58 protein-coding genes (2 of these 58 cut by a window edge) are annotated in these 53576 nt (G+C 69.6%); 33 read left to right on the forward strand and 25 right to left on the reverse strand.

Annotation, left to right across the window (positions count from 1 at the left end; genetic code table 11):
* The 3 genes in view from QTI45_RS28440 to QTI45_RS28450 are tightly spaced (each overlapping or abutting the next) and all read right to left on the reverse strand, a layout consistent with a single transcriptional unit that may run on beyond the window.
* On the reverse strand, nucleotides 1–123 hold the start of the coding sequence (locus QTI45_RS28440; protein ID WP_286372322.1) for a lysylphosphatidylglycerol synthase domain-containing protein. 834 nt of this gene lie to the left of the window's left edge; the window shows 123 of its 957 coding nt (coding positions 1–123); its start codon is at nucleotides 121–123; its stop codon lies beyond the left edge, outside the window.
* The gene (gene clsB, locus QTI45_RS28445; protein WP_286656737.1) at nucleotides 123–1385 is read right to left on the reverse strand and encodes a cardiolipin synthase ClsB; all 1263 of its coding nucleotides are present in this window, start codon (nucleotides 1383–1385) and stop codon (nucleotides 123–125) included. The genes QTI45_RS28440 and clsB overlap by 1 nt, the downstream gene beginning before the upstream one ends.
* Entirely contained in the window at nucleotides 1382–2140 is a 759-nt protein-coding gene (locus QTI45_RS28450; protein ID WP_286372355.1) for an endonuclease/exonuclease/phosphatase family protein, read from the reverse strand. The genes clsB and QTI45_RS28450 overlap by 4 nt, the downstream gene beginning before the upstream one ends.
* A gap of 228 nt (nucleotides 2141–2368) precedes the next feature.
* Between QTI45_RS28450 and QTI45_RS28455 the strand changes: the two genes are divergently transcribed.
* Nucleotides 2369–2803, forward strand: a complete 435-nt coding sequence (locus tag QTI45_RS28455) for a serine/threonine protein kinase (RefSeq protein ID WP_286372320.1) — start codon at nucleotides 2369–2371, stop codon at nucleotides 2801–2803.
* 67 nt (nucleotides 2804–2870) lie between these two features.
* Here QTI45_RS28455 and QTI45_RS28460 read toward each other — a convergent pair whose 3' ends face one another.
* The 11 genes from QTI45_RS28460 to QTI45_RS28510 form a co-directional block, all read right to left on the reverse strand.
* Nucleotides 2871–3446 (reverse strand): Spy/CpxP family protein refolding chaperone, encoded by a 576-nt coding sequence (locus QTI45_RS28460; protein WP_286656738.1) that lies wholly within the window; start codon nucleotides 3444–3446, stop codon nucleotides 2871–2873.
* A 133-nt stretch (nucleotides 3447–3579) separates the two neighbouring features.
* A complete protein-coding gene (locus QTI45_RS28465) occupies nucleotides 3580–4485 on the reverse strand; it encodes a pirin family protein (RefSeq protein WP_286372318.1) in 906 nt (301 codons plus the stop codon).
* 70 nt (nucleotides 4486–4555) lie between these two features.
* The gene (locus QTI45_RS28470; RefSeq protein WP_286372317.1) at nucleotides 4556–5290 is read right to left on the reverse strand and encodes an aspartate/glutamate racemase family protein; all 735 of its coding nucleotides are present in this window, start codon (nucleotides 5288–5290) and stop codon (nucleotides 4556–4558) included.
* Nucleotides 5290–6180 (reverse strand): ABC transporter permease, encoded by an 891-nt coding sequence (locus QTI45_RS28475; RefSeq protein ID WP_286372316.1) that lies wholly within the window; start codon nucleotides 6178–6180, stop codon nucleotides 5290–5292. Before QTI45_RS28475 ends, QTI45_RS28470 begins: the two co-directional genes overlap by 1 nt.
* Nucleotides 6181–6240: 60 nt before the next feature.
* Nucleotides 6241–7158 (reverse strand): ABC transporter permease, encoded by a 918-nt coding sequence (locus tag QTI45_RS28480; RefSeq protein WP_286372315.1) that lies wholly within the window; start codon nucleotides 7156–7158, stop codon nucleotides 6241–6243.
* Entirely contained in the window at nucleotides 7158–8429 is a 1272-nt protein-coding gene (locus QTI45_RS28485; protein WP_286656739.1) for an ABC transporter substrate-binding protein, read from the reverse strand. The genes QTI45_RS28480 and QTI45_RS28485 overlap by 1 nt, the downstream gene beginning before the upstream one ends.
* Nucleotides 8430–8507: 78 nt before the next feature.
* Nucleotides 8508–9620, reverse strand: coding sequence for an ABC transporter ATP-binding protein (locus QTI45_RS28490; RefSeq protein WP_286656740.1), 1113 nt, complete (start codon nucleotides 9618–9620; stop codon nucleotides 8508–8510).
* A gap of 87 nt (nucleotides 9621–9707) precedes the next feature.
* The gene (locus QTI45_RS28495) at nucleotides 9708–10988 is read right to left on the reverse strand and encodes a biosynthetic peptidoglycan transglycosylase (RefSeq protein ID WP_286372312.1); all 1281 of its coding nucleotides are present in this window, start codon (nucleotides 10986–10988) and stop codon (nucleotides 9708–9710) included.
* A 7-nt stretch (nucleotides 10989–10995) separates the two neighbouring features.
* On the reverse strand, nucleotides 10996–11568 hold the full coding sequence (gene xrtQb, locus QTI45_RS28500) for an exosortase Q subunit 2 (protein WP_286656741.1): 573 nt from the start codon (nucleotides 11566–11568) through the stop codon (nucleotides 10996–10998).
* The gene (gene xrtQa / locus QTI45_RS28505; protein WP_286656742.1) at nucleotides 11549–12430 is read right to left on the reverse strand and encodes an exosortase Q; all 882 of its coding nucleotides are present in this window, start codon (nucleotides 12428–12430) and stop codon (nucleotides 11549–11551) included. The genes xrtQb and xrtQa overlap by 20 nt, the downstream gene beginning before the upstream one ends.
* Nucleotides 12431–12440: 10 nt before the next feature.
* On the reverse strand, nucleotides 12441–14501 hold the full coding sequence (locus tag QTI45_RS28510) for a VIT and vWA domain-containing protein (protein WP_286656743.1): 2061 nt from the start codon (nucleotides 14499–14501) through the stop codon (nucleotides 12441–12443).
* Between the two features lie 207 nt (nucleotides 14502–14708).
* Here QTI45_RS28510 and QTI45_RS28515 point away from each other — a divergent pair, with 207 nt between their 5' ends.
* Nucleotides 14709–17078 (forward strand): penicillin-binding protein 1A, encoded by a 2370-nt coding sequence (locus QTI45_RS28515; RefSeq protein ID WP_286372308.1) that lies wholly within the window; start codon nucleotides 14709–14711, stop codon nucleotides 17076–17078.
* A 65-nt stretch (nucleotides 17079–17143) separates the two neighbouring features.
* Complete coding sequence (locus QTI45_RS28520) at nucleotides 17144–17749, forward strand: hypothetical protein (protein WP_286372307.1); 606 nt, start codon at nucleotides 17144–17146, stop codon at nucleotides 17747–17749.
* On the opposite strand, the gene creC is transcribed toward QTI45_RS28520, so the two are convergent.
* From creC to QTI45_RS28535, 3 genes are all read right to left on the reverse strand, one after another.
* Entirely contained in the window at nucleotides 17743–19182 is a 1440-nt protein-coding gene (creC, locus tag QTI45_RS28525) for a two-component system sensor histidine kinase CreC (protein ID WP_286372306.1), read from the reverse strand. The two genes, QTI45_RS28520 and creC, sit on opposite strands and share 7 nt — an antisense overlap.
* 94 nt (nucleotides 19183–19276) lie before the next feature.
* The gene (creB, locus tag QTI45_RS28530; RefSeq protein WP_286656744.1) at nucleotides 19277–20038 is read right to left on the reverse strand and encodes a two-component system response regulator CreB; all 762 of its coding nucleotides are present in this window, start codon (nucleotides 20036–20038) and stop codon (nucleotides 19277–19279) included.
* A gap of 39 nt (nucleotides 20039–20077) precedes the next feature.
* Nucleotides 20078–20272, reverse strand: a complete 195-nt coding sequence (locus QTI45_RS28535) for a heavy-metal-associated domain-containing protein (protein WP_286372304.1) — start codon at nucleotides 20270–20272, stop codon at nucleotides 20078–20080.
* A 118-nt stretch (nucleotides 20273–20390) separates the two neighbouring features.
* On the opposite strand from QTI45_RS28535, the gene QTI45_RS28540 reads away from it, so the two are divergent.
* Nucleotides 20391–21080 carry a response regulator transcription factor gene (locus QTI45_RS28540; protein WP_286656745.1) on the forward strand — a complete coding sequence of 230 codons (690 nt, stop codon included), beginning with the start codon at nucleotides 20391–20393 and terminating at the stop codon, nucleotides 21078–21080.
* Nucleotides 21077–22456: a sensor histidine kinase gene (locus tag QTI45_RS28545; protein WP_286656746.1), complete on the forward strand. Its 1380-nt coding sequence runs from the start codon at nucleotides 21077–21079 to the stop codon at nucleotides 22454–22456. The genes QTI45_RS28540 and QTI45_RS28545 overlap by 4 nt, the downstream gene beginning before the upstream one ends.
* On the opposite strand, the gene QTI45_RS28550 is transcribed toward QTI45_RS28545, so the two are convergent.
* Nucleotides 22438–23541, reverse strand: a complete 1104-nt coding sequence (locus tag QTI45_RS28550) for an alkene reductase (protein ID WP_286372301.1) — start codon at nucleotides 23539–23541, stop codon at nucleotides 22438–22440. The two genes, QTI45_RS28545 and QTI45_RS28550, sit on opposite strands and share 19 nt — an antisense overlap.
* Before the next feature lie 123 nt (nucleotides 23542–23664).
* On the opposite strand from QTI45_RS28550, the gene QTI45_RS28555 reads away from it, so the two are divergent.
* Nucleotides 23665–24891 carry a YbfB/YjiJ family MFS transporter gene (locus tag QTI45_RS28555; RefSeq protein ID WP_286656747.1) on the forward strand — a complete coding sequence of 409 codons (1227 nt, stop codon included), beginning with the start codon at nucleotides 23665–23667 and terminating at the stop codon, nucleotides 24889–24891.
* On the opposite strand, the gene gstA is transcribed toward QTI45_RS28555, so the two are convergent.
* Complete coding sequence (gene gstA / locus QTI45_RS28560) at nucleotides 24881–25489, reverse strand: glutathione transferase GstA (protein ID WP_286656748.1); 609 nt, start codon at nucleotides 25487–25489, stop codon at nucleotides 24881–24883. The genes QTI45_RS28555 and gstA overlap by 11 nt on opposite strands.
* 180 nt (nucleotides 25490–25669) lie before the next feature.
* On the opposite strand from gstA, the gene QTI45_RS28565 reads away from it, so the two are divergent.
* The 10 genes from QTI45_RS28565 (at nucleotide 25670) to QTI45_RS28610 (ending at nucleotide 33705) form a co-directional block, all read left to right on the forward strand.
* Nucleotides 25670–25855, forward strand: a complete 186-nt coding sequence (locus QTI45_RS28565) for a DUF1328 family protein (protein ID WP_214695685.1) — start codon at nucleotides 25670–25672, stop codon at nucleotides 25853–25855.
* Nucleotides 25855–25995, forward strand: a complete 141-nt coding sequence (locus QTI45_RS28570) for a hypothetical protein (protein ID WP_286656749.1) — start codon at nucleotides 25855–25857, stop codon at nucleotides 25993–25995. Before QTI45_RS28565 ends, QTI45_RS28570 begins: the two co-directional genes overlap by 1 nt.
* Nucleotides 25996–25998: 3 nt before the next feature.
* Nucleotides 25999–26913, forward strand: coding sequence for a transglutaminase-like domain-containing protein (locus QTI45_RS28575; RefSeq protein WP_286656750.1), 915 nt, complete (start codon nucleotides 25999–26001; stop codon nucleotides 26911–26913).
* 164 nt (nucleotides 26914–27077) lie between these two features.
* The gene (mnmG, locus tag QTI45_RS28580; protein WP_286656751.1) at nucleotides 27078–29030 is read left to right on the forward strand and encodes a tRNA uridine-5-carboxymethylaminomethyl(34) synthesis enzyme MnmG; all 1953 of its coding nucleotides are present in this window, start codon (nucleotides 27078–27080) and stop codon (nucleotides 29028–29030) included.
* Nucleotides 29027–29665 carry a 16S rRNA (guanine(527)-N(7))-methyltransferase RsmG gene (gene rsmG / locus QTI45_RS28585; RefSeq protein WP_286656752.1) on the forward strand — a complete coding sequence of 213 codons (639 nt, stop codon included), beginning with the start codon at nucleotides 29027–29029 and terminating at the stop codon, nucleotides 29663–29665. Before mnmG ends, rsmG begins: the two co-directional genes overlap by 4 nt.
* A gap of 60 nt (nucleotides 29666–29725) precedes the next feature.
* Nucleotides 29726–30340, forward strand: a complete 615-nt coding sequence (locus tag QTI45_RS28590) for a LysE family transporter (RefSeq protein ID WP_286656753.1) — start codon at nucleotides 29726–29728, stop codon at nucleotides 30338–30340.
* A 2-nt stretch (nucleotides 30341–30342) separates the two neighbouring features.
* Complete coding sequence (locus QTI45_RS28595) at nucleotides 30343–31209, forward strand: ParA family protein (protein WP_286372293.1); 867 nt, start codon at nucleotides 30343–30345, stop codon at nucleotides 31207–31209.
* A complete protein-coding gene (locus QTI45_RS28600; RefSeq protein ID WP_286656754.1) occupies nucleotides 31206–31748 on the forward strand; it encodes an RBBP9/YdeN family alpha/beta hydrolase in 543 nt (180 codons plus the stop codon). Before QTI45_RS28595 ends, QTI45_RS28600 begins: the two co-directional genes overlap by 4 nt.
* 5 nt (nucleotides 31749–31753) lie before the next feature.
* Nucleotides 31754–32695 carry a ParB/RepB/Spo0J family partition protein gene (locus QTI45_RS28605; RefSeq protein WP_286656755.1) on the forward strand — a complete coding sequence of 314 codons (942 nt, stop codon included), beginning with the start codon at nucleotides 31754–31756 and terminating at the stop codon, nucleotides 32693–32695.
* A gap of 107 nt (nucleotides 32696–32802) precedes the next feature.
* On the forward strand, nucleotides 32803–33705 hold the full coding sequence (locus tag QTI45_RS28610) for a CsgG/HfaB family protein (protein ID WP_286656756.1): 903 nt from the start codon (nucleotides 32803–32805) through the stop codon (nucleotides 33703–33705).
* Between the two features lie 121 nt (nucleotides 33706–33826).
* Here QTI45_RS28610 and QTI45_RS28615 read toward each other — a convergent pair whose 3' ends face one another.
* The gene (locus tag QTI45_RS28615) at nucleotides 33827–35251 is read right to left on the reverse strand and encodes an FAD-binding oxidoreductase (protein ID WP_286656757.1); all 1425 of its coding nucleotides are present in this window, start codon (nucleotides 35249–35251) and stop codon (nucleotides 33827–33829) included.
* 68 nt (nucleotides 35252–35319) lie between these two features.
* Here QTI45_RS28615 and QTI45_RS28620 point away from each other — a divergent pair, with 68 nt between their 5' ends.
* The 3 genes from QTI45_RS28620 (at nucleotide 35320) to QTI45_RS28630 (ending at nucleotide 36896) form a co-directional block, all read left to right on the forward strand.
* A complete protein-coding gene (locus QTI45_RS28620; RefSeq protein ID WP_286656758.1) occupies nucleotides 35320–35895 on the forward strand; it encodes a cob(I)yrinic acid a,c-diamide adenosyltransferase in 576 nt (191 codons plus the stop codon).
* 27 nt (nucleotides 35896–35922) lie between these two features.
* On the forward strand, nucleotides 35923–36261 hold the full coding sequence (locus QTI45_RS28625; RefSeq protein WP_286656759.1) for a hypothetical protein: 339 nt from the start codon (nucleotides 35923–35925) through the stop codon (nucleotides 36259–36261).
* A 122-nt stretch (nucleotides 36262–36383) separates the two neighbouring features.
* Nucleotides 36384–36896, forward strand: a complete 513-nt coding sequence (locus tag QTI45_RS28630) for an RcnB family protein (protein ID WP_286656760.1) — start codon at nucleotides 36384–36386, stop codon at nucleotides 36894–36896.
* Nucleotides 36897–36908: 12 nt separating this feature from the next.
* Here QTI45_RS28630 and QTI45_RS28635 read toward each other — a convergent pair whose 3' ends face one another.
* The 3 genes from QTI45_RS28635 to azu all read right to left on the reverse strand — a co-directional run bounded on the left by QTI45_RS28635 (nucleotide 36909) and on the right by azu (nucleotide 38287).
* Nucleotides 36909–37154, reverse strand: a complete 246-nt coding sequence (locus QTI45_RS28635; RefSeq protein WP_286372285.1) for a hypothetical protein — start codon at nucleotides 37152–37154, stop codon at nucleotides 36909–36911.
* A 115-nt stretch (nucleotides 37155–37269) separates the two neighbouring features.
* Nucleotides 37270–37761, reverse strand: coding sequence for a TIGR01841 family phasin (gene phaP / locus QTI45_RS28640; protein WP_286372284.1), 492 nt, complete (start codon nucleotides 37759–37761; stop codon nucleotides 37270–37272).
* A 73-nt stretch (nucleotides 37762–37834) separates the two neighbouring features.
* Entirely contained in the window at nucleotides 37835–38287 is a 453-nt protein-coding gene (azu, locus tag QTI45_RS28645; RefSeq protein ID WP_286656761.1) for an azurin, read from the reverse strand.
* 183 nt (nucleotides 38288–38470) lie between these two features.
* On the opposite strand from azu, the gene QTI45_RS28650 reads away from it, so the two are divergent.
* The 10 genes from QTI45_RS28650 (at nucleotide 38471) to QTI45_RS28695 (ending at nucleotide 46871) form a co-directional block, all read left to right on the forward strand.
* The gene (locus QTI45_RS28650; protein WP_286656762.1) at nucleotides 38471–39127 is read left to right on the forward strand and encodes an OmpW/AlkL family protein; all 657 of its coding nucleotides are present in this window, start codon (nucleotides 38471–38473) and stop codon (nucleotides 39125–39127) included.
* Nucleotides 39128–39181: 54 nt separating this feature from the next.
* On the forward strand, nucleotides 39182–41500 hold the full coding sequence (locus tag QTI45_RS28655) for a heavy metal translocating P-type ATPase (protein WP_286656763.1): 2319 nt from the start codon (nucleotides 39182–39184) through the stop codon (nucleotides 41498–41500).
* Nucleotides 41500–41637 carry a cbb3-type cytochrome oxidase assembly protein CcoS gene (gene ccoS, locus QTI45_RS28660; RefSeq protein ID WP_286372281.1) on the forward strand — a complete coding sequence of 46 codons (138 nt, stop codon included), beginning with the start codon at nucleotides 41500–41502 and terminating at the stop codon, nucleotides 41635–41637. Before QTI45_RS28655 ends, ccoS begins: the two co-directional genes overlap by 1 nt.
* A 67-nt stretch (nucleotides 41638–41704) precedes the next feature.
* Nucleotides 41705–43144 carry a cytochrome-c oxidase, cbb3-type subunit I gene (gene ccoN / locus QTI45_RS28665; protein ID WP_286656764.1) on the forward strand — a complete coding sequence of 480 codons (1440 nt, stop codon included), beginning with the start codon at nucleotides 41705–41707 and terminating at the stop codon, nucleotides 43142–43144.
* Nucleotides 43145–43153: 9 nt separating this feature from the next.
* Nucleotides 43154–43780 carry a cytochrome-c oxidase, cbb3-type subunit II gene (ccoO, locus tag QTI45_RS28670; protein ID WP_286656765.1) on the forward strand — a complete coding sequence of 209 codons (627 nt, stop codon included), beginning with the start codon at nucleotides 43154–43156 and terminating at the stop codon, nucleotides 43778–43780.
* 11 nt (nucleotides 43781–43791) lie between these two features.
* Nucleotides 43792–43938 carry a cbb3-type cytochrome oxidase subunit 3 gene (locus QTI45_RS28675; protein ID WP_286372278.1) on the forward strand — a complete coding sequence of 49 codons (147 nt, stop codon included), beginning with the start codon at nucleotides 43792–43794 and terminating at the stop codon, nucleotides 43936–43938.
* Nucleotides 43935–44855, forward strand: a complete 921-nt coding sequence (gene ccoP / locus QTI45_RS28680; RefSeq protein ID WP_286656766.1) for a cytochrome-c oxidase, cbb3-type subunit III — start codon at nucleotides 43935–43937, stop codon at nucleotides 44853–44855. Before QTI45_RS28675 ends, ccoP begins: the two co-directional genes overlap by 4 nt.
* A gap of 37 nt (nucleotides 44856–44892) precedes the next feature.
* Entirely contained in the window at nucleotides 44893–46320 is a 1428-nt protein-coding gene (ccoG, locus tag QTI45_RS28685; protein ID WP_444813322.1) for a cytochrome c oxidase accessory protein CcoG, read from the forward strand.
* 25 nt (nucleotides 46321–46345) lie between these two features.
* Nucleotides 46346–46621 (forward strand): FixH family protein, encoded by a 276-nt coding sequence (locus QTI45_RS28690; RefSeq protein WP_444813195.1) that lies wholly within the window; start codon nucleotides 46346–46348, stop codon nucleotides 46619–46621.
* 22 nt (nucleotides 46622–46643) lie between these two features.
* Entirely contained in the window at nucleotides 46644–46871 is a 228-nt protein-coding gene (locus QTI45_RS28695; RefSeq protein WP_286372274.1) for a hypothetical protein, read from the forward strand.
* Here QTI45_RS28695 and fnr read toward each other — a convergent pair.
* On the reverse strand, nucleotides 46852–47568 hold the full coding sequence (fnr, locus tag QTI45_RS28700) for a fumarate/nitrate reduction transcriptional regulator Fnr (RefSeq protein ID WP_286372273.1): 717 nt from the start codon (nucleotides 47566–47568) through the stop codon (nucleotides 46852–46854). The genes QTI45_RS28695 and fnr overlap by 20 nt on opposite strands.
* A 124-nt stretch (nucleotides 47569–47692) precedes the next feature.
* Here fnr and hemN point away from each other — a divergent pair, with 124 nt between their 5' ends.
* Both hemN and QTI45_RS28710 read left to right on the forward strand, forming a co-directional pair.
* Nucleotides 47693–49108 carry an oxygen-independent coproporphyrinogen III oxidase gene (gene hemN / locus QTI45_RS28705; RefSeq protein WP_286656768.1) on the forward strand — a complete coding sequence of 472 codons (1416 nt, stop codon included), beginning with the start codon at nucleotides 47693–47695 and terminating at the stop codon, nucleotides 49106–49108.
* A 3-nt stretch (nucleotides 49109–49111) separates the two neighbouring features.
* Entirely contained in the window at nucleotides 49112–49822 is a 711-nt protein-coding gene (locus tag QTI45_RS28710; RefSeq protein WP_286656769.1) for a sulfite exporter TauE/SafE family protein, read from the forward strand.
* Between the two features lie 21 nt (nucleotides 49823–49843).
* Here QTI45_RS28710 and QTI45_RS28715 read toward each other — a convergent pair whose 3' ends face one another.
* Nucleotides 49844–52540 (reverse strand): bifunctional acetate--CoA ligase family protein/GNAT family N-acetyltransferase, encoded by a 2697-nt coding sequence (locus QTI45_RS28715; RefSeq protein WP_286656770.1) that lies wholly within the window; start codon nucleotides 52538–52540, stop codon nucleotides 49844–49846.
* A gap of 142 nt (nucleotides 52541–52682) precedes the next feature.
* Here QTI45_RS28715 and QTI45_RS28720 point away from each other — a divergent pair, with 142 nt between their 5' ends.
* Both QTI45_RS28720 and QTI45_RS28725 read left to right on the forward strand, forming a co-directional pair.
* A complete protein-coding gene (locus tag QTI45_RS28720; RefSeq protein WP_286656771.1) occupies nucleotides 52683–53303 on the forward strand; it encodes a hemerythrin domain-containing protein in 621 nt (206 codons plus the stop codon).
* A 65-nt stretch (nucleotides 53304–53368) separates the two neighbouring features.
* Nucleotides 53369–53576, forward strand: partial view of a universal stress protein gene (locus tag QTI45_RS28725; RefSeq protein ID WP_286656772.1) — the 5' end (the start) only. 236 nt of this gene lie beyond the right edge of the window; the window shows 208 of its 444 coding nt (coding positions 1–208); its start codon is at nucleotides 53369–53371; its stop codon lies beyond the right edge, outside the window.

Below are 53576 nucleotides of genomic sequence, written 5' to 3' on the forward strand. Positions count from 1 at the left end.
ATCCAGCACCTCGCTCCAGTCGATCGTGCGGGCCTGCCGCACGACCAGCACCAGCACCAGTGCGAAGAACAGCCATGCGGCCGCGCGCTTCGCCAGGGCCCAGCCGCCGGTGGCGCGGGCCATCACGCGGCGTCCGTTTGCGTCGCGCCGCCGCCCTGGGGTTTGGGCGTGTCGAGCGGCTCGAGCTTGGGCGCGTGGCGCGGCAGCCAGCCGACCCACGAGGGATACCAGCGCAGCAGGTGAAAGATGAAGAAGCTGCGCACCAGCCGCCAGCTGCTCCATTCGCTCAGGTCGGACGCCTCGATGCGCTTGCAGCTGTGCTGCATCAGGGCGTCGAGCCGCTCCCACAGCGTCTGGTTGAAGGCCTTGTCGCGCACGATGACGTTGGCCTCGAGGTTCAGCGACAGGCTCAGCGGGTCGAGGTTGCTCGAGCCGACGGTGCTCCATTGGTCGTCCGCCAGCGCCACCTTGCCGTGCAGCGGGCGCTCGCAGTATTCGTAGATCCGCACGCCGGCATGCAGCAGGTGGTGGTAGAGCATGCTCGCCGCCACCTTGACGATCGGCATGTCGGGCTCGCCCTGCAGGATCAGGCGCACATCGACGCCGCGCCGTGCCGCCCGCCGCATGGCCTTGATCAGCCGGTAGCCCGGGAAGAAGTAGGCGTTGGCGATCACCACGCGTTGCCGGGCACTGCGGATGGCGGCCAGGTAGTGGCGTTCGATGTCGTTGGTGTGGCGCCGGTTGTCGCGGGTCACGAACTGCACCTGTGCGCTGCCGGCCGGCGGGTTGGCTTCGCTCGCGCCCTCCTTGATGCGGCGCCGGAACCAGCTCGCGCCCTTGCCGCCGCTGACCGCGATCGCATGCAGCACGAAGCGGTGGATCTCCGAGACGATCGGCCCGGTCAGCGCCACCGCGAAGTCCTGCTTGGCCTGGGGGCCGAAGTCGAGCAGGTGGTCGGCCGAGTAGTTAATGCCGCCGACGAAGGCGAGTGCGCCGTCGACCACCACGATCTTGCGGTGCATGCGCCGGAACACGTTGAGCCGCTGGCCGAAGAAGCGCTTGCCGGGATCGAACACCCGCACCTTGACGCCGGCGGAGGTCAGTCCCGAGATGAACTCGGGCGACAGCGAGGGCGAACCGAAGCCGTCGATCAGGAGGTCGACCTTCAGGCCGCGTCGGCCCGCCTCGCACAGTGCCGCATGCAGCTGCTCGCCGACCTTGTCCTCGAACAGGATGAAGGTCTCGACGATGACCTCGCGCCGGGCCTCGCGGATGGCGTCGAACACGCGCGGGAAGAACTGCTCGCCGTTCTCGAGCAGTTCGACGCGGTTGCCGTCGGTCCAGCGCCGGCCGCCGTTCGCGTTGTCCGATGTGTAGCCGCTCACAGCGAGATCTCCGCCACCAGCGGCGCATGGTCGGAAAGGTGCGACCAGGGCTTGCGCGGCAGCACCACCGGCGAATGCACGCCTGCGTTGCGCACGTAGATGCGATCCAGCGGCAACATCGGGAAGCGCGACGGAAAGGTCCGCGCAGCACTGCCGTTGGCCTGCACGAAGACTTCGCGCAGCGCCGCGCCCTGCTCGAGGATCTCGTGGGCGCGGCCGCGCCAGTCGTTGAAGTCGCCGGCGACGATCAGCGGCGCATCCGCGGGCACTTCGTCGCGCACGATGTGGCACAGCAGTTCGAGCTGCTGCAGGCGATGCGCCTCCGCGAGGCCCAGGTGGGCGCAGATCACGTGGACGTCGATGGTGCGCGCCGGCAGGCGCAGCACGCAGTGCAGCAGGCCCCGCTTCTCCGGGCCGACGATCGAGACGTCGTGGTTTCGGTAGTGGACGATCGGGAACTTGGACAGCACCGCGTTGCCATGGTGCCCCCTGGGATACACCGCGTTGCGGCCGTAGGCGAACTGGGGCCACATGGTGTCGGCCAGGAATTCGTAGTGCGGCGCTTCCGGCCAGTTGTCGATCTTGCGCGAATGGCGCGAGTGGGTGCCCAGCACTTCCTGCAGGAACACCACGTCGGCACCCACCGTGCGCACCGCCTCGCGCAGCTCCGGCAGGATGAACCGGCGGTTCAGCGCCGTGAAGCCCTTGTGGGTGTTCACGGTCATGACCTTGAGCGAGGTCGGCGGGGCGGCCATGGCGGTCGAGTGGGAGGAAGGCTTCACGAAGAAGGTTGTAAGCCGGCCGGCACGCCTTGGCTGTAGGAACGCGCCACCTCATGCGCCGGCCTGCGTACAGGGGCGTGCGGCTCCTACAGGCAGCCCGGCCCGAACCCCACATCGACGCCGTTCCCGGCCTCCTACGGTGGATTCAGAGCTTGAGGCAAAGGCTCGCTTTTTTCAATGAACCCAGAGACAGGAGCCATCATGAAGCAACGAATCCTCGCCACCTCTGCCCTGCTCGCCGGCCTGATGGGCATGGCGGGCCTCGCCACGGCCCAGGGCACCACCGCGATGCCCGCCCAGCCCGATCCCTCGGTGGCCGGGCAGGCCAGCACCAAGACGCCGGCCGGCGTAGGCAACCCGACCCAGCGGCCCGACGGCAGCAATCCGGCGTCGCGCGACATGGTCAAGTCGGAAGCGCGCATCCACAACCGCAACAACGCCAACAACAACGTCCCCAAGGGCGAGGCGACGACCACGGTGAACCACCAGCCGAACGCCATGCCGCAGCCGAGCGGCGAAATGTCGCGCGCCGAGGTCAGCCAGACGGCGCGCAAGGTGAAGCCGCGCTTCGGTGCCAAGGGCGAGCGGCCGGAGGTGCCGACCAACCCGACCGACAAGACCGGTACGCCGCAGTAGGCTCTGCGCCCTCATGGAAAAAGCCCCCGACACCTGGGCGTCGGGGGCTTTTTTGTTGCAGGGCGCCTCAACTCCTGGCGGGGGGCTGGCCGCCGTGGTGGTGACCGCCAGGGCCGCCGTGTCCGCCATGACCGCGCTGGCCGAAGCGCGCCATCGATTCGGCGTCGAAGGTCTTCTGCTGCTCCGGCGTCAGCGCCGCGTAGAAGCTGCGCGTGGCATCGGCGCGCTTGGCGAACATGGCGCTGCGCTCGGCCTGGCGCGCCTGCATGCGATCCAGACGCTGCGGCGTGGTCAGCTTGGCGAATTCGGCCCGTCGGGCTTCACGCTGGGCCGCATCCGGTCGGGCCGGCGGCTGCTGCGCGGTGGTGAAGCTGCTCCAGGCGCTTTCCTGGGCCGGCGTGAGCTTGAGCTTTTCCTTGAGGGCGGCCAGGCGCTGCGTGCGATGGGCCTGCATGCGCTCGGCGCGCTCGGCGCGGTCCGCACGCGGGTGCTGCGGCTTGGCGGGCGCCTGGGCGCCGGGCTGGGCCGCGGCGGCGGCCGGCGGGGGCGCCGTCAGCGGCGCCTGCGCGAAGGCACCCGACGAGGCGAAGGTGGCCGAGGCGAGCAGGCCGGCCCAGAGAAGGCTTTTGCGAGACGGGATCATGAGAGTGCTTCCTTTCGAAGAAGCCCGCCGCCGATGGGCAGCAGGTGAGAGGAAGTCTGGCGCCGCGATGTATCGCGATCGTGAGGCCCGGGTGAGCGCCGGTAAAGAAGAATGAACGGCCCGGCGCGCCCGATCAGCCCAGCTTGCCGTTCTGGAAGTCGTGCACCGCCTGCGTGACCTGCTCGCGGGTGTTCATGACGAACGGGCCGTACTGCGCGATCGGTTCGTGCAGCGGCCTGCCGGCGATCAGCAGTGCGCGTGCCGGGCTGTGGTTGGAAGCCGGCGCGCGCAGCACGATGCCGTCGCTGCCCGCTTCGTTGGCCAGGATCGCCATGCGCTTGGTCGGGATCTCGGCACTGCCGATGTAGAGCGATTCGCGGAAGACGTAGACCAGCGCGTTGCGGTCGTCCGGCAGCGGCTGCGCGAACTCGACGCCGGGCGGCAGCGTGATGTCGAGGTAGAGCGGCTCGGTGTGGGCGCGCTGCACCGCGCCCTGCACGCCGTGGCTGGCGCCGGCGATCACGCGGACGTGCGCGCCGGCGGGTGTGGTGAACTCGGGAATCTCGGCGCTCTGGATGTCGCGGTACCAGGGCTCGCGCATCTTGTCCTTGGCAGGCAGGTTGAGCCACAGCTGGAAGCCTTCCATGAGGCCTTCTTCCTGCTCGGGCAGCTCGCTGTGCACCAGCCCTCGGCCGGCGGTCATCCATTGCACGCCGCCGTTCGACAGCAGGCCCTCGTGGCCGGCGCTGTCGCGGTGCCGCATGCGGCCCGAGATCATGTAGGTCACGGTTTCGAAGCCGCGATGCGGGTGGCTCGGAAAGCCGCCGATGTAGTCGCCCGGGTTGTCGCTGCCGAAGGCATCGAGCATCAGGTAGGGGTCGAGCCGTTGCTGCAGCGGTTGTTGCAGCACGCGCGTGAGCTTGACGCCGTCGCCGTCGCTGGTCGAGACGCCGGCCACGATCTGGTCGATGCCGCGCGGCTGGGAGAGCGCGAGCGGCTCGACCGCGTGGGACGGATGGGCTTGGGAGGGGTGGCTCATGGCGGCATGGTGGCACGGTCAGGCCGACCGCGCTGACGGTGGGGCTGTGGCGCCGCGCGGAGCTCGCCGGTCAGCCGAGCGACTCGAGCTCCCAGGACACGCTTTGCCAGGCGACGCCGAAGCCCGGGGCCGCCGCAGCGGACAGGCCGCTGCGGATGGCGGCCAGCGCCCACTCGCCACCCGCGCTCACGCTGTCGATCAGCGGCACCGGCACCGAGGCCGCGATGTCGATCGCCATGCCGGCGAGGGCGGCGCCGCCGAGGATCACGGCCTGCGCCTGGAAGCGCACCGCCGCCTCGCGGCAGGCCTCTGCCAGCAGGCCGCGGGCGCCGACCGGGTCCTGCGCCAGCTGGGCGCCGCTCGGCGCCACGGTGTGGATGCCGGCCAGCGCGGCCGAGAAGCCGAGCGAGGAGGCCAGGCGCTCGAGCATCGGTCGCCAGCGTTCGCCGCCGGTCACGATGGCGAAGCGCCCGTGCCGTGCCGCCGCCGCGAAGGCGGCCTCCGCCAGGCCGCCGACCGGCACGCCGGCGCCGTCGCGCAGGGCGAACAGCCCCGGGTCGCCGAAGCAGCCGATCAGCACCGCGTCGGGCCGCTCGCCGTGCGCGTGCGCGGTCGCCCAGGCGTCGAGCACCGCGTGCTGCGCCACCGCGTAGGTGGCTTCGCTGGCGATGTAGGGCGCGCCGAAGCGGGCCGTCACCGTGTGGACCTCCAGGGCGCCGGCCAGCTGCCGCTGCAGATGCTGCTGCAGCAACCCGCTCACCGACGACGAGGTGTTCGGGTTGACGACGAGCAGCCTGGCAGCCATCAACTCTTGCGCGTGGAACGCCGCCGCAACAGCGCGGCCGAGCCGAGCGCGAGCGCCATCACCGCGAAGGACACGATGGTGGTCACCGTGCCGAGTGCGTAGATCGATGGCGTGGTCACGGTCGAGGTCAGCGCCTGCAGCTCGAGCGGCAGCGTGTTGACATCGCCGATGGCCTGCGAAGTGCGCGCGATCTCGTCCCAGCTCAGCGTGAAGCCGAACATGCCGATGCCGACCACGGACGGTCCGATCAGTGGCAGGACCACGTGCACGAAGCTCTGCCAGGGCGTTGCGCCGAGGTCGCGCGCGGCCTCTTCGTAGGCGGGGTTGAAGCGGTTGAACACCGCGAACATGATCAGGAGGCCGAAGGGCAGCGTCCAGGTCAGGTGGGCGCCGAGGGCCGAGGTGAGCAGGCCGAGCGCCGTGCCGTAGCTCTCGAGCAGGCCCTCGGCGCCGATCGCGCCGAGTGCGCCCTTGAGGCCGGTGTCGAGCAGGCGGAACTGCAGGCCGATGCCCAGCGAGACGATGATCGACGGCATGATCAGGCTCGCAACCGTGACGAAGAACAAGGCGTTGCCGCCCTTCAGGCGCTTGCGGAAGGCCAGCCCCGCGAGCACCGACAGCACCACCGTGAAGCCCATCACCACCGCGCCGAGCATCAGCGAACGGCCGAAGGCGGCACCGATGTCGACCGTGCCCAGGCCCTCGGCGAGCTTGCGGAACCAGTGCAGCGAGACGCCGCGCAGCGGAAAGGTGAGCCCGCCCTCGGGGCCCTGGAAGCTCAGCACGAAGATCGTGATCATCGGGCCGTAGAGGAAGATCACGAACAGCGCGAAGACCAGGGCCAGGGGCCAGAAGCCCGGGCTGCGCTGTTCGCCGATGCGTTGGCTCATGGAAAACCTCCGCGCAGCAGCGCTTCGGTATTCGCCTTCGGAACGGCCGTGCGGCTCAACTCACAGCTCCTTCCGGATGTCGACCAGGCGCGTGAGGCCCCAGATGATCATCAGCACCACCGCCAGCAGGATCATCGCGTTGGCGGCTGCCAGCGGGAACTGCAGGTAGGAGGTCTGGACCTGGATGATCTTGCCCACCGAGGCGATCTGCTGGCCGCCCATGACGCCGATGGTCACGAAGTCGCCCATCACGATCGTGATGACGAAGATCGAGCCGATCAGGATGCCGGTGCGCGACAGCGGCACGATCACGTTCCACAGCGTCTGCCAGCCCGAGGCGCCGGAGTCGTTGGCGGCTTCGAGCAGCGAGCGGTCGATGCGCATCATCGAGTTGAAGATCGGCACGATCATGAACATCGTGTAGAGATGCACGAAGGCCAGCACCACCGAGAAGTCCGAGAACAGCAGCCACTCGACCGGCGAGTCCACCAGGCCCATGCCCATGAGCCCCTGGTTCACCAGCCCGTTGCGTCCCAGCAGCGGCACCCACGAGATCATGCGGATCACGTTGGAGGTCCAGAACGGCACGGTGCACAGCACGAAGAGCAGGGTCTGCATGCCCGGCGAGCGCACGTGGAAGGCCAGGAAGTAGGCCACCGAAAAGCCGATCAGGAGCGTGATGCCCCAGACCAGCAGGCAGAACTTGAGCGTGCTGAGGTAGGTCGACAAGGTGACGCAGAAGTCACCGTTGTCGGTGAGGCGCGAGCAGCCTTCGAAGATGCTCAGGTAGTTGCGCGGCGACAGCGCCGGGATCAGTTCGTACTCGTTGAAGTCCCACAGGCTGACCATCGCGATCAGCGCCAGCGGGATCAGGAAGAACAAGAGGAACACCAGCGCGAACGGCGCCGCCTGCCACCAGGCCTTGAGGGTCCGGGTGGGTGAAGAGGCAGTTGCCGTTGCGCGCGTGATGTCGGACATCACGCGGCTACGAATTCATTCCACTTGCGGACCATGTATTCGTTCTCGTCCATCACGGCGTTCCAGCAGGCGATGCCGCCCATGCGTTCCTCGTAGCTGCCGCCGTCGCGCAGCGCCCCGGCCTTGGCGATGACGTCGCCCTGCGGGCTCTTGATGTCCTGCGTGGCGGGCTTGCCTTCCATCCAGTAGGCCCACTCGTAGGCTTCCATCTTGGCCTTGGCGGTTTCCAGCACGGCGCTGTAGTAGCCCTGGCGGTTCAGGTAGGCACCGGCCCAGCCGTCGAGGAACCAGTTGATGAATTCGTAGGCGCCGTCGAGCTTCCTTCCCGACAGGGTGGCCGGCAGGCCGAAGCCCGAGGCCCAGGCGCGGTAGCCTTCCTTGAGCGGCTGGAAGGTGCAGGCGATGCCCTTGCTGCGCACCGCGGTCACGGCCGGCGACCACATCGACTGGATCACGACCTCGCCCGAGGACATCAGGTTGACCGACTCGTTGAAGTCCTTCCACAGGGCGCGGAACTGCCCCGCCTTCTTGGCCTCGATCAGGGTCTTGATCGTCAGGTCGATCTCGGCCTTGGTCATGTTGCCCTTGTCGGCGTACTTGTGGATGCCCTTGGCCTCGACCACCATCGCCGCGTCCATGATGCCGATCGACGGAATGTTGAGGATCGCGGCCTTGCCCTTGAACTCGGGGTTCAGCAGCTCGGCCCAGGAGCCGATCGGCCGCTTGATGAGGTCGGGCCGGATGCCCAGCGTGTCGGCGTTGTAGGTGGTCGGGATCAGCGACATGAACTGCGTCGGCGTCTTCGAGAACACCTTGCTCTTCTCGCCCTCGAGGAAGATCACCTTGATCGGCGCCGTGCCCTGGTTGCCGATCTTCTTGCCCGCGACTTCGCCCTTGGTGAAGACGCTGGTGATCTTGTCGGCGTTCTTCACGCGCTTGGTGTCGATGCCCTTGAGGTTGCCGGTGGGCACGATCTTCTTCAGCGAGAAGTACTCGGTGTCGATCAGGTCGAAGCTGTTCGGCGCGGTCACGGCGCGCTTGGTGACGTCGTCGGTGGTGACGGCCACGTACTGGATCTCGATGCCGGTGTCGGCCTTGAACTTCTCGGCGATCGCCTTGTCCTGGTTGACCGCGGTGCCGAGGTAGCGCAGCACGATCTTCTCCTGCGCGTGGATGGCCGGGAAGACGCCCGCCGCGAGGATGCCCGCCGTGCCATGCAGCAGGGTGCGGCGCTGCAGGCCGTTGGAAGGGGTTTCGATTTTTTTGGACATGGGAGGTCTCCTGGGAGGCGGTGGTGAAGAAGGGGAGGAGGAGGGGAACCGGCTGCGGGACAGGCGCTCGGGGCTCTTTCAGGCCGCCATCGCTGCCAAGGCCGCCAGCGGCGCATTGCGCGAGGGCGGGCCGCCGTTGCTGCGCCCCGCGGGTCGCGTGGCGCCCGGGCCCAGCGTCCGGGCGTCCGACTCGGCCCATGAGATGCGCACGCTCTCGCCGACGGCGTAGCTGCGGACCGCGAAGTCCTTCTCGGACAGCAGCACCGAGATGCCGCTGCGCTCGGGGCGCACGCCGGTCAGGCGCAGTCCGAGCAGCACGTAGGTGCCTTGGTATTCGACATCGGTGACATGGGCCGGGATGCCCGGCTCGCCGGCCGCGCCGGTGGCCGGCGAGATCCGCGTGTGGTCGTTGCGCACCGCGACCAGCCCGTCGTTCAGCGCGAAGACGTTGTGGCCGCCCATGAAGCGGGCCACGAACTCGCTGGCCGGGTGGTTGTAGACCTGGTGCGGCGAGCCGACCTGCTCGATCAGGCCGTTGTTCATCACCACCATGGTGTCGGCCAGCGCCATCGCTTCCTCCTGCGAGTGCGTGACATGGATGAAGGTCAGGCCGAGCTCCTTCTGCCAGCGCCGCAGCTCGGCGCGCATCTGGATGCGCAGGAAGGGGTCGAGCGCCGACAGCGGCTCGTCGAGCAGCAGCACGCGCGGCTCGGTGATCAGCGCGCGCGCCAGCGCCACCCGCTGCTGCTGGCCGCCCGACAGCTCGCCGGGCTTGCGTTCGGCCAGGTGGCCCATCGCCACCCGCTCGAGCAGGTTGCCGGCGCGCTTGTGCCGCTCGCTCTTCGAGATCCCCTTCATCTTGAGGCTGAAGGCGACGTTGTCGAGCGCCGACAGGTGCGGGAACAGGGCGAAGCTCTGGAACATCATCGCGGTGCCGCGGGCGGCTGCCGGCAGGTTCGTGATGTTGCGGTTGTCGAGCAGTATGTCGCCGCCGGAGGCCGATTCGTGGCCGGCGACCATGCGCAGCGTGGTGCTCTTGCCGCAGCCCGAGGGCCCGAGCAGGCAGCAGTAGCTGCCGCTGGCGATGCGCAGGTCGATCTGGTCGACGGCCGGGGGCGTGCCGGCGGCGTAGCGCTTGCTCAGCGCGACGATTTCAACGGCTGCGGGCGGGGGGGCGGTGACAGCATCCATTGGGGATGCCATCGCAAGACATGTGCCAGCGGCCGGGCCGGCGCGCGGCACCCGGGCGCGCCGCGATGGTGCGTACCTCTGCCTGCGTCAAGGTGGTGCGAAGTGCGCTGCCGCGACGTTGCGCAGCAGGGCGTCGCGCTGCGGCTTGCTGATGCCGCGCACGCCTTCGGCAACCCACTTGGCCCGCTCGAGGTTGATGTTTCCGTCCTGCTGCCACTTGCGCACCGCTGCCGCGGGGTTGTTCAGCATGGCGGCCAGCCAGACCGCCTGCGCCGGCTCCAGGTTGCGGGCGCCGCGCTTGAAATAGGTGCGTGCCGCCGCTTCGGCGCCACAAATCTGGGCGCCCCAGGGCGCGTTGTCCAGGTAGAGCTGCAGGATCCGCGCCTTGCCGAGCGTCTGCTCCATCTCGACCGCGTAGAGCAGTTCGCGCAGCTTGCGGTCGGCGCTCTGCTCGGCACCGGTGACCAACATCTTGGCGAGCTGCTGGCTCAGCGTGCTGCCGCCCCGCTCGGCCTTCGACGCCTTCTGGTTGATTTCGAGCGAAGCGCTCAGTTCGGCCATGTCGTAGCCCGGATGGCTGAAGAAGCGCTGGTCTTCGGCGGCGATCACGGCCCGCGCCAGCCAGCTCTCGCTGCCGAGGCGGCTCGGTGCGCCGCAGCTGGTGCGCGCGTTGGCGAGGGTCTCCGTGCCGAGCCCGTCGACCGTGAATTCGGCGATCCGCGGCTGCAGCGCAAAGGTGCCGGCGGGCAGTGCCACCTGGGCGTTCAGGGCCAGCGTGCCGCTGATGCGGGCGCGCTGCAGTTCCGCCAGCTCGGGCGCCAGCGCCCCGTACCAGCGGGCGATGGGCGTCTCGGGCACGTGGATGTCGATGTGCAGCGCCTGCTGCGACAGCCGGCCGGTCCAGCGGCCGCGCAGGATGCCGTCGTCGCTGCGGCCGGCCACCGGCATCGGCCGCGCCGGTGGCGAGGCTTCAAGGATGCCGCTCAGCACGCCGGCGTCGCGGCGCACCGTGGCGCGCAGGCTGTCGAGCCGGATCGGCGCCTTGCCGAGCGCCGGCACCGTCGCGCTGCAGGGCGCGCAGCGGATGTCGAGGGTCTCGGTGGCGGCATTCCAGCCGAACTGCACCGGACCGTGGGCCGTGTCCAGCGTGCGCCCCGCGAGCCAGGGAGCGAACCAGGAGGACGTCGCCAGCCGGATCGCGGTCGGCACGCCGACGTCGATCGCCACCGGCCCGGCCTGGATGCGGGCCGGCCATTCGTCGCGGCCGGGCGCCAGCGCCAGCTTCACGATCAAGTACACCGCGACCGCCGCAGTCAATACCAGCGCCAGGGTCGCGAAAAGCAGATAAACCAGTGCTTTCTTCAGCAAATCACTCTCACTTCATCGGTCTTGCCAGGGTCACGGCTTGCCAGGGCCCGTTCGAGCGGCCGCTGGCGGCCGCCCAGTACCAGGCTGAAGTGTCGGTGAAAGCGTCGCCCCGGGCGTCGACGATGCGCTCGCAGACCCGGATTTTTTGCATCGAGGCGCGCTCGGCGACGAAACAACGCCACAGTCGCTCGTGCAGATCGCGCTCCAGGCGCGCCTGGGCGATGCCGTAGCCCAGCGCGCGATAGCAGTCGGCGGCCGGATGCAGCATGCGCGTGGGCGCGTTCACCTGGCGCATCACCAGCACCTGCTCGCCGTCGGTCAGGCGGGCGATGGCGCCCGGGAAGCGCTCGGCGAAACGGCCTTCGACCTCGCTCATCGCCAGCGGCCTGAGCGGCGCGCCGTCCCACTCGCTGGGCCATTCGTGGGCGGCACTGGCAACAGTGGCCGGCGGCGGGGGATGCAGCGCAGCGCTGCCCGACCAGGCCAGGCACAGCAGCATGGCGAGCGCGAACAGCGCCTTGTGCAGCATGCGGTGCACGAAGCGGTTGGCGAAGCAGCGGTCAAGCAGCGCGATGGCCATGGCGCGATTCCTTGTTTGTCTGGTTCATGACGCACGCGATGCCGCCGCAGACGGCGGCGAGCAGCGCGAGGCCGAAGGCCTCGTGCAGCCAGGGCGCCGGCGCATGACCGGCGGCTTCGAGGGCCACCAGGATGCTGTTGCGAACGATATTGCCGATCAGCACCAGCACGCCGACCACCGGCAGCCGGGCGAGGAAGCTGCGGTCGTCGCGTCGGGCCCAGAGCGCGACCACGCAGGCCGTGAAGTAGCCCAGCCAGACCATCTGCACGCCCGAGCAGGGCGCATCGACGATCACCTGCCGGCCATCGATCCACAGGCTGCTGCCTTCGCGCGCAACCTCGAAGCCCGGGGCCAGCAGCCAGCGGCTGGCTTCGGCCGTGACCACGCGAAGCGGGTAGCCGGCATAGAACTGCAGCGAGGACAGCAGCGGCAGCGCCAGCACCGCGAGGCCGGCGACCGGCCAGGCGGCCACCTGGCGCGGCAGGAAGGCCAGCAGCGCGCAGGCCAGCGCCAGCATGGCCACCAGCGCCGCGGCCAGGGGCGGCAGCGCGGGCAGCGGGCCGACGCCGGTGCGGGCCAGCGTGGCCGCGAGGGTCGCCGCGGCGGCCAGCGCCAGCCAACCCAGGCGCGGTGCGGCGCGCAGTTCGCTGCGCAGCGAGATCACCAGCCAGGCCAGCGCGGCGAGCGCCAGCAGGCCGAGCGGATCGTCCGAGCGGTCGAGCATCCGCCGGGCCATCCAGAGCCAGGTCGGTGCCAGTGCGGCGGCCTGCAGCGCGAGCCAGGCCAGGGCCGGGGCGCGGTCGAGGCGGATGCCGGCCTCGAAGAGGCGGGGGTGGCGGGTGGCCAGGGAGTCGAGGGTCATGTTCATCGTCTCACGAGGTCAACCGGCGCTGGTCGTTGCGGCGCGCGCGGCGCCTGAGCATCGCCAGCATCGAGAGCAGCAGCGCGACGGCGCCCAGGGTCTCGGGCTCGGGCGTGCTCGGCACTTCGGCGCCGAGCGCGGTCTCGCCGACGCCCTGGGGCAGCGGCAGGGGCTGGTCGACGCCGGCGGCGTTCTGCGGCGCCGGGTTGCGCACCACGCGGTCGATGGCGATGAAGCTGGTGTATTGCGTGAGCAGGCTGTAGCGCAGGCCCAGCTCGGTGATGCGCTGGCGCTGGGCGTCGCCGCCGTCGAGCGCTTCCTGGTCGGACAGGCTGGCGATGCGGTGCCGGGCCCAGAGGCTGCGCAGCGCGGCCGCGTCCCGGCGCGCCTGCGGGTCGACCTTGAGTTCCTGCCGGTACGGGCCTTCGGCGCCGCGGCCTTCGATCACGAGGCGGCCCCGAGCTTCGCCACGCCACTTGCCGAACAGGATCACCGGCCGTTCGCCGAGCACGTCGGGCAGCACCGAGGGCTCGAGGTCGTAGACGTCGAGGCCGTCGAAGCGCGCCTTCACCTGGGTCAGCACGGGCGACTCGATCAGCCGCTTGAAACGCGCCGCCTGCTCGGGTGCCTGGATCGGATCGGTGATCACGAAGGGCTCGCCCATGCCGGCGCGGGCCAGGCCTTCGATCAGGTGCCGGTTGACCGAGGAGCCGATGCCGAAGGCGAACAGGTTGGCCTGGCCGAGGTTGCGGCGCACCAGTTCGAAGGCCTCGCGCTCGACCGTGACGTAGCCGTCGCTGACCACCACCAGCGTGCGCGAGACGCCTTCGGCCTTCGGCTCGGCATAGGCGCGCTTGAGGGCCGGGATCAGCTCGGTGCTGCCGCCGCCGCTGTAGTTCTGGATCGTCGCCAGCGCCTGTGCGATGTTTGCGCGCGTGGCCGGCACCGAGCGCGGCGACAGCATGCGGTTGCTGCCCGAGAACAGCAGCACGTTGAAGGTGTCGCTGGGCCGCAGGCCGCCGATCAGCCGCTCCAGCATGGCCTTCGCGGTGTCGAGCGGAAAGCCGTGCATCGAGCCCGAGATGTCGACCACGAAGATGTAGTCGCGCGAGGTGATGCTGTTGGCGGCCACCGACTTCGGCGGCTCGACCATCGCCAGGAAGAAGTTCTCGGCGCCATCGCCCTGGCCCTGGTAGAGCATCAGGCCGGACTGGATGCGCTCGCCCGCGAGCCGATAGTCGAGCACGAAGTCGCGGTTGTCGGCCGGCCCGGCATTGCGCGCCAGCGTGACGTCGGCATGGGCATCGCCGTCGCGCCGCGCGACCTCGATCGCATGGCTCTGCGAACGCACCTCCTGCAGCGGCATCGGCGCGTCGAGGGCGACCCTGAGCTTGAATGAAGTGCCTGGCGCCACCGCCGCCCGCAGCGTCGGCTGCGCCGCCCAGCGGGCCTGCGCGTTCTCCGACTGCGGGCTGTTGTAGCGCGGGCCGACCACCGTCGGATAGACGAACTGGTAGCTGCCGCCCTGCGGCACCAGCAGCTCGGTGTAGCGCAGCGCGACCCGGACCTCGTCGCCCGGCAGGATGTTGGCGACGTTCATCTGGAACACGTTGGGCAGGTGCTGCTCGAGCAGCGCGGCGGTCTTGCCCTCCTTCTTCGCGGCGTCGTAGTCGATGCGGGCCTGCGCCTTCTCGCGGATCTGCGCCGACACCAGGCGGTCGCCGATCCGCACGTCGAGGGCGCCGACCGCGGCGCGGGTCGAGCCCGGGAACACATAGCGCGCCTCGATCGCCCGCTGGCCCTCGTTGCGGTAGGTCTGCGTGACCGTGACGTCGGCGATCACGCCCGAGATCTTCACGTCGACCTCGGTGCCCTTGAGCGGCAGGCGGTCGAGCTCCGGGTCGTCGCTCTTGACGAAGAAATAGGGGCTCTCGGTCTTGGCGCGCGGTCCCGGCGCTTCCTGCGCATGCAGCGGGCGCAGGCTCAGCGCGAAAAAGCTCGCTGCTGCCAGCGCCACGGTGACCAGCCAGAGCCGGCGGCCGGGGCGACAGGGGGTGGCGGGAGTGTCCATGTGTTCTTCCTTCTCCTTCTTGTTGTGCGAACTTGCACGGAAGCCACTGTCGACAGCGTCCGAGAAGGGAGTTGGAAGGCTTTTTGAAGTCCGGCGCGGACCGCGCAGCCTTGTGTGAAGTCCGTGTGAAGTCCCGGCCAGCGGCACTTCACACGGTCATCGCCCGGATCGGGAACCATCGCTGCCTGTTCCTGCTCCCTCTGTGCCATGACCTCTCCCGCCGCAACCCCTTCCCGAGCACCTTCCTGGCGCCGCCCAGCCGCCTGGATCGCCGGCCTGTCGGCCGGCACCGTGGTGGTGCTGGCGATCGCCGGCGGCATCGCGGTGGCCACCATCGACCGGCGCCTGCCGGAGCTCTCCGCGCTGTCGGACTACCAGCCCAAGCAGCCGCTGCGGGTCTATTCGGCCGACGGCGCGCTGATCGGCGAATTCGGCGAGGAGCGGCGCAACCTGACGCCCTTCGCGCAGATTCCGCAGGTCATGAAGGACGCGGTGCTGGCGGTCGAGGACGCGCGCTTCTACGAGCACGGGGGTGTCGACTACAAGGGCTTCGCACGCGCCGCGCTGGCCAGCCTGCAGGGCGGCCGCAAGCAGGGCGCCTCCACCATCACGATGCAGGTGGCGCGCAACGTCTACCTGAGCTCCGAGCGCACCGTGCAGCGCAAGACCTGGGAGATCCTGCTGGCGCTGCGGATGGAGCGCCAGTTGAGCAAGGACCAGATCCTCGAGGTCTACCTGAACCAGATCTACCTGGGCAACCGCGCCTATGGCTTCGCTGCCGCGTCCGAGGCCTATTTCGGCAAGCCGCTGCAGCAGATCACGATCGCCGAGGCCGCCATGCTGGCCGGCCTGCCGAAGGCGCCGGGCACCAACAACCCGGTGGCGAACCCGCGCCGCGCCCGCGCGCGCCAGCTCTACGTGATCGACCGCATGCAGGAGACCGGCTTCATCAGCGCCGCGCAGGCCGAGGCGGCGCGCCGGGAGCCGCTGCAGCTGCGCGACGCCGCCGACCCCTCGCGCCTGCATGCCGAGTACGTGGCCGAGACCGTGCGGCAGATGATGCATGCGCAGTACGGCGACAGCATCTACACCAGCGGACTCAAGGTCACGACCTCGCTGATCGCCTCCGAGCAGCAGGCCGCCTACCGGTCGCTGCGCCGCGGCATCATGGACTACGAGCGGCGGCAGGCCTACCGCGGCCCCGAGGCCAGCGTCGAACTGCCCGAGGACCCGAAGGCGCTCGACGACGCGGTCGACGACGCTCTGGCCGAGCACCCGGACAACGGCGACCTGGTGGCCGCGGTGGTGCTGAAGGCCAGCGCGAAGGAAGTCGTTGCGGTGCGCGCCAATGGCGAGACGCTGCAGATCAGCGGCGAAGGCCTGAAGCCCGCCCAGTCGGGCCTGGCGGAGAAGGCGCCGCGCAACATCCGCATCCGTCCGGGCGCCGTCATTCGCGTCGCGCGCACGCCGAAGAACAACTGGGAGATCACGCAGCTGCCCGAGGTCGAGGGCGCGTTCGTGGCGCTCGATCCGCGCAGCGGCGCGATCCAGGCGCTGGTCGGCGGCTTCGACTTCGACAAGAACAAGTTCAACCATGTGACGCAGGCCTGGCGCCAGCCGGGCTCGAGCTTCAAGCCGTTCATCTATTCGGCCGCGCTCGAGAAGGGCTTCACGCCGGCCACCGTGGTCAACGATGCGCCGCTGAGCTTCGAGGCCGGCGCCGGCGGCACCGCCTGGGAGCCCAAGAACTACGACGGCGGCCACGATGGCCCGATCACGCTGCGCCGCGCGCTGCAGCAGTCGAAGAACCTGGTCACGCTGCGCGTGATGCAGTCGATCGGTGCCGACTACGCGCAGGACTGGGTCACGCGCTTCGGCTTCGAACGCGAGAAGCAGCCGGCCAACCTGCCGATGGCGCTGGGCGCCGGCTCGGTGACGCCGCTGCAGATGGCGGCCGGCTATGCGGTGTTCGCCAATGGCGGCTACCGCGTCAATCCCTACCTCGTGACCCGGGTCACTGACGCCCGCGGCAAGGTGCTGATGGAGACCGAGCCGCCGGTGCTCGACGAGGCCCGGCGCGCCATCCCCGAGCGCAATGCCTTCCTGATGGATTCGCTGCTGCAGAGCGTGGTGAAGGGCGGCACCGCGTCGCGCGCCTGGCAGGCGATCCGGCGCGACGACCTGTACGGCAAGACCGGCACCACCAACGATTCCTTCGACACCTGGTTCGCCGGCTTCCAGCCGACGCGCGTCGGCATCGCCTGGGTCGGCTACGACACGCCGCGCCAACTGGGCGTGCGCGGCGAGACCGGCGGCAGCCTGAGCCTGCCGATCTGGACCGGCTACATGCAGCCCACGCTCAAGGGCGTGCCGGTGGCGGCGCTGAAGGCGCCCGAAGGCGTGGTCCAGGTCGACGGCGAGTGGTACTTCGACGACTACGCGCCGGGCCGCGGCGTGGCCAGCCTGGGCCTGGACGCCAGTCTCGCGCCGCTGCCGGCCGAAGACCTGGCCGGCGTGCCGGTGAGCCCGCCGGTGGCGGCAGAGCAGCGCAACCGGATCCTCGATTTCTTCCGCTAGCGGCGCAGCGGCGCGAGCGCGGGGTCTCTACACTCGCTGCTGCTCAACGCTCTCGCGACCGCTTCATGGAAACCTTCACCCTGGTGACGCTGATCGTCATCGGCGCCTACTTCGTCAACGCCCAGCAGCAGCGCCGCCGCATCGCGCTGCTGGGCAGCCACCTCGGCCACTTCCAGATCGAGAAGCTCATGGAGAACCTCACCGAGGGCTACCTGCGCTGCCTCGGCGAGGATGATCCCGAGCGCCGCGAACAGATCTGGCGCCTGCTCGACACCACCGAAGAAAAACTGTCGGGCCAGTTCGACAGCTTCGCCGCCGAGTTCGCGCAGGTGGGCGAGCAGGAGGCAAGGGTCAGCAAGCTGCCGCTGGCGCTGCCGTTCGCGCAGCAATTGCTGCCGGGCGCGAGCTTCGACCTGCGCCAGGCCTTCGCGATCCATGCCCGCGGCATCGCCGGCGTGATGCGCAACGAACGGCAGCGGCCGCCGAAGGCCAAGGCCTTCATGATGTCGGCCGAGCTGTTCCTGATGCAGCACAGCTGCCACTGGTACTGCAAGTCGAAGACCGTGGCCTCGGCGCGGCTGCTGGCGCGCCACAAGACCTCGTACGAGCAGGTGCTCGACGCGGTGAGCCCCGAGACCCGCAAGGCCTACGGCGAGCTGACCGGTCAGTGATGTGACAGCAGCGGCAGCGTGAGCGTGGCCAGCGCGCCGCCGCGCGGCGCATTGGCGAGCTCGACCCGGCCGCGGTGCAGGGTCGCGATCTCCTTCACGAAGGCCAGGCCGAGGCCGGTGCTCTTCTTCTGGCTGTGCGGCCGCGCGAGCGAATAGAACTTCTCGAACACCTTGTCCTGCGCGTAGTCCGGGATGCCGGGGCCGCGGTCGCGCACGCTGACGACGGCTCGGCGCGAGCCGGCTTCCAGCGCCAGCAGCACCTCGGCGCCGGCGGGCGAAAAATCGATCGCGTTGTCCAGCAGGTTGCTGATCGCGCGGCGCAGCAGGAACGGATCGCCCTCGACGCGCGCCTCGGTGTGGATCGCCACCTGCACCCGCACATCGCGCCGCGCTGCCGCGGCCTGGGCGCTGGCGGCCACCTCGCGCAGCAGCGGGCCGAGCGCCACCGGTTCGCTGCGGTCCAGCGCGCGCCGGGTCTCGAGCGCGGTGAGCTCCATCATGCGGTCGACGATCTCCTGGATGCGCTGGGTCTCGTGCGCGATGTTGCCGAGGAAGCGCTCGCGCTCGGCCTGCGGCATGGAGGGCTCCTGGATCAGCTCGGCGGCGCCGCGGATCGCCGACAGCGGGCTCTTGATCTCGTGCGTGAAGGTCTGCACGTAGTCGGCGATGTAGTTGCGGCCGGTGAAGGCGTCGCGCATTTCCGCGACGCCGCGGCGCAGCGTGTCGGCCGCGCGGCGCAGCATGCGTCCGAGGCTCGGGCTGCGCTGCGTGCGCAGCCAGCCCAGGTAGTCCGAGATCAGGCCGAAGGGCCGCACCAGCCAGATCGAGACGATGATCGCGCCCACCAGCAAGGCCAGCGCCGAGAAGCCGCCGACCCACAGCGTGCGGGCGCGGGCGTCCTCGACGAACTGGCCGAAGCTCTGCACCGGCTTGCCCACGCTGACCACGCCGACGATCTCGTTGCCCCAGCGCACCGGCGCGCCCACGTACATCACGGAGCTCAGCGGATCACCGGCGATGTCGCGCGTGGTGCGCGCGCCGTAGGTGCCGGCCAGCGAGCGCCTGACGTCGCTCCATTGCGAGAAGTCGGCCCCCAGGTTGCGGCCCTGCGAATCGAAGATCACGCGCCCGCTGCGGTCGGTGACGTACATGCGCAGCTCGACATGGCGCTTGTGCAGGTTGTAGATCTGGGCCGAGAACTGGCGCGCGTAGACCGAGCGGAACAGCGGCTCGAGCCGCGCGGTGTTGATCGCGCCGGCGATCACGTCCTGCTCGACCAGGCTGGCCATCAGCTGCGAGGCCTCGACCAGCGACTCCTCGGCCGACTCGCGATAGCGCGGGTCGATGTCGATCACCACGCGGTAGAGCAGGAAGGCGATGCCGGCCGTGTAGATCAGCAGGATGCCGAGGAAGATGCGGGTTCGACTCGTCATGGCATGGCCCCCACGCTCCCCCACTGCGTGTGGGTCGCTGCCCCCCGAGGGGGCCGCAGGCCGCCTTGGGAGCGGCCCGGCGCCGGCCTGGTACTCATGGAGTGGAAGGCAGGTCTTCGTTCAGCGCGTAGCCGGTGCCGCGCAGCGTGCGGATCGGGTCGACCTCGGGCGCGATCGCCCTGAGCTTGGCGCGCAGCGTCTTGACGTGCGCATCCACCGTGCGGTCGAAGCTGTCGCTGGCTTCGTCCCAGACCAGCCGCAGCAGGTCGTCGCGCGTGTAGACGCGGCCGGGCCGCTGCACCAGCAGCCGCAGCAGGCCGTACTCGTAGCGCGAGAGTTCGAGCAGCCGGCCGTAGTAGCGGATCTGCATGCGCTCCGGGTCGAGCGCGAACGGGCCGGCCGGTGCCGCCGGAGCCGCCGGTGCTGGCGCCGGGGCAGGGGGCGCCGCCGGGGACGGTGGCGCGGCCTGGGCGCCGCGGCCGCTGCGGCGCAGGATGGTGCGCACGCGCGCCACCAGTTCGCGCGGCGAGAAGGGCTTCGCGATGTAGTCGTCGGCCCCGAGCTCGAGGCCGACCACGCGGTCGATCTCGTCGCTGCGCGCGGTCAGGAACAGCATCGGCACCTGCGCCCCCCCGGGCAGCGCCTGCAGGCGCTTGAAGAGCTCGAAGCCGTTCATGTCGGGCAGTCCGACATCGAGGATCGCGAGCGCCGGCGGTTCGGCCGAGAACTGGGCGATCGCCTGCTCGGCGGTGGCGCACCAGACCGGCACGAAGCCGTCGGTGCGCAGCACGTACTGCAGGGTGTCGGCGATGCCGGATTCGTCTTCGGCGATCAGGATCCGCGGGTTGAATGGCATGGCCGGATGGTAGCGGGCGCCGGCCCCGCCGCCCGGCGCCTACTTGGCCTGGTAGCCCGCGTTCTCGATCGCAACGATGATGTCCTGCCGCGGATGCTCGCTGACCACGTCGACGTGGCCGGTTTCGAGGTCCACCGTCACCTGCGCGCGGGGATCGATGGTCTGCACGGCGTTCTGCACCACGCCGGCGCAGTGGCCGCAACTCATGCCCGAGACCTGGAATTTCTGGCTCATCGTGCTTGCTCCTTCTGTTGGATGAGCACCGAGTTTGAACCTTGCCCCCATGTCAATGTCCAGCAAGGGGGCGCTTCGTGCGGTACAAACAGCGGGTTTTCTTTCTTCATCCCATCCCATGCGAATCCTTCTGGTCGAAGACGATGCGGTGCTGCGCGACGTGATGCTGCGCAGCCTGGGGGACGCGGGCCATCGCGTCGACGTGGCGGCCAATGTCGAGGACGCCGACCACCTGTGGCGGGTGCAGTCCTTCGACGCCGTGCTGCTCGACCTGAACCTGCCGGCCACCGCCAGCCCCACCAGCGGTCTTGCCAGCGGACTGATCGCGCTGCGCCATGCGCGCGCCCGCGGCGACCGCACGCCGGTGCTGGTACTGACCGCGCGCGACCGTACCGAGGAACGCATCGCCGGCCTCGACGCCGGCGCCGACGACTACCTCGGCAAGCCCTTCGACCTGGCCGAAGTCGAAGCCCGGCTGCGGGCGCTGGTGCGCCGGGCCCAGGGCACCGAGGACGTCGCCTTGCTCGGCCAGTTGCGGCTCGATCGGCGGGCCCGCCGCTTCGCCGTCGGCGGCGTGCCGATGGACCTGCCGGCGCGCGAGTTCGAGGTGCTCTGGGAGCTGATGAGTCCGCCCGGCCGAACGGTCAACAAGCGTGAGCTGTCCGACAAGCTGTCGACCTTCGACGAGTCCCTCGGCGACAACGCGCTCGAGGCCTTCATCTCGCGACTGCGCAAGAAGCTGGCCGGCAGCGGTGCCGCGATCCGGACGCTGCGCGGCATCGGCTACCTGATGGAAGCCGAGCCGTGAGTTCCGGCGCGGCGGCGGCGCCGTCGCTGACCGCGCGGGTCCTGCGACGGGTGCTGCTGCCGCTGGGCCTGACATGGCTGCTGGGGACCGCGGTGGCGGTGGTGGTGGCCAGCTACTTCACCGAGCAGGCCTTCGATCGCGCGATGATCGACGATGCCCATACGGTGTCGGCCAACGTGCGGGCCAGCGAGCGGGGCGTCGAGATCCTGCTGTCGCCGCGCGAGATCGAAGCCCTGCTGTACGACCCGGCCGAAACCGTCTTCTTCGCGGTGCGGCGGCCCGACGGCTCGCTGCTCGCCGGCGATCCCGGCCTCGAGGTGCCGATGCCCGAAGAGGGCGCGCACCACCGCTTCTCGCGCATCGAGCACCAGGGCCACACGCTGCGGGCGGTGGCGCTGAACCAGGGCACGCCGCTGGCCTATCGGGTGGTCGTTGCCCAGACCACGCGGGCGCGGGTGCTGCTGGTGGAGCAGCTGCTGGCGTACTCGCTGGCGCCGCAGCTGGTGCTGCTGGCCTTGCTGGCGGGCTGGCTCTGGCGTGGCATCCGCCGCGAGTTGCATCCGCTCGGAGAGCTGCGCCGGACACTGGAGACACGCGACGCCCAGGACCTCGCCCCGGTGCCGGTGGCACGCAGCTCGCGCGAGCTCGAGCAGCTCGGCGACACCCTCAATGCGCTGCTCCAGCGGCTGGCCCAGAGCGCCGCGGCGCAGCGCGAGTTCGCCGGCAACGTGGCGCACGAACTGCGCACGCCGCTGGCCGGCATCCGCGCGCTGGCCGACTACGGCTTGTCGCAGCAGGACCCGGCCGTCTGGCGCGAGCAGCTGCAGCAGATCGCCATGAGCCAGGCGCGCGCCAGCCGGCTGGTCGACCAGCTGCTGGGCCTGGCGCTGGCCGACGAGGCGCGCACCCGCCTGCAGCGAGAGCCCCTGCGCCTGGACCAGCTGGCGCAGCAGGCCGTGCTGCGGCACCTGGCACGCGCCGACCGGCAGGGCGTGGATCTCGGCGGCTCCGGGCTGGAGGATGAGATCCTGGTGCAGGGCAATGCGGCGCTGATCGAGGGCATTCTCGACAACCTGATCGACAACGCGCTGCGCTACGGCGGCCGCACCATCACCGTGGAACTTGCCGGCCTGACGCTGAGCGTGGTCGACGATGGCCCGGGCATCGCGCCCGACGCCCAGCCGGGCCTGCTGCAGCGCTGGGCGCAGGGGCCCGCAGGGCAGAAGCTCGGGCAGGGCGCTGGGCTGGGCCTGGCGATCGTGGCCCGCTACGCGACGCTGCTCGGTGCCGAGCTGCGTTTCGCGCCGGCCTCGGCGGCGGGCGGATTGCGCGTCAGCGTGACCTTCGCCCCCGACGCTCAGGCCAGCGCCGGATAGTCGATGTAGCCGGCCTCGCCGCCGCCGTAGAAGGTGTTCTTGTCCCACGGGTTCAGCGGCGCGCCTTCGCGCAGGCGGCGCACCAGGTCCGGGTTCGAGATGAAGGGCCGGCCGAAGGCGACCAGGTCGTCGCCTTCCTTCAGCGCCTCTTCGGCCAGCGGCTTGTCGTAGCCGTTGTTGACCATCCAGGCGCCCTTGCCGCCGGCCTGGCGGTAGGCGGCCTTGAGGGCTTCGTAGTCGAAGGGCCGGTCGTCCAGCTCGCGCGGTCCGCCGGTGGCGCCTTCGATCACGTGGATGTAGGCCAGGCCGAGCGGCGCCAGTTGCCGGATCACGTAGTCGAACAGCGGCTGCGGGTCGGCGTCGTGGGCGTCGTTGGCAGGCGTGACCGGCGACAGCCGGATGCCGGTGCGGCCGCCGCCGACGGCGTCGACCACTGCGCGGGTCGCCTCCAGCAGCAGGCGGGCACGGTTCGGGATGCTGCCGCCGTAGTCGTCCGTGCGCTTGTTGCTGCCGGTCTTCAGGAACTGGTCGAGCAGGTAGCCGTTGGCGCCATGGATCTCGACGCCGTCGAAGCCGGCCGTTTCGACCGCGTTGCGCGCCGCGACGGCGTAGGCGTGGACGATGCCGGGCAGTTCCGCGGCATCGAGCGCGCGGGGTTCGGAGGTCTCGACGAAAGTCGGCACGCCGTCCTTGATCAGCACGGTCTTGGTCTTGGCGGTGATCGCCGAGGGCGCCACCGGCTTGCCGTTGTCGGGCTGCAGTTCGGTGTGCGAGACGCGGCCGACGTGCCACAGCTGGACCACGATCTTGCCGCCTTCGGCGTGCACCGCGTCGGTCACGCGCTTCCAGGCGTCCAGTTGCTCGCTGCCGTAGAGGCCGGGCACGTCGGCGTAGCCCTGGCCCTGCTGGCTGATCGCCGTGGCCTCGGTGATCAGCAGGCCGGCGGAGGCGCGCTGCGCGTAGTAGGTGGCCGTGATGTCGCGCGGCACGGCGTTGGGCGCGCGGTTGCGCGTCAGCGGCGCCATCACGATGCGATTGGCGAGCGCCAGATCGCCGGCCTGGACGGGATCGAAGAGAGAGGACATGGAGAGAACGCCTGTTGTTGCTGAAAGAAGGAAGACGGCGCAAGGGTAAACCCCGGATCGCAACCCTGCTGTCACGGGGTTGTCGGTTTGCTGCTAGGCGCTGCAGCAGAATGGGCGCGGCCCATGCACTCGTCCTCCGCCTCGCCCACGCCCGCCCAAGCCCTTCGTCTCGCACTGGCCCTGTCGCTGGGGGCGGCCGTCTCGCTCGGCATCACCCGCTTCTCGTACGGCCTGCTGCTGCCGCCAATGCGCGCCGATCTCGGCTGGAGCTATGCGCTGGCTGGCGGCATGAACACCGCCAACGCCGCCGGCTACCTGTTCGGCGCCATGCTGACGCCGGCCCTGATGCGCCGCTTCGGCGCCGTGCGGCTGCTGGTCGGCGGCGCGGTCGCAGCCAGTGTGTTCATGGCGGCCAGCGGCTTCTTCAGTTCGGCCCCGGCGCTGCTGCTGCAACGGCTGCTGGCGGGCGTGGCGAGTGCCTGGGTGTTCGTGTCCGGCGGCCTGCTGGCGGCACGCCTCGGCGCCTCCCAGGCTTCGCGCTCGGGCTTCCTCCTGGGGCTGTATTACGGCGGGACCGGCTTCGGCATCACGCTATCGGCGTTGCTGGTGCCGGCGGTGCTGCAGGCCGCGGCCGGCGTGCCGCAAGGCTGGGCCTGGGCCTGGTGGGCGCTGGCGCTGGCGAGCGTCGCCGCCACCGCGGTGCTGGCGATCGCCGTGCGCGCGATGCCGGGGGAGGGCGCTGCCGCCGCAGCGCCGGCACGCGGCCCGGCCACCGCCACTTCGACCGACTGGCCGCTGCGGCGCTTCGGCTGGGCCCTGTCCGGCTATGCGCTGTTCGGCGCCGGTTACATCGGCTACATGACCTTCGTCATCGCGCTGCTGCGCGAGCAAGGCGCGAGCCCGGGCGACGTCACCTTGTTCTATGCCCTGCTGGGCGTCGCCTGCGTCGCCTCTTCCCGGCTGTGGGCCGGGCTGCTGGACCGCTACCGCGGCGGTGGTCCGCAGGCGCTGTTGAATGGGCTGCTGGGGGTGGCGACCCTGCTGCCGGTGCTGAGTCCCGCGTGGCCGGTGACGATGGCCTCGGGCCTGATGTTCGGCGCGGTCTTCTTGTCGGTGGTGGCCTCGACCACGGCGCTGGTGCGGCACAACCTGCCGGCGTCCCAATGGGCGGCCGGCATCAGCGCCTTCACGATCGTCTTCGCGCTGGGCCAGATCGTCGGGCCCACCGTGACCGGATGGATCTCCGACGGCCGGGGCGGCCTGGCGGGTGGCCTGGTCGCCTCGGCCCTCACGCTGTGGGCCGGGGCGCTGCTGGCCTGGCGCCAGCGACCCGGTGCGCCTACTTCGTGAGGCCTTCGGCCTTCAGGGCGTCCTGGACCGCCGGACGCGCCGCGATCCGCGCATGCCAGGCGTTCAGGTTCTCCAGTCCCGACAGGTCGACGCCGGTCGGCTTGGCCCAGTTCGTGACGGTGAACAGGTAGCCATCGGCGACGCTGAAGTGCTCGCCCATGAGGAACTCCTTGTCGGCGAGCTGGCCGTCGAGCCATTCATAGCGCGAGCGCAGCTTGGTCTTGGAGATGTTCTTGCCTTCGTCCGGCATGCCCGGGTTGAACAGCGGCGAGAAGCTCTTGTGGATCTCCGTGCCGATGAAGGTCAGCCATTCCTGCAGCCGGTAGCGCGGCATCGTGCCATTGGCCGGTGCCAGGTTCTTGGTCGGTGCCAGGTCGGCGATGTACTGCAGGATGGCCGGGCCTTCGCGCAGGCGCGTGCCGTCGTCGAGCTCCAGCATCGGCACGTAGCCCAGCGGATTGATGCCGTAGTAGTCGGTGCCGTCCTGCAGCTTGTGGCTCTTGGTGCTCGCGAGCACGGGCTCGAAGGCCAGGCCGGCTTCGCGCAGCGCGATATGGGGCGACAGCGAGCAGGCGCCCGGCGAGTAGTACAGCTTCATTCGAAAAACTCCAGTGAATAGGCAAACGCGTTCTTGTCGACGCGAAGGCGATGCTAGCGGTTTCACGGCGCGCGCGTTTCTGTCCTACGGACCCTTGGGCTGCGCGACTATGGGGCCCCTGGGTCCGTGTCCCTAAGCTGCTGCGTACTGCGGCGATGGCGCCGTGCAAGGAGTTCATCCATGTTGAAGTACGCGATCGTCTTCGCCGTCATTTCGCTGATCGCCGGTGCCCTGGGCTTCGGCGGCGTGGCCGCGGGCGCCGCCGGCATCGCCAAGGTGCTGTTCGGCCTGTTCCTGATCCTCGCGGTGGTGTTTCTGGTGCTTGCCGCCTTGGGCGTGGGCGCGGTGAAGAAGGCGCTGGACTGATGGCGCCGCGTCTGTCGCCACGCTGGCCGCGCGCCCGTCCGCTGGTCGCCCTGCTGCAGAGTCCTGCGCATCGCGTGATGCGCGTGCTCGACGTGACCCGCTCGCACTGGCAGGTGCACGCTCCCGCGGCGCAGGGCTGAGCCATGCATTTCTCACACGTCGATGCGGTGCTGGAGTACGAGGTTGCCGCTCCCGCTCACCTGCTGCTCAATATCGAGGCGGCGCGCTGCGGGGCCCAGGCCCTGGTCAGCGAAGACCTGGTGATCGAGCCCGCGGTGCAGATGCAGGCCTTCTGCGACGAGGGCAGCGGCAATCGCTTCGTGCGCTTCGATGCCCGGCCGGGGCCGCTCAAGATCCGCTACAAGGCCCATGTGCAGCGCTCGTGGGCGGAGGTGCCGACCGACTTGGCGGAAGTGCCGGTCAACGAAGTGCCGAACGAGATCCTTCATTACCTGATGCCGTCGCGCTACTGCGAATCGGACCTGATGTCGCGTTGCGCCATCCAGCTGTTCGGCGACCTGCCGCAGGGCATCGGCCGGGTGCAGGCCATCGTCGACTGGATCCACGACAGCATCACCTACGAGCCGGGCAGCAGCGACTCGACCACCACTGCGCGCGAAGTCTTCGTCGAGCGGGCCGGCGTCTGCCGTGATTTCGCCCACCTCGGCATCACCTTTTGCCGGGCGCTGAACATCCCGGCCCGGCTGGTGGTGGGCTATGTCTGGTTCGACGAGCCGCCGCAGGATTTCCATGCGGTGTTCGAGGCCTGGCTGGGTGGGCAATGGGTGCTGTTCGACGCCACGCGCATGGCGCCGGTCGACCGGCTGGTGCGCGTGGGCACCGGCCGCGATGCCAAGGATGTCGCCTTCTGCACCATCTTCGGCCCGGTGCGCATGACGGCCAAGACGCTCACCGTGCGGGAGTTGCAGGACGAGCGCGAGGCCGCGCCGGTCGAGCCCCGTCCCAGCGGCCAGATCGTCGGCATCGAGAAGCCGGTTCCGGTGCCGGAACTGGAGGCCGGCGCCGCCTCGGCCCACGAGCTGCCGGTCGCCGGCTGAAGATCGATGATTGCTATCAAAATGATAGCAATCCGATCAATGTAGAAGCCCCGCCGGCGCGGGCGGCGGCCGGGCCGGCTTGACCTCGAAGCAGCACGGAAACACGGCCGCGATTAAAATTGCCGCCCCCCTTCCGAGAGCGCACACCTGCTGCGCCCCAATTCATGCTGTACCCCGAAGAATTCGATGTGATCGTCGTTGGCGGCGGCCATGCCGGCACCGAAGCTGCGCTGGCCTCTGCCCGCATGGGCGCTCGCACGCTGCTGCTCACCCACAACATCGAGACGCTGGGGCAGATGAGCTGCAATCCGTCGATCGGCGGCATTGGCAAGGGCCACCTGGTGAAGGAGGTCGACGCCCTCGGTGGTGCGATGGCGATCGCGACGGACGAGGGCGGAATCCAGTTCCGCGTCCTCAATTCGAGCAAGGGACCGGCCGTGCGCGCGACCCGGGCGCAGGCCGATCGCGTGCTGTACAAGGCGGCGATCCGTCGCCGGCTCGAGAACCAGCCCAACCTGTCGCTGTTCCAGCAGGCGGTGGACGACCTCATGATCGAGGGCGATCGGGTGGTCGGGGCAGTCACGCAGGTCGGCATTGCCTTCCGTGCCCGCGCCGTGGTGCTGACGGCCGGCACCTTCCTGGACGGGCGCATCCATGTGGGCCTGGACAACTACCAGGCCGGGCGGGCCGGCGATCCACCGGCGGTCAGCCTGTCGGCGCGGCTCAAGGAGCTCAAGCTGCCGCAGGGGCGGCTCAAGACCGGGACGCCGCCGCGGCTGGACGGCCGGACCATCGATTTCTCGAAGTGCACCGAGCAGCCCGGCGACGGCATGCCGGGCGGGGCCGGGCCGATGCCGGTGTTCAGCTTCATGGGCCGTGCGGAAATGCATCCGCAGCAGATGCCCTGCTGGATCACCAACACCAATGCCCGCACGCACGACATCATCCGCTCGGGCTTCGACCGCAGCCCGATGTTCACGGGCAAGATCGACGGCATCGGACCGCGCTACTGCCCCAGCGTCGAGGACAAGATCAACCGCTTCGCCGACAAGGAAAGCCACCAGATCTTCCTGGAACCCGAAGGCTTGACCACCAACGAGTACTACCCGAACGGGATCTCGACCAGCCTGCCTTTCGACATCCAGTACCAGCTGGTGCGCTCGATGGCGGGCCTGGAGAACGCCCACATCCTGCGGCCCGGCTACGCGATCGAGTACGACTACTTCGACCCGCGCGAGCTCAGGAGCAACTTCGAGACGCGGGCGATCCAGGGGCTGTTCTTCGCCGGCCAGATCAATGGCACCACCGGCTACGAGGAAGCGGCGGCGCAGGGCCTGTTCGCGGGCATCAACGCGGCGCTGCAGTGCCGGGGAGAGGATGCGTGGCTGCCGCGTCGCGACGAGGCCTATCTGGGCGTGCTGGTTGACGACCTGATCACCAAGGGCGTGACCGAGCCCTACCGGATGTTCACCAGCCGGGCCGAGTTCAGGCTCCAGCTGCGCGAAGACAACGCCGACATGCGCCTGACCGAGACGGGTCGCAAGCTGGGCTTGGTCGACGATGCACGCTGGGATGCCTTCTCGCGCAAGCGCGACGTTGTTTCACGTGAAACAGAGCGGCTGCGCTCGATCTGGGTCAATCCGCGCAACCTGCCGGCAACCGAGTCGGAGCGGGTGCTCGGCAAGGCCATCGACCACGAATACAACCTCGGCGACCTGCTGCGGCGGCCGAATGTCAGCTACGAGTCGCTGATGTCGCTGGACGGTGGCAAATACGGCCCGTCCGTGGCCTTGGGGCCGGTCGAGATCGAGCAGATCGAGATCGCCGCCAAGTACTCCGGCTATATCGATCGCCAGCATGACGAAGTCGAGCGGGCGGCGCATTTCGAGAATCTCAAGCTGCCGGCGTCCTTCGACTACGGACAGGTCAAGGCCCTGAGCTTCGAGGTTCGGCAAAAGCTGTCGAAGCACCGGCCCGAGACCTTGGGCATGGCGTCGCGCATCTCTGGCGTGACCCCGGCTGCCATCTCGCTGCTGATGATCCATCTTCGCAAGGGCGGGCATCAGGCCTTTGCCCGCGATCCGGCCGAAGCCGCAGAAACTCCGGCCGTCGAATGAGCCAGGAACAACTGCTGCGGGACGGCGCCGCCGCCCTGGGTCTGAGCCTGAGCGATGCGCAGTGCGAACGCCTGCTTGCCTATGGCGCTCTCATTCTCAAGTGGAACAAGGTCTACAACCTGACGGCCCTGCGGGATCCGGGCACCGTGCTCACGCACCACCTGCTCGACAGCCTGTCCGTGATCGCGCCGCTGGCGCGCGAGTGTCCAGAAAAGGCGAATCTGCTGGACGTTGGCGCCGGAGCCGGCTTGCCTGGCGTGGTGATCGCCATCCTGCGGGACGATATCCAGGTGACCTGCCTCGACGCCGTGGCCAAGAAGGCGGCCTTCGTCCAGCAAGTCGCCTCCGAACTGCGCCTGAAGAACCTGCGCGGCCTGCACGCCCGGGTCGAGGCCCTGACGGGCAGCTATGAGCTGATCAGTTCCCGCGCCTTCGCTTCGCTGGCGGATTTCGTTTCGGGCTCGCACCACCTGCTGGCGCCGGGCGGTGTCTGGATGGCCATGAAGGGCAGGGTGCCGGACGACGAAATCGCCCAGCTGCCTCCGGAATCCAAGGTGTTTCACGTGGAACAACTCACGGTTCCCGGCCTGGATGCCGAGCGTTGCATCGTCTGGATGCGAAAACCCGGCGCTTGAACGGCGCTCCGCGCGTCGACCTCGCTTAGACTCGACGCACTCCCTTTTGAGGTCATTTCCATGTTCGGCATCGCTGACTACGGCGCATTCGTCGCGGCCATCATTCTTTTTCTCGCGATTCCCGGGCCTGGCAACCTCGCGCTGATCACCTCGACCGGCAAAGGCGGCGTCCGCGGTGGCCTGGCCGCCACGCTCGGCGTGATTGCCGGCGACCAGGTGCTGATGTGGGCTGCCGTGGCCGGCGTCGCTGCCTTGCTGGCCGCGTACCCGGCCGCTTTCAGCGCGGTGCAATGGCTTGGCGCCGCCTATCTGGCCTGGCTGGGCTACAAGATGATCCGGGCCAAGCCCGGCGCCGCGCCGATCCTCAATATCCGGCCCCGCCAGTACTTCCAGCAGGCGGTGACCATCACGCTGTTGAATCCCAAGGCCATCGTGTTCTACATGGCCTTCTTCCCGCTGTTCATCGATCCCGCCCGCCATCAGGGCTTCGCAACCTTCGGCGCGATGGCCGCCACGATCGCCTTGCTGACCTTCATGTACGGCCTGATCGTCACGCTCCTGACCTACTTCCTGGCCGAGCGGCTGCGCGCCAATCCGCGGATCTCGGGCGCACTCGGCAAGCTGGCCGGTGTCTTCCTGATCGCCTTCGGCTTCAAGTTGGCGATTTCCAGATAAGCATGGCCAAGATTTTCTGCATTGCGAACCAGAAGGGCGGCGTCGGCAAGACAACGACCACCGTGAACCTCGCGGCCGGCCTGGCCAAGGTCGGACAACGGGTCCTGATGATCGACCTCGATCCCCAGGGCAATGCCACTATGGGCTCGGGCGTCGACAAGCGCCAGCTCGAAACCACGGTGTACGACGTCCTGCTCGAGTCGGCTTCCGTGGCCGAGGCGCGCGTCCACTCCGAGAAGTGCGGCTATGACATCCTCGGCGCCAACCGCGAGCTGGCCGGCGCCGAGGTCGAGATGGTGGCGCTCGACCGCCGCGAGAAGCGCCTGCGAACGGCCCTTGCAGCGGTTGGCGCCGAATACGACTTCATCCTGATCGACTGCCCGCCCAGCCTGAGCCTGCTGACCCTCAACGGACTGTGTGCCGCCCATGGCGTGATCGTGCCGATGCAGTGCGAGTACTTCGCGCTCGAGGGGCTGACCGACCTGGTCAACACGATCAAGCAGGTGCATGCCAACCTCAACAAGAACCTGCAGATCATCGGTCTGCTGCGCGTGATGTTCGACCCCCGCATCACCCTGCAGCAGCAGGTGAGCGAGCAGCTCAAGGCCCATTTTGGCGAGAAGGTGTTCGACACCGTGATCCCGCGCAACGTGCGGCTGGCCGAAGCGCCGAGCTACGGGCTGCCGGGCGTGGTGTTCGACCCGCCGGCCAAGGGCAGCCAGGCCTTCGTCGCCTTCGCCGAGGAGCTGGTGCGCAAGATGCCGCCCGCCAGCGCCCTGGCGGCCGAGGCCGCGTCGCCGCCGGTACCGCCGGTGCCGGCCCCGATGGATGCACCGCCGGTGGCGGTCCAAGTGCCGGACAGCCTTTGAGCGCGCCGAAGATCCTGCTGCTGCCCGGATGGCAGAACAGCGACCCGGGCCACTGGCAGAGCCGCTGGGAGGCGGTGTACGGCGACCATCGGGTCGAGCAGCACGACTGGATGCGGCCGCTGCGCGGAGACTGGTGCGCCCGCCTCGAGGAAGAGGTCCTGGCGGCCCCGGGTCCGGTGGCGCTGGTCGCCCACAGCCTGGGCTGCATCCTGGTGGCGGCCTGGGCCGCGCACTCCGGCCATGCGCACAAGGTGCGGGCAGCCCTGCTGGTGGCGCCCGGCGACCTCGAACGCGACGACCTGCGCCAGATGATCCCGGGCTGGGCGCCGATCGTGCGCCGGCCGCTGCCGTTCCCCGCCCTGATGATCGCGGCAGATGACGATCCCTACTGCGAGGCCGGCCGCTCGCGCCAACTGGCGCGCGACTGGGGCGCTCGCTTCATCGATGCCGGTGCCCGCGGCCACATCAACAGCGAGTCCGGCCTGGGTGACTGGCCCGAAGGCCGCGAACTGCTGAACGACCTACTGAAAGAAGAATGACCTCCATGGCCACCAAAAAACCCAAGGGCCTCGGCCGCGGCCTCGAGGCCCTGCTGGGCCCGACCTTCAACGGCTCGGACGCCGCGGTCAACGACGAGTCGGCGGCGCCGAATCCGACCACGCTGCAACTCGACCAGATGGTGCCGGGCGTCTACCAGCCGCGCACGCGGATGGACGAAGGCGCGCTCTACGAACTGGCCGAGAGCATCAAGGCGCAAGGCATCATGCAGCCGATCCTGGTGCGCCGCCTCGACGCCGACGCAGCGCGCGAGAAGAAGGCCGAGTTCGAGATCATCGCGGGCGAGCGGCGCTTCCGGGCCGCCGGCCTGGCCGGGCTTGAAAGCGTGCCGGTGCTGGTGCGCGACGTGCCCGACGAGGCTGCGGCCGCCATGTCGCTGATCGAGAACATCCAGCGCGAGGACCTCAATCCGCTCGAGGAAGCCCAGGGCCTGCAAAGGTTGGTGCAGGAGTTTGGGCTTACTCACGAATCCGCGGCGCAGGCCGTCGGCCGCTCACGCAGTGCTGCCAGTAACCTGCTGCGCCTGCTGAACCTGGCCGAACCCGCACAAGCGATGCTGATGGCCGGCGACATCGACATGGGCCATGCCCGCGCGCTGCTGTCGCTCGACAAGGGCACGCAGATCACCGCGGCCAACCAGATCGCGGCCAAGAAGATGTCGGTGCGCGAGGCCGAGGCCCTGGTCAAGAAGCTGGCGGCCGAGTTCAGCCTCACGCCTTCGCCGCGGCGCGGCAGCGCCGAGAAGTCGCGCGACCTGCTGCGGGTCGAGGAAGAGCTCGCCGACCTGCTCGCGGCCGAGGTCGAGGTCCGCATCAAGAAGCGCACCCGGCGCGGCGGCAAGGTGGAGGAGAGCGGCGAACTCGCGATCCACTTCGGTTCCCTCGACGCCCTCAACGGCCTGATCGATCGCATCCGCCAAACGGCCTAGGCCACCTTCGGCCGGCCTTTGCTTCTGGTTGAATTGATTTCAACCGGTTACCCGTCCTATGCTCCAGATGCAACTTTCTAATAGAAAAGTTCTAAGAGGAGAATCACATGGGACTGACCAGATGGCCACTTGCCGCCCTGGCCGCGGGCACGGCGCTGCTCACCGGTTGCCAGACCACCGACATGCAGATGGGCAGCCAGAGCGCCAAGACGGTGGCCACCGGCAGCGCCGCGGGCAGTGCCAGCGCCAACACCAGCGGCGCGCTCGAGCGTTGTGACTCGCCGCTGGGCACGGTCTCGCTGATCGAGAACCAGTCGGCGGGCTGGTACACCATCCTGCGCAACGAGTACAAGCTGCCGCCGACCGCCAACCTGCTGCGGCTTCTGGTCCAGCAATCGAACTGCTTCGTGGTCGTGGAGCGCGGCGCGGCCGGCATGAACGCCATGTCGCGCGAACGCCAGTTGTCGCAATCGGGCGAGATGCGCCAGGGCAGCAACTTCGGCGCCGGCCAGATGGTCGCCTCCGACTACGGCCTGTCGCCCGAGATCGTCTTCAGCAACCAGAACGCCGGCGGTGTCGGCGGCGCACTGGGTGGCCTGGTCGGCGGCCGCTACGGCGGCGTGCTGTCCGCGGTCGGCGGCAGCATGCAGACCAAGGAGGCCAGCGCGCTCCTGACCCTGATCGACAACCGCTCGGGGGTCCAGGTCGCGGCCTCGGAGGGCAGCGCCTCGAAGACCGATTTCGGCGCCTTCGGCTCGGTGTTCGGCGGCAGCGCGGGCGGCGCGCTGGGTGGCTACACGAACACGGCCCAGGGCAAGGTGATCAGCGCCGCCTTCATGGACGCCTTCAACCAGATGGTCATCTCGCTGCGCAACTACAAGGCGCAGACGGTGAAGGGGCAGGGCCTGGGTGGCGGCGGCCGGCTCGGCGTCGATGGCGGTGCCGCGCCGTCGCAGACCTCGGCGCCGCAGCCCGCGCCGGCTCGGCGCGGCAGCAGCACTCAAAAATAAGGGCAACGCTCAGGGTGCGAAAAACCCCGGCCGCTCGCCAGAGCGGGCCGGGGTTTTTTTCTGATCAGTTGAGGACAGAGCAAAAACTGCTGCGCAGTTTCTTGGTCTGTCCCGCAAGGTCTCACAAGTTGAAGATCTTGCCGGGATTCATGATGTTCTTCGGATCGAGCGCGCGCTTGATCGTGCGCATCATGTCGACCGCGCCGGCGCCGGCCTCGGTCACCAGGAAGCCCATCTTGTGCAGGCCGACGCCGTGTTCGCCGGTGCATGTGCCTTCGAGCGCCAGCGCGCGCGACACCAGCGCATGGTTGAGCTTCTCGGCGGTCACGCGCTCTTCGGGGATGTTCGGGTCGAGCAGATAGCCGAAGTGGAAGTTGCCGTCGCCCACGTGCCCGACCAGGAAGTAGGGGATGCCGCTGGCGTCCGCCTCGGCCACGGATTCGAGCAGGCAGTCGGCCAGCCGCGAGATCGGCACGCAGGTGTCGGTGGAGATCACCCGGCAGCCCGGCCGCGACTGAACGGCCGCGAAGTAGCTGTTGTGGCGCGCGGTCCAGAGGCGGGTGCGCTCCTCGGGCGTGCTGGCCCATTCGAAGGCCTTGCCGCCATGGCCGCTCGCCAGCTCCTGCACCGTCTCGGCCTGCTCCTTTACGCCGGCCGGCGAGCCGTGGAACTCCATCAGCAGCATCGGCTCCTCGCGCAGGCCCAGCTTGGCGTAGGCGTTGACCATCCGCACCGTGTTGACGTCGATCAGCTCGACCCGCGCGATCGGCACGCCCAGCTGGATGACCTCGATCGTGGTGCGCACCGCGGCCTCGATGCTCGGGAACGAGCAGATCGCCGCCGACACCGCCTCGGGCAGCGGGTAGATCCGCAGCGTGACCTCGGTGATCACGCCCAGGGTGCCTTCGCTGCCGACGATGAGCCGCGTGAGGTCGTAGCCGGCCGAGGACTTCTTGGCCCGCGTCCCGGTGCGGATCACTTCGCCGCTGGCCGTGACCACCTCGAGCGCCAGCACGTTCTCGCGCATGGTGCCGTAGCGGACCGCGTTGGTGCCGCTGGCGCGCGTGGCCGCCATGCCGCCGATCGAGGCGTCGGCGCCCGGATCGATCGGGAAGAAAAGGCCGGTGCTCTTGATCTCGTCGTTGAGCTGCTTGCGCGTGACGCCGGGCTGCACGGTCACCGTGAGGTCGTCGGCGTTGATCGACAGCACGCGGTTCATGCGGCTGACGTCGATGCTGATGCCACCCTGCACCGCCAGCAGGTGGCCCTCGAGCGAGGAGCCGACGCCGAACGGGATCACCGGCACGCTGTGCTCGGCCGCGAGCCTGACCGCATCGGCGACGTCGCCGGTGCTCTCGGCGAAGACGACCGCCGAGGGCGGCGGCGCGTCGAAGGAGGATTCGTCGCGGCCGTGCTGCGTGCGCACCGCCAGTGCGGTCGAGCAGCGCTCGCCGAAGCGGGCCTTCAGGGCGGCGATCAGTGCGTCGGGCACGGCGCGCAGCGCGATCTCGGGCGTAAGGTGGGAGGGAGCGGTGGGGGCGTTCATGGGGCGCGGTCTCCTGAAGGGTCTAACATTCTACGAACCGCACCTCCAACCCGCACGAGAGACCACCCATGGGCAACCGCCTGACACAGATCGCAACCCGCACCGGCGACGACGGCAGCACCGGCCTCGGCGACAACACCCGCGTCCCCAAGGACCACCTGCGCGTGCACGCGATGGGCGACGTCGACGAACTCAACTCGCACATCGGCGTGCTGCTCTGCGAGCCGATGCCGGCCGCGGTGCGCGAGCTGCTGGTCGATATCCAGCACCAGCTCTTCAACCTCGGCGGCGAGCTGTCGATGCCGGGCTACACGCTGCTCAAGGCCGAGGCCCTGCTGCAGCTCGACAATGCGCTGGCCGAGCACAATTCGGCCCTGCCGCGGCTGGCCGAGTTCATCCTGCCCGCGGGCACGCGCGCCGCCTCGCAGGCGCATGTCTGCCGCACGGTGGCGCGGCGCGCCGAGCGCGCGGTGGTGGCGCTCGGCGCGCAAGCGCAGATCAACGCCGCGCCGCGGCACTATCTCAACCGCCTGAGCGACCTGATGTTCGTGCTGGCGCGGGTGCTGAACCGCGTCGATGGCGGCGACGACGTCTATTGGAAGAGCGAGAGGATGGCCCGGGCTGCCGCCGAAAGCCGGGACTGAACGCCAGACACCAAGGAAATCGAACCCATGTCCCTGAACCCGAAGACCCCCGCTGCGCGCCTGCTCTGCGCAGCCTGCGCCCTGGCGGGCGCCATCGCCGCACTGCCCATCTCCGCGCAGGGTGCGGAAAGCCGGGCGACAGTCAAAGACAGCAAGGTGCTGAACGGCATCGAACGTGGAACCGACGCCGCCGGTCGCGGCATCGAGCGCGGTGCCGATGCGACCCGGCGCGGCGTCGACCACACGGCGGAGCGTGCCAGCGCGCCGGTGCGCCGCTGGGGCGAGGCGCTCGGCCGCAAGATCACGCCCAAGGCCAGCCACAAGCCGAGTTCGCCAGCGGTCGGACCCCAGGGCAACTCGCCCTGAAGCCGGGCCCGGGAACGGCCCGGGCTTTACCTTGCTTCACGTGCCGCGCACATGCGTCGGGGACGCGCGTTACATGCGCCGCCCACACTGGACTCCTCATCAACGCAGAAGGAGTTCCGAAAATGATCCACACAAAGAGCATGGCCGTTGCCGCCGCAGCGCTCGCGATGTGCATGGCGGGAAGCGCCTTCGCGCAGGATTCCAGGTTCGACCGCGGCGACCGCTTCTCGCCGCAGCAGCAGCAACAGCAGCGCCATGAAGGTGCGGCGGGCCCCGAGCGCGGACGCCCCGACGGCCGTGCCGATCAGCGGGGCGACTATCGTGGCGACTACCGCAGCGATTACCGCGGCGATCACCGCAGCGACCATCGTGCCGACTACCGCCCGGGCTATCGCCCCGACTACCGTCCGGGTCGCCAGTTCGACCATCGCGGCCATCCCAACCCGCATGCCGAGTGGCGCCGCGGCGGCCGCGTGCCGGCCGAATACCGTGGTCACCAGTACGTCGTGAACGACTGGCGCGGGCACCACCTGCAGCAGCCGCAACGCGGCTACCAGTGGGTCGGCGTGGGTGGCGACTTCGTGCTGGCTGCCGTCGCGACCGGCCTGATCGCGCAGATCATCGTCGGCCAGTAAGGACGGCGGGGCTCAGGCTGCGGAGGGCGCGAGCTGGGCGCAGACGTTGCGCCCGGTGATCGTGAGCCGCAGCCCGCCGCCGTGCCACTCGAGCCAGTTGAGGCGCACGTAGGCATCGATGTCGCTGTCGTCGATGCGGTCGGCCTGGTGGTTCTGCAAGTGGCCGACCGTGCCGGGAAGCGCCTGCCGGAGCCGTTCGCGGGTGGCGGCTTCGGCTTCCGCCCGGGCGGAGATGCGCGTCTGAGAATTCGATGCCATGCGGGTTCGATCCAATCGCTGAGGAATCGCATCAATGTACGCTTCCTGGGCGATCCGTCACGGACCTATTTCTCGTTATTGCGCAGGACAAACACCGATTCCGCCCGGCGGTGTCTCATTTTTTCGGTTGCAGCAGCTTGCTGACCTCGTCGACGTTGTCGCGAATGCGCTGGCGAACGACGTCGAAGGCGTCGGCCTGCGACTTCGCGGCCATCTCGGACAGTTCGCGGATGTCGTCCAGCGCCTGCTTGAAGGCCGCCTTGCCCATGGCGTCGAGCTTCGCGAGGCCTTCGCGCGGGTCGCCGCCCGGCAAGCTCTTCACGGTGCCCTGCCATTCCTCGATCGAGGACTTGAGCATCTCGGTCTGCCGCTGCACCACGGCCTGCAAGCCCTGATAGGACTTCTCGTTGGCCTTCACCAGCGCCTGGAGGTCCTTGCGCCCGCTTTCGACGATGGCGCCCGCGGCACCTGCCAGCGGCAGGTCCTGCAGCCGCTCGGCCATGCCCTTGAGCGGCTTGATGAAGGCGTCCTGGACATCGGCCGGCGTGGGGATGCCCCCAGCGCGGGGCTTCTTGGCGGCGGTGGTGCTCGTCTTGCTGGTGGCCATGTGCGCTTTCTCCAGATTTGAGGTTGGGCCGCCACGATACGCCCTGAAGGGGGTTTCATGAAAGCCCCGCGAACTACTTGACGAGCTTGATCGTGCCCTTCATGAGCCCGGAGTGCCCCGGGAAGGAGCAGATGTAGGCGTAGCTGCCGCCGGCGGCGAGCTTGGCCGGGGAGAAGCTGACGCTGTCGCTTTCGCCGCCGCCGATGATCCGGGTGTGGGCCACGACGCGCGCATCGCCGGCCTTGACGTAGTCCTGCGGCAGGCCGGCGGCGATGCCGTCGGTGGCGATCGCCTGCATGTCGGCGGCCTTGCCGAGCACCCAGTTGTGGCCCATGGCCTGCTTGGGCAGCTTGCCGCTGTGCTTGAGCTTGACCGTGAACTCCTTGCAGCTCTGGCTCACCTCGATCACGGGCTTGTTGAACTGCATGGCGTCGTTGCCCTCGATCTCGACCGCGCATTCGGCGGCGAGGACAGGGGCGCAGGCGAAGGCCAGCACGGTGAGGGCGGCGAGACGGCGATGAAGCATTGAAGGCATCCAGGGTAGGTAAACACAGGTGCGCCGCACACCTCGTGCAGCGCGAAGCCGATTGTCCAAGCTGCGGGCAGGGCTTCCATGACCTGGATCAAGGACGCGCGCTCGACGCGCGTTCGACACTGCCTGCAGTGCCGACCTTCGTGCGTCGGCCATCACTGGAGAAGCAGAAAACAAATGGCAAGCAGCAATCTCGTGCGCGCATTGATCGGCGCCGCCCTCGGCGCCTCGTGCGCCCTCCCGGCAACGGCCCAGGAAGACCAGGGCAACTGGCTCGTGCGTGCCCGCGTCGTGCGCATCGACACGGCCAACAAGTCCGATCCGATTCCCTCGCTGGCGGTGCCGGCCGATGCGATCACGGTCAACGACAAGACCATTCCCGAGATCGACATCAGCTACTTCTTCACGCCGAACATCGCCGCCGAGCTGGTGCTGACCGTGCCGCAGAAGCAGACCGTGACCGTGCAGCAGAGCGCGCTCGGCGGGCCCGTCGACATCGGCACCTTCAAGCAGCTGCCGCCGACGCTGATGCTGCAATACCACTTCCTGCCGACGGCCAAGGTCCGGCCGTATGTGGGCGCCGGCCTCAACTACACGCGCATCAGCTCGGTGAAGCTCGCGGTGCCCACCGTGGGCCGCCTCGATCTCGAGAACAGCAGCTTCGGCTTCGCGGTCGGCGGCGGCGTGGACATCGAGATCGCCAGGAACGTGTTCCTGAACTTCGACATCAAGAAGGTGCAGATCCGCTCCGACGTCAGCCACCTGGGCCAGACGCTGTCGACCGTGAAGATCGACCCCTGGCTGTTCGGCGCCGGCGTGGGATACCGCTTCTGACCTCCTCTTGATCTGGGTCAAGGGGCATCCTGCCGCGCCCGCTAGCCTCGGGGCATGGAAGCTGCGCTCCCTTCGCCCTCGTCGGCCATGAACCTGTCTGCCGCGCCGCAGTCGGCCTGGTCGCTGCTCGACGACCCGGCCGAGTGGCCCGGCTTCGGACGCGCGCTCGACGACGGCGATGCCACCGGCCGCTGGGAGTCGCAGGCGGTGGTCGAGGGCATGCATTGCGCGGCCTGCGCCTTCACGGTCGAGGCGGCGCTGCGGCAGGTGCCGGGCGTGCTCTCGGCCGAAGTCAATGCGGCCAGCCGGCGGGCCCGGGTGGTCTGGTCGGCCGCGGCCGTCAAGCCCTCACGCTGGTTCGCCGCCTCGGAGTCCGCGGGCTACCGCCTGGTGCCCGCGGCCGACATGCTGGCCAGCGCGCGGCGCGCACGCGAGTCGCGGCTCGCGCTCTGGCGCTGGCTGGTGGCGGGCTTGTGCATGATGCAGGTCATGATGTACGCCTATCCGGCCTACATCGCGCAGCCCGGCGACATGACGCCCGATGCCGCCCAGCTGCTGCGCTGGGCCTCGTGGGTGCTGACCTTGCCGGTGCTGCTGTTCTCCTGCGGCCCCTTCTTTCGCAGCGCCTGGCGCGACCTGCGGCAGCGCCGCATCGGCATGGACCTGCCGGTGGCGCTCGGCATCGCGATCACCTTCGTCGTCAGCACCGCGGCCACCTTCGATCCCGGGGGACCGCTCGGGCATGAGCTGTATCTCGATTCGCTCACGATGTTCGTGTTCTTCCTGCTGACCGGCCGCTGGCTCGAGGCGCGGCTGCGCGACCGCACCGCCGGCGCGCTCGATGCCCTGATGAACCGCCTGCCCGACAGCGTGCTGCGGCGCAACGCCACGGGCGAGTTCGAGCGCGTCGCGCTGCGGCGGCTTGCCGTCGGCGACATCCTGCGGGTGCTGCCGGGCGAGGCCTTCCCGGCCGATGGCCGCGTGATCGCGGGCGACACCGCGGCCGACGAGGCGCTGATCACCGGCGAGTCCAGCCCGGTCCCGCGCCCCTGCGGATCGCGCGTGCTGGCGGGCAGCCATAACGTTGGCGCGATGGCGGAGGTGCGGGTCGAGGCGCTCGGCCCGGACACCCGCTTCGCGCAGATCGTCGCCCTGATGGAAAGCGCCTCGCTTGAGAAGCCGAGGCTCGCGAAGCTGGCCGATCGCGCGGCCCGGCCTTTCCTGCTCGCGGTGCTGGCCGCGGCGGCGGCGGCGGGCGCCTTCTGGTGGCAGATCGACCCGGGCAAGGCGCTGATGGTCGCGGTGGCGGTGCTGATCGTGACCTGTCCCTGTGCGCTGTCGCTGGCGACGCCGGCGGCGATGCTCGCGAGCGCGGGCACGCTGGCGCGCGGCGGCGTGCTGGTGCGCAACCTGCAGGCGCTGGAGGCGCTGGCCGCGGTCGACACGGTGGTGTTCGACAAGACCGGCACGCTGACCCGCGACACGCCGCGCCTGGACCGCGTCTACAGCCGCCAGGGCGTGCGGCCGGGCGATGCGGTCGAGCTCGCGGCCGCACTGGCGGCGCAGTCGCTGCATCCGGCGTCGCGGGCGCTGGTGCAGGCCTGGCGCGACCAGCACCGGAGCGCGCCCGGCTGGACGCTGGTGCGGCTCGCCGAGCGCGCCGGAGAGGGCCTCGAAGGCCAGCTGTGCAGGCATGCCGCCGGGCCGCTGCGCGAGCTGCGCCTCGGCTCGGCCGCGTTCTGCGGCGTGGCACCGCTGCGGGCGGAGGCGGCCCAGGTCTATCTCTGCGACGGCCAGGGCTGGGTGGCGAGCTTCGTGCTGGCCGAAGACCTGCGCGCGGACGCCGCTGCTGCCGTCGCCGAACTGGACGCGCAGGGCCAGTCGGTCTGGCTGCTGTCGGGCGACAGCGGTGCCGCGGCGCGCGAGGTGGCGCGGCGCGCCGGCATCGGCATGGCGCTCGGCGATTGCACGCCCGAAGAGAAACTGCGCCGGCTGCAGGACCTGCAGTCCCAGGGCCGCGCCGTGGCGATGGTGGGGGACGGCCTCAACGACGGGCCGGTGCTGGCGCATGCGCACGCCTCCTTCGCCTTCGGCCGCGCCGTGCCGCTGGCGCGCGCCAACGCCGACTTCGTGGTGCTCGCCGATTCGCTCGGCGTCGTTCCCGAGGCCATCGCGCAGGCGCGGCGGACCTTGCGGGTGGTGCGGCAGAACCTGTGGTGGGCGGCCGGCTACAACGCGCTGTGCGTGCCGCTGGCGATCGCCGGCTGGCTGCCGCCGTGGCTCGCGGGCCTCGGCATGGCCGCGAGCTCGCTGGCCGTGGTGCTCAACGCGGCGCGGCTGGCCGCCCGGCCGCTGCGGGCGGAGGCCGCCTGATGGACATTCTGTTCCTGCTGATCCCGTTCTCGGTGGTGCTGGTGCTGTTCATCCTCGCCGGTCTCTGGTGGGCGGTGGACCGTGGCCAATTCGACGACGTCGAAGGCGAAGGCGAGCGCATTCTGCGCAACGATTGACCTGCATCAAAACCGCGCCCGAACGGCGCCGGGACACTGGGCCTGTTCCATAAAAGAAGGCTCTGCGATGCATGCTCCGAATCCTTCCGCGCCGGTCTACAGCGACACGGTGGTGCGGCAGTTCGCTCTCATGTCGGTGGTCTGGGGCGTGGTCGGCATGCTGGTGGGCGTCATCATCGCCTCGCAGCTGGCCTGGCCCGATCTCAACTTCGGCATCCCCTGGCTCAGCTACGGGCGGCTGCGGCCGCTGCACACCAACGCGGTGATCTTCGCCTTCGGCGGCTGCGCGCTGATGGCGACCAGCCTGCACGTGGTGCAGCGCACCTGCCAGGTCCGGCTGTTCGCGCCGGGGCTGGCGTCGTTCGTGTTCTGGGGCTGGCAGGCGGTGATCGTGGCCGCCGCCATCAGCCTGCCGATGGGCTACACCAGCGGCAAGGAATACGCCGAGCTCGAATGGCCGATCGACATCCTGATCGCGCTCGTGTGGGTGGCCTATGCGATCGTGTTCTTCGGCACCATCGGCATCCGCAAGGTCCGCCACATCTACGTCGCCAACTGGTTCTACGGCGCCTTCATCATCGCGGTGGCGCTGCTGCACATCGTCAACAGCGCCGCCATCCCGGCCGGCGCGATGAAGAGCTACTCGGCCTATGCCGGTGTGCAGGACGCGATGGTGCAGTGGTGGTACGGCCACAACGCGGTCGGCTTCTTCCTCACGGCCGGCTTCCTCGGGATGATGTACTACTACGTGCCGAAGCAGGCCGGGCGCCCGGTGTATTCGTACCGCCTCTCGATCGTGCACTTCTGGGCCCTGATCTTCACCTACATGTGGGCCGGCCCGCACCATCTGCACTACACGGCGCTGCCCGACTGGACCCAGTCGATCGGCATGGTGTTCTCGCTGATCCTGCTGGCGCCGAGCTGGGGCGGCATGATCAACGGCGTGATGACGCTGTCGGGCGCCTGGCACAAGCTGCGCACCGACCCGATCCTGCGCTTCCTGATCGTCTCGCTGTCCTTCTACGGCATGTCGACCTTCGAGGGTCCGATGATGTCGATCAAGACCGTCAACGCGCTCTCGCACTACACCGACTGGACCGTCGGCCACGTGCACTCGGGCGCGCTCGGATGGGTCGGCCTGATCTCGATGGGCTCGCTCTACTACCTGATCCCGCGCATGTACGGCCGCACCGAGATGTTCAGCGTGAAGGCGATCGAGCTGCACTTCTGGATGTCGACCATCGGCATCGTGCTGTACATCGCCGCGATGTGGATCGCCGGCGTGATGCAGGGCCTGATGTGGCGCGCGGTCAATGCCGACGGCACGCTCACCTACACCTTCGTCGAGAGCGTGAAGGCGACCTACCCGTACTACGTGGTGCGCGTCATGGGCGGCCTGCTCTACCTGGGCGGCATGCTGGTGATGGCATGGAACGTCTGGATGACGGCGATCTCGGGCTTCTCCAGGCCGTCGCCGGTTCCGCAACCCGCCATCGCCCACGCCTGAGGACACGCCATGAGTTCGAACACCCCCGAGGCCGGCTTCTCGCACCAGAAGATCGAGACCAACAACTTCCTGATGATCGTGCTGATCCTGCTGGTGATCGCGGTCGGCGGCCTGGTCGAGATCGTGCCGCTGTTCTTCCAGAAGTCGACCACCGAAGCGGTGCAGGGCGTCGAGCCGCTGACGCCGCTGCAGCTCGCGGGCCGCGACATCTATGTGCGCGAGGGCTGCTACAACTGCCACTCGCAGATGATCCGGCCGTTCCGCGCCGAGACGCTGCGCTACGGCCACTACTCGGTGGCCGGCGAGTTCGTCTACGACCACCCGTTCCAGTGGGGCAGCAAGCGCACCGGACCCGACCTGCATCGCGTCGGCGGCAAGTACAGCGACGAGTGGCACCGCATCCACCTGAACAACCCGCGCGACGTGGTGCCCGAGTCGAACATGCCGGCCTACGGCTGGCTCGAGAAGACACCGCTCGATGGCGTGGTCGCCGCCAACCACATGACGGCGCTGCGCCGGGTCGGCGTGCCCTACACCGACGCGCAGATCGCGGCTGCGCCGGCCGAAGTCAACGGCAAGACCGAGATGGACGCGATCGTCGCGTACCTGCAGTCGCTCGGCCTCGCACTCAAGTAGGGAGCACGGCGATGGACAGCATCACCACCTTGCGGATCGCCGCCACGCTGGCGTCGTTCGCCACCTTCATCGGCATCCTGGTCTGGGCCTGGTCGCGCCGCAACGCGAAGGCCTTCGAAGAGGCCGCGCGACTCCCCTTCGAAGAGGACCCCTCATGAGCGACTTCACCAACGACTTCTGGTCGCACTTCGTGACCGCCATCGCGCTCGGCGGCATCCTGGCCTGCGCGCTGCTGCTGTGGTGGACCGCGCGCTTCCGCGGCCCGGCCAGCAGCGACAACACCACCGGCCACGTGTGGGACGAAGACCTGCGCGAGATGAACAACCCGCTGCCGCGCTGGTGGATGGGCCTGTTCGTGCTGACCATCGTGTTCGGCATCGGCTACCTCGTGGTGTTCCCGGGCCTGGGCAGCTACCGCGGCACGCTGGCCTGGACCACGCAGGGCGAGTACGCCAAGGATGTCGAGAAGGCCAACGCCGAACTGGCTCCGGTCTATGCCGCGTACTCGGCCCAGCCGGTCGAGCGCCTGGCCGGCGACCCGGGGGCGATGGCGATCGGCGAGCGCCTGTTCCTCAACAACTGCGCCCAATGCCACGGCTCGGATGCGCGCGGCAGCAAGGGCTTTCCGAACCTCGCCGACGGCGACTGGCTGCATGGCGGAACGCCCGAGAAGATCCACGAGACCATCGCGCTCGGCCGCACCGGCGTGATGGCACCTATGGCCGCGGCGGTGGGATCGGCCGAGGACGTGAAGAACCTCGCCAACTACGTGCTGAGCCTGTCGGGCAGCCCGCACGACTCGGTGCGCGCGGGCCTCGGCAAAGCCAAGTTCACGGTCTGCGCGGCCTGCCACGGCATCGGCGGCGTCGGCAACATCGCGGTCGGCGCGCCGAACCTCGCCGACAGGATCTGGCTGCACGGCTACGGGCAGGAAGCCATCATCGCGATGATCAACGGCGGCAAGGTCAACCAGATGCCGGCGCAGCAGGGCCGGCTGACCGAGGCGCAGATCCATGTGCTGACGGCCTACGTGTGGGGCCTGTCGAACAAGTCGCCTGCCGCCGCCGGGCAGTGAGCCTCGGCACCAGCGTCCCATGAGCGAGTCCCTGTCCGTGCCGACACCGAAGCCGCCCCCGCGCACCGTGATCCCGATCGCGGTGGCCGAGGAGAGCGTCGGGCTCTACGCGGCCCACCAGAAGATCTATCCGCGCAGCGTGAGCGGCTATTTCGCCCGCTGGCGCTGGGCGCTGGTGTTCGCGACGCAGCTCGTGTTCTACGGCCTGCCGTGGCTCGAGTGGGGCCAGCGCCAGGCGGTGCTGTTCGACCTCGGCGCGCGGCGCTTCTTCCTCTTCGGCCTGGTGCTCTATCCGCAGGACCTGATCTACCTGACCGGGCTGCTGGTCGTCTCCGCGCTGTCGCTGTTCCTGTTCACCGCGGTGGCCGGCCGCTTGTGGTGCGGCTACGCCTGCCCGCAGACGGTCTACACCGAGATCTTCATGTGGGTCGAGGAGAAGATCGAAGGCAGTCGCATCGCGCGGATGCGGCTCGACAGTGGCGCCCTGTCGGCCGAGAAGCTGGTCAAGAAGTGGTTCAAGCACATCGTCTGGATTTCGATCGGGCTGTGGACCGGCTTCACCTTCGTCGGCTACTTCTCGCCGATCCGCGAGCTGGGCATGGAGTTCCTGCAGACCCGCATGGGCTCCTGGGAAGTCTTCTGGGTGCTGTTCTACGGCTTCGCGACCTACGGCAATGCCGGCTTCATGCGCGAGCAGGTGTGCAAGTACATGTGCCCCTATGCGCGCTTCCAGAGCGCGATGTTCGATCGCGACACGCTGATCGTGAGCTACGAGCCCGCGCGCGGCGAGCCCCGCGGGCTGCCGGCGAAGGCGCGTGCGGCCAGCGCGCCGGCGGCCGGCCACTGCATCGACTGCAAGCTCTGCGTGCAGGTCTGCCCGACCGGGATCGACATCCGCCAGGGCCTGCAGTACGAGTGCATCGGCTGCGGCCTCTGCGTGGACGCCTGCAACATCGTCATGGACAAGATGCAGACCCCGCGCGGCCTGATCCGCTATGCCACGCAGAACGGCATGGCCGGCCGCTGGACGCCGCGGCAGGTGCTGCGCCGCGTGCTGCGCCCGCGGGTGCTGATCTACGCCGCGGTCCTCATGGCGCTGTGCGTCGGGCTACTCGCGAGCCTGGTGATCCGGACGCCGTTGAAGGTCGACGTGGTGCGCGATCGCGCGTCGCTGGCGCGCATCGTCGAGGGCGGCCAGCTCGAGAACGTCTACCGGCTGCAGATCATGAACGCCACCGAGCAGCCGCAGCGCTACCGCATCCAGGCCAGCGGCCTCGACGGGCTGCAGGTGTCCTCGGAGCCCTGGGTCGAGGTCGCGCCGGCGCAATCGCGCTGGGTCGCGGTCAGGCTGCAGCTGCCCTATGGCGCGGCGCCGGCCGGCTCGCACAAGGTGCACTTCGATGTCCGCTCGGAGGACGGCCGGGACGGCGTGTCCGAAAAGGCCGTGTTCCTGGTTCCGCGATGAATCCCCGCTTTCAAAGGAAGCCATGATGACCGACGACGTTGACGCGACCCGCCCCTGTCCGCCCTGGTACCGCTTTCCGCTCGTGTGGATGGTGATCGGCGGGCCGGGCGTGGTGGTGATCGCGAGTTTCGCCACGCTGTGGCTGGCCCTCGGCACGCCCGACCCGGTGGTCGACCAGGACTACTACCGCAAGGGCGTCGAGATCAACAGCACGCTGGCCGACAAGAAGCTGATGCCGGCGGTGGCCGGCCGCAACCACGCGGCGACCCCGGGCACCGACGTGCCGGCACCGAGGCGCTGAAGCGATGCGGGCGCGGTGCTGGATGTGGATTCTGTGGCCGGCCTTCCTGCTGGCCTGCGCGCTCGAGGTGCTGGTGTTCGCGCTGGTCGATCCGGGCGACCTGCACTGGCGCGGCGAGGCGATCGGGGCCTCGCGGCAGGCCGTCTACACGGCCGGCTTCTTCGCCTTCTGGCTGCTGGCGACGGGTTCGGGCGCGCTGACGCTGCTGCTGACCCGGCCGGCGCGCGAGATCAACAACCCGGCGAATTGACGATGCGCCGCAGCGCGTCGGGGTCGACGATGCGCACGTTGCGCTGCTCGACCTCGACCATGCCCTCGGCCGCGAACTTCGACAGGGTCCGGCTCACGGTCTCGAGCTTGAGCCCGAGGTAGCTGCCGATCTCCTCGCGGGTCATGCGCAGCACCAGCTCCGAGCGCGAGAAACCGCGCGCGTGCAGCCGCTGCACCAGGTTCAGCAGGAAGGCCGCCAGCCGCTCCTCGGCCCGCATGCTGCCGAGCAGCAGCATCACGCCGTGTTCGCGCACGATCTCGCGGCTCATGATCTGGTGCACGTGGCGCTGCAGCGCCGTGACTTCGCGCGACAGTTCCTCGATGCGGTCGAAGGGCATCACGCAGACCTCGGAATCCTCCAGCGCCACGGCGTCGCAGGTGTGCTGGTCGTTGACGATGCCGTCGAGCCCGATGATCTCGCCCGCCATCTGGAAGCCCGTGACCTGGTCGCGGCCGTCCTCGCTGGCGACCCGGGTCTTGAAGACGCCGGTGCGGATCGCGTAGAGCGAGGTGAAGGGCTCGCCGTTGCGAAACAGCGTCTCGCGCCGCTTGACCTTGCGACGCGTGGCGACCAGGTCGTCGATGCGCTGCAACTCGCCGGGCGCCAGTCCCACCGGCATGCACAGCTCGCGCAGGTTGCAGTTGGAACAGGCGACCTTGATGTTTTCGGGTTTCATTGATGCAGTCGAGGTCATGCGGGGATTGTCCGTTGGGCGGTGGCCCGGATGGTTGACGCAGGTCAAGGTTTGCAGGGCGCGACGGCGGCATAGTGACACATCGAAGCCCTTGCCGCCGTCTGCGATGCTCCTTGCCTCCGCTCCAGCCCTCTCGCCGTCCGTCGCGTTGCCCACGCCCTCCGTGCTGCGGCAGTTCGACGTGGCCGGACCGCGCTACACCTCCTATCCGACGGCGGATCGCTTCGTCGACGCCTTCACGGCCGAGGACTACGCGCAGACGCTCGAGCAGCGCAGCGGCGCCGGCGCCAGCGCACGGGCGCTGTCGCTGTACGTGCACATCCCGTTCTGCGAATCGCTCTGCTACTACTGTGCCTGCAACAAGATCGTGACCCGGCACAAGAGCAAGGGCGGCGAGTACCTGAGCTACCTGGCGCGCGAGATCTCGCTGCAGGTCGACAAGCTCGGCCGCGGCGCCCGCGTGCGCCAGCTCCACCTGGGCGGCGGCACGCCCACCTTTCTCGACGATGCCGCCCTGCGCACGCTCATGGCCATGCTCCGTGACGCCTTCTCGCTGTCACCCGACGGCGAATACTCGATCGAGATCGATCCGCGCACCGTCGACCGCGCGCGCCTCGTGACGCTGGCCTCGCTGGGCTTCAACCGGCTGAGCTTCGGCGTCCAGGATTTCGACCCTGATGTGCAGAAGGCGGTACACCGCATCCAGCCCGCCGGCCAGGTCTTCGACCTGATGTCGACGGCCCGCGGACTGGGCTTCGATTCGGTCAACGTCGACCTGATCTACGGCCTGCCGCGCCAGAGCCCCGCTTCCTTCGACCGCACGTTGGAGCAGGTCTGCGCGCTGCGGCCCGACCGCATCGCGCTCTACGCCTATGCGCACCTGCCCGAGCGCTTCAAGGCCCAGCGCCGCATCGACACCGAGGCGCTGCCCGATGCCGCGGCCAAGGTCGAGATGCTGTCGCGCTCGATCGCCGCGCTGACCGCGGCCGGCTACGTCTACATCGGCATGGATCATTTCGCGCTGCCGGGCGACGCACTGGCCGTGGCCAAGCGGCAGGGCCGGCTGCACCGCAACTTCCAGGGCTACAGCACGCAGCCCGACTGCGACCTGGTCGCGCTGGGCGTGTCCGCGATCGGCCGCATCGGCGCCACCTACAGCCAGAACGCCAAGACGCTCGAGGAGTACTACGACCTGCTCGACCAGGGGCGGCTGCCGGTGGTGCGCGGCCTGGCGCTGACGCGCGACGACGTGCTGCGGCGCACCGTGATCATGGCGATCATGTGCCAGGGACGGGTCGACTTCGAAACCGTCGGGGCGGCGCACCTGGTCGATTTCGCGCAGTGCTTCGCGGCCGAACTCCAGGCGCTGCGGGCCCTCGCGGCGCAGGGGCTGGTGCTGCTGAGCGACCGCCACCTCGAAGTCACGCCGCTGGGCTGGTTCTTCGTGCGGGCGATCGCCATGGTGTTCGATCGCTACCTGCAGGCCGACCGCAACCGGACGCGCTTCTCGCGCATCGTCTGAGCCATGCAGGCGGCGCTGGCGGCCAGCGCGCTGGTCATGGGACTCGTCGGCGGACCGCACTGCGTCGCCATGTGCGGCGCCGCCTGTGCCGGCGTGATCCGCCTCGTGCGCGCACCCGCCGGCGGCATCGCCACGCTGGCGCCACCCGCCCCTTCGCTGCCGGCCGGCCTGTTGTTCCATGCCGGGCGCGTGGCCGGCTACGCTGCCGCCGGCGCCGCGGCCGCGGCCTCGATGCAGGGCCTGGCGCTGGCCAGCGAGCGGCTGGGCGCGCTGCGCCCGGCCTGGATGCTGCTGCACGCCTTCGTGCTCGCCTGGGGCCTGCTGCTGGCCGCCTCGGGCCGGCAGCCGACCTGGGCGCATCGCGCCGGGCGCTGGGCGGCGGCCCGGCTGCAGCCGATGACCCGCAGCCCCTTCGGCGTGCTGGCCGCCGGTGCGCTGTGGGTCGCGATGCCCTGCGGCCTGCTGTACTCGGCGCTGATGCTCGCGGCCCTCGGCAATGGCGTGCTCGAGGGGGCGATTGCGATGGCGCTGTTCGCGGCCGGCGGTGCCGTGTCGCTGCTGCTGGCGCCCTGGCTGTTCGAGCGGCTGCGCGCCGGCGCCGGCCGCCGGTCGCAGCAATGGGGTACGCGGCTGGCGGGCGCGATGCTCGCCGCGCTGGCGCTGCAGGCGCTGTGGATGGATCTCGCGCACCAGATCGAGATCTGGTGCCGCTGACCCGGCCGTGCGCGCCGCGCCTCAGGCGCCGGGCGCGGGCGGGGGCGCGGGCGCGGGCGCGTCCAGCTTCATCACCACATGGAACACGTCGGAAGACTCTTCCTCGCTCGGCACCCGCACGAAACCCAGGGCGCGCGAGAGCTTCAGCATCCGGCTGTTCTCGCGCAGGATCAGGCCGGCCAGGCGCTGGGTGCCGCGGCTCCGGGCATGGGCGATCAGCTGCTCGAACAGCAGCCGGCCGAGGCCGCCGCCCTTGAGGTCCGAGCGCACCACCAGCGCGAACTCGGCCTCCACGTTGTCGGGGTCGCAGATGGTGCGGCCCACGCCCAGCGTCTCGGGCTCGCCGTCGTCGCCGATGGCTTCGGCGATGAAGGCCATCTCGCGGTCGTAGTCGATCTGTGTCAGCCGGGCCAGCTCGCTGCGCGGCAGTTCGCTGCGGGCCTGGAACAGCCGCATCCGGACGTCCTCCGCGCTGAGCCTGGCGAGGAAGCGCAGGTGCTGTGCCTCGTCTTCCGGACGGATCGGCCGGAGCGTGAGCGCGCGGCCGTTCCATTCGAGCTTGCGAGCCCATTGCGTGGGGTAGGGCCGGATCGCGAAACTGGCGGCGCCGGCGACCCGTGCGCGCGCCACCCGCAGCCGGGCGTCGAGCGCCAGCGCGCCGTGCTCGTCGACCCACAGCGGATTGATGTCGAGCTCGGCCAGCTGCGGCAGGTCGGCCAGCATCTGCGAGACCGCGATCAGGACATCGTGCAGGGCGTCGAGGTCGGCCGGCGGATGGTCGCGGTAGCCGGCCAGCAGCCGCGACATCCGGGTGCGGGAGACCAGCTCGCGCGCCAGGCTGCGATTGAGCGGGGGCAGGGCGACGGCGACGTCGGCCATCACCTCGACCGCGATGCCGCCGCCGCCGCAAAGAACGACCGGCCCGAAGACCGCATCGATGCTGGCGCCGACGATCACCTCCTGCGCATGCGGGCGGTGCACCATGGGCTGCACCGTGAAGCCGTCGATGCGGGCGCCGGGCTGCAGCGTGCGCACCGCCTGCCGCATCTCGGCCGCGGCCCGCTCGAGGGCCGGCGCGTCGCGCAGGTCCAGCCTGACACCGCCGACATCCGTCTTGTGCGCGACGTCGCGCGAGACGATCTTGAGCACCACCGGATAGCCCAGCTCGCGGGCCGCCTCCAGCAGGCCCTCGCCCGATGCCGGCACGGCCAGCGTGCGCACCACCGGCACGCCGTAGGCCTGCAGCACCGCCTTGGCCTCGTGCTCGCCGAGCCATTCGCGGCCGTCGGCGGCCGCGGTCTCCATCAGGCGCTGCGCCGCCGGCACGTCGGGCGCCGGGTTCTCGCTCGCGCTGGGCGCCTCCATCAGCAGCGCCTGGTTGTCGCGGTAGGTCTGCAGCATGCCGAAGGCCCGCACCGCGTCCTCGGGCGTCGGATAGTCGGGAATGCCGGCGGCGTCGAACACGCGGCGCGCCGGGTCCATGCCGGTGTCGCCGAGCCAGCAGCCCATCAGGCGCGGTTCGCCGCCGTGCAGCAGCGCGGCGCAGGCCTGCGCGATGTCCTCGCCGCGGGCCGCCACGGACGGGGCGTGGACCAGCAGCAGCGCGCCGGTCGACGGCTCTGCCAGCAAGGCGGACAAGGCGGCGGCATAGCGCTCCGGCGGGGCGTCGCCGAGGATGTCGATCGGGTTGGCCCACGAGGCGTTGGGCGGCAGGATCGCGGCGAGCCGTTCCTGCAGCGCGAGGCCTGGCTCGGCCAGCGGGATTCCGGCGCGCGCCGCGGCATCCGCCGCCATCACCCCTGCGCCGCCGCCGTTGCCCAGGATGGTCAGCGTCTCGCTGCGGTTGCCGCGAAAGCGCGCCAGCGTCGCGGCCGCCATGAACAGCTCCTGCAGCGTGTCCACGCGCAGCATCCCGGCGCGGCGGATGGCCGCGTCGTGGACGATGTCCGAACCGGCCAGGGCGCCGGTGTGCGATGCCGCGGCGCGCAGCCCCTGGCCGGCGCGGCCGGCCTTGACGGCGATCACCGGCTTGTTGCGGGCGGCGGCCCGCGCGGCCGACATGAACTTGCGCGGCGATTCGATCGATTCGACGTAGAGCAGGATGGCGCGCGTGCGGCCGTCGCTCGCGAGGCGGTCGAGCAGGTCCGCGACATCGACGTCGCAGGGCTCGCCCAGCGCCACCAGGTGCGACAGGCCGACGCCCCGGCTGCGGGCCCAGTCGAGCATGGCGCTGGCCACCGCGCCGGACTGCGAGACGAAGGCCAGTTCGCCCGGCAGCGCGTCGACCGGCGCGAGGCTGGCGTTCAGCCCGATGCAGGGGCTCAGCAGGCCGATGCTGCCCGGCCCCAGCAGGCGCATGAGGTGCGGACGCGCCGCATCGAGCGCGGCCTGCTTCTCGGCGGCGCTCGACCCGTTGCCGATGATCACCGCGGCGCGGGTGCCGAGCTCCCCGAGCTCGGCCACGATGCGCGCCACCCTGCGCGGCGGCGTGCAGATCAGGGCCAGGTCGGGCGGCGAGGGCAGGTCGGCGGCACGCGCGAAGACCGGCTCGTCGCCGAGCCGCGCGTGTTTGGGATTGACCGCGTACATCGGGCCCTTGAAGCCGCCGGCGCGCAGGTTGCGCCAGACCGTGGCGCCGATCGAGCCGGTTCGGTTCGAGGCGCCGAAGACGGCGACGGATCGCGGGGTCAGCAGTCGGTCGAGGTGGCGCACGCTCATCGAAGGCCCTGGCAGCAACAGCAACAGGCCCGCATCATGCGCGCGCTTCGAGCTTGCGGGGGCGCTTTGCCGCATTTCTTGATCTGCGGCAAAGCAGCGCAGGCGCCGGCGTGGAAAGCTGCAGCTTCCACCGGAGACGAACATGGCACACACCACCACCCGCATCATCCGCGACGAGCACTCGGCCCTCTCGGCCATGCTGCGGTCGATCCTGCTGCTGCTCGATGCCCATCGAAGACAGCAGAGCACGCCCGACTTCTCGGCGCTGCGGGCGATGCTGTTCTATGTCGACCAGTTTCCCGAGCAGCGGCATCATCGCCACGAGACCGAGCTGCTGTTCCCCAAGCTGCGCGCTCGCACGCCGATGTCGCGCGACCTGCTGGACCACCTGGACCGGGACCATGCGCGCGGCGAACGCAACATCCGCGAGGTCGAGCATGCCCTGCTGGTCTGGGAGATGCTCGGCGAGGCCCACCGCGAGTCCTTCGAGCGCGCCATCGCGCGCTACACCGACTTCTACCTGGACCACATGGCGCTGGAGGAGAGGGAGGTGCTGCCGCTGGCCGAGCGCGTGCTGACCGAGGACGACTGGCGCGATCTGGACGCCGTCTTCGGCGCCCATCGCGATCCCTTCGCCGGCAATGAGCCCGAGGACGAATACCGCGCGCTCTTCACCCGCATCGTCAATGCGGTGCCGACGCCGATCGGCCTGGGCCCCGCGCTGGTGCCCGGCAAGGCGAGTCGGCAAGCGATGCAAGCTTGATCCCTGTCAATCCGCCCGGCGCGCGACTGTCCCAGACTGGAGGCCTTCCATCTGGAGACCTCATCATGTTCAAGAAAATCCTGGTTGCGACCGACGGCTCCCCGTTGTCGGAGAAGGCAGTTGCCAGTGCCATCGGCCTGGCGCGGCAGCACGGCGCCGAGCTGGTCGCCTTCACCGTGGCGCGCCGGCCGCCGCACAGCTACATGGACGGCACCACGATCCAGCAGACCACCGAGAGCGAGAACATCGACAAGCTGCGGCTCGAGAAGGCGC

Origin of the sequence: Variovorax saccharolyticus (assembly GCF_030316765.1) — a bacterium.
Lineage (GTDB): Bacteria > Pseudomonadota > Gammaproteobacteria > Burkholderiales > Burkholderiaceae_C > Variovorax > Variovorax saccharolyticus.

Excerpts from the sequence above, each read along its gene's own strand:
- QTI45_RS28450 (WP_286372355.1), bottom strand. The coding sequence starts at position 2,140 with ATGGCCGCCCCGCCGACCTCGCTCAAGGTCATGACCGTGAACACCCAC.
- QTI45_RS28455 (WP_286372320.1), top strand. The coding sequence starts at position 2,369 with ATGAAGCAACGAATCCTCGCCACCTCTGCCCTGCTCGCCGGCCTGATG.
- QTI45_RS28460 (WP_286656738.1), bottom strand. The coding sequence starts at position 3,446 with ATGATCCCGTCTCGCAAAAGCCTTCTCTGGGCCGGCCTGCTCGCCTCG.
- QTI45_RS28465 (WP_286372318.1), bottom strand. The coding sequence starts at position 4,485 with ATGAGCCACCCCTCCCAAGCCCATCCGTCCCACGCGGTCGAGCCGCTC.
- QTI45_RS28470 (WP_286372317.1), bottom strand. The coding sequence starts at position 5,290 with ATGGCTGCCAGGCTGCTCGTCGTCAACCCGAACACCTCGTCGTCGGTG.
- QTI45_RS28475 (WP_286372316.1), bottom strand. The coding sequence starts at position 6,180 with ATGAGCCAACGCATCGGCGAACAGCGCAGCCCGGGCTTCTGGCCCCTG.
- QTI45_RS28480 (WP_286372315.1), bottom strand. The coding sequence starts at position 7,158 with ATGTCCGACATCACGCGCGCAACGGCAACTGCCTCTTCACCCACCCGG.
- QTI45_RS28485 (WP_286656739.1), bottom strand. The coding sequence starts at position 8,429 with ATGTCCAAAAAAATCGAAACCCCTTCCAACGGCCTGCAGCGCCGCACC.
- QTI45_RS28490 (WP_286656740.1), bottom strand. The coding sequence starts at position 9,620 with ATGGATGCTGTCACCGCCCCCCCGCCCGCAGCCGTTGAAATCGTCGCG.
- xrtQb (WP_286656741.1), bottom strand. The coding sequence starts at position 11,568 with ATGGCCATCGCGCTGCTTGACCGCTGCTTCGCCAACCGCTTCGTGCAC.
- xrtQa (WP_286656742.1), bottom strand. The coding sequence starts at position 12,430 with ATGACCCTCGACTCCCTGGCCACCCGCCACCCCCGCCTCTTCGAGGCC.
- QTI45_RS28510 (WP_286656743.1), bottom strand. The coding sequence starts at position 14,501 with ATGGACACTCCCGCCACCCCCTGTCGCCCCGGCCGCCGGCTCTGGCTG.
- QTI45_RS28515 (WP_286372308.1), top strand. The coding sequence starts at position 14,709 with ATGACCTCTCCCGCCGCAACCCCTTCCCGAGCACCTTCCTGGCGCCGC.
- QTI45_RS28520 (WP_286372307.1), top strand. The coding sequence starts at position 17,144 with ATGGAAACCTTCACCCTGGTGACGCTGATCGTCATCGGCGCCTACTTC.
- creC (WP_286372306.1), bottom strand. The coding sequence starts at position 19,182 with ATGACGAGTCGAACCCGCATCTTCCTCGGCATCCTGCTGATCTACACG.
- creB (WP_286656744.1), bottom strand. The coding sequence starts at position 20,038 with ATGCCATTCAACCCGCGGATCCTGATCGCCGAAGACGAATCCGGCATC.
- QTI45_RS28535 (WP_286372304.1), bottom strand. The coding sequence starts at position 20,272 with ATGAGCCAGAAATTCCAGGTCTCGGGCATGAGTTGCGGCCACTGCGCC.
- QTI45_RS28540 (WP_286656745.1), top strand. The coding sequence starts at position 20,391 with ATGCGAATCCTTCTGGTCGAAGACGATGCGGTGCTGCGCGACGTGATG.
- QTI45_RS28550 (WP_286372301.1), bottom strand. The coding sequence starts at position 23,541 with ATGTCCTCTCTCTTCGATCCCGTCCAGGCCGGCGATCTGGCGCTCGCC.
- QTI45_RS28555 (WP_286656747.1), top strand. The coding sequence starts at position 23,665 with ATGCACTCGTCCTCCGCCTCGCCCACGCCCGCCCAAGCCCTTCGTCTC.
- gstA (WP_286656748.1), bottom strand. The coding sequence starts at position 25,489 with ATGAAGCTGTACTACTCGCCGGGCGCCTGCTCGCTGTCGCCCCATATC.
- QTI45_RS28565 (WP_214695685.1), top strand. The coding sequence starts at position 25,670 with ATGTTGAAGTACGCGATCGTCTTCGCCGTCATTTCGCTGATCGCCGGT.
- QTI45_RS28570 (WP_286656749.1), top strand. The coding sequence starts at position 25,855 with ATGGCGCCGCGTCTGTCGCCACGCTGGCCGCGCGCCCGTCCGCTGGTC.
- QTI45_RS28575 (WP_286656750.1), top strand. The coding sequence starts at position 25,999 with ATGCATTTCTCACACGTCGATGCGGTGCTGGAGTACGAGGTTGCCGCT.
- mnmG (WP_286656751.1), top strand. The coding sequence starts at position 27,078 with ATGCTGTACCCCGAAGAATTCGATGTGATCGTCGTTGGCGGCGGCCAT.
- rsmG (WP_286656752.1), top strand. The coding sequence starts at position 29,027 with ATGAGCCAGGAACAACTGCTGCGGGACGGCGCCGCCGCCCTGGGTCTG.
- QTI45_RS28590 (WP_286656753.1), top strand. The coding sequence starts at position 29,726 with ATGTTCGGCATCGCTGACTACGGCGCATTCGTCGCGGCCATCATTCTT.
- QTI45_RS28595 (WP_286372293.1), top strand. The coding sequence starts at position 30,343 with ATGGCCAAGATTTTCTGCATTGCGAACCAGAAGGGCGGCGTCGGCAAG.
- QTI45_RS28605 (WP_286656755.1), top strand. The coding sequence starts at position 31,754 with ATGGCCACCAAAAAACCCAAGGGCCTCGGCCGCGGCCTCGAGGCCCTG.
- QTI45_RS28610 (WP_286656756.1), top strand. The coding sequence starts at position 32,803 with ATGGGACTGACCAGATGGCCACTTGCCGCCCTGGCCGCGGGCACGGCG.
- QTI45_RS28615 (WP_286656757.1), bottom strand. The coding sequence starts at position 35,251 with ATGAACGCCCCCACCGCTCCCTCCCACCTTACGCCCGAGATCGCGCTG.
- QTI45_RS28620 (WP_286656758.1), top strand. The coding sequence starts at position 35,320 with ATGGGCAACCGCCTGACACAGATCGCAACCCGCACCGGCGACGACGGC.
- QTI45_RS28625 (WP_286656759.1), top strand. The coding sequence starts at position 35,923 with ATGTCCCTGAACCCGAAGACCCCCGCTGCGCGCCTGCTCTGCGCAGCC.
- QTI45_RS28630 (WP_286656760.1), top strand. The coding sequence starts at position 36,384 with ATGATCCACACAAAGAGCATGGCCGTTGCCGCCGCAGCGCTCGCGATG.
- QTI45_RS28635 (WP_286372285.1), bottom strand. The coding sequence starts at position 37,154 with ATGGCATCGAATTCTCAGACGCGCATCTCCGCCCGGGCGGAAGCCGAA.
- phaP (WP_286372284.1), bottom strand. The coding sequence starts at position 37,761 with ATGGCCACCAGCAAGACGAGCACCACCGCCGCCAAGAAGCCCCGCGCT.
- azu (WP_286656761.1), bottom strand. The coding sequence starts at position 38,287 with ATGCTTCATCGCCGTCTCGCCGCCCTCACCGTGCTGGCCTTCGCCTGC.
- QTI45_RS28650 (WP_286656762.1), top strand. The coding sequence starts at position 38,471 with ATGGCAAGCAGCAATCTCGTGCGCGCATTGATCGGCGCCGCCCTCGGC.
- QTI45_RS28655 (WP_286656763.1), top strand. The coding sequence starts at position 39,182 with ATGGAAGCTGCGCTCCCTTCGCCCTCGTCGGCCATGAACCTGTCTGCC.
- ccoS (WP_286372281.1), top strand. The coding sequence starts at position 41,500 with ATGGACATTCTGTTCCTGCTGATCCCGTTCTCGGTGGTGCTGGTGCTG.
- ccoN (WP_286656764.1), top strand. The coding sequence starts at position 41,705 with ATGCATGCTCCGAATCCTTCCGCGCCGGTCTACAGCGACACGGTGGTG.
- ccoO (WP_286656765.1), top strand. The coding sequence starts at position 43,154 with ATGAGTTCGAACACCCCCGAGGCCGGCTTCTCGCACCAGAAGATCGAG.
- QTI45_RS28675 (WP_286372278.1), top strand. The coding sequence starts at position 43,792 with ATGGACAGCATCACCACCTTGCGGATCGCCGCCACGCTGGCGTCGTTC.
- ccoP (WP_286656766.1), top strand. The coding sequence starts at position 43,935 with ATGAGCGACTTCACCAACGACTTCTGGTCGCACTTCGTGACCGCCATC.
- QTI45_RS28690 (WP_444813195.1), top strand. The coding sequence starts at position 46,346 with ATGACCGACGACGTTGACGCGACCCGCCCCTGTCCGCCCTGGTACCGC.
- QTI45_RS28695 (WP_286372274.1), top strand. The coding sequence starts at position 46,644 with ATGTGGATTCTGTGGCCGGCCTTCCTGCTGGCCTGCGCGCTCGAGGTG.
- fnr (WP_286372273.1), bottom strand. The coding sequence starts at position 47,568 with ATGAAACCCGAAAACATCAAGGTCGCCTGTTCCAACTGCAACCTGCGC.
- hemN (WP_286656768.1), top strand. The coding sequence starts at position 47,693 with ATGCTCCTTGCCTCCGCTCCAGCCCTCTCGCCGTCCGTCGCGTTGCCC.
- QTI45_RS28710 (WP_286656769.1), top strand. The coding sequence starts at position 49,112 with ATGCAGGCGGCGCTGGCGGCCAGCGCGCTGGTCATGGGACTCGTCGGC.
- QTI45_RS28715 (WP_286656770.1), bottom strand. The coding sequence starts at position 52,540 with ATGAGCGTGCGCCACCTCGACCGACTGCTGACCCCGCGATCCGTCGCC.
- QTI45_RS28720 (WP_286656771.1), top strand. The coding sequence starts at position 52,683 with ATGGCACACACCACCACCCGCATCATCCGCGACGAGCACTCGGCCCTC.